The following is a 52,561-nucleotide window of genomic DNA, read 5'->3' on the forward strand; positions in this document are numbered from 1 at the left end:
GGGGGGTGCGGCGGGGGGGGGCCGGACGGGGGGGGGGGCGGGCGGGGTAGCGCTGCGGGCGGGGAGGCGCGCCCCGCCCCCGCCGCCCCGTACCCGCCTCCGGCGGGCATCCCCGCCCCGCCCCTCAGATGTTGTGGAGGGCCCCACCGTCCACCGGAAGCATCAGCCCGGTCAGATACGACGCCGCGGGCGACAGCAAGAACGCCGCGGCCTTGCCGAATTCCTCGGGCGTCCCGTACCGCCGCAGCGGAATCGCCGCCGCGTTCCGCTCCCGCGCGGCCTCCGCGTCGCCGGACAGGGAATCGAGTTCGCGCACGCGGTCCGTGTCGATGCGGGAGGGGAGGAAGCCCACGACGCGGATGCCGCGGGGGCCGACCTCGAGGGAGAGGGACTTGGCGAAGCCGGCGAGGCCGGGGCGCAGACCGTTGGAGACGGTGAGGCCGGGGATCGGCTCACGGACGGAGGCGGAGAGGACGAAGCCGATCACGCCCCCGGAGGGGAGCTGCTCCGCGGCGGCACGGGCGAGGCGGACGGCGCCGAGGAAGACGGAGTCGAAGGCGGCCCGCCACTGGGCATCGGTGATGTCGGCCGTCAGCCCGGCCGGCGGGCCGCCGACGCTGATGAGGACGCCGTCGAAGCCGCCGAACCGCTCCCGGGCGGTGGCGATGAGGCGGGCCGCCACCTCGGGGTCGGCGTTGTCGGCGGCGACCCCGACCGCGTTCGGTCCGAGGTCGGCGGCGACGGCCGCCGCCGTATCGGCGTCGCGGCCGGTGATGACGGTCTTCGCACCGTCGGCGATCAGCTCACGGGCGGCCGCGAGCCCCAGCCCGCGGGTGGCCCCGGTGACGATGTACACCCGGTCTTTGAGTCCAAGATCCATGGGGTCAGTCTGCCCTGGGCCGCTCCGCGAGCGTGAGGGCGGTCCCCACGAGCCCGATGTGGCTGAACGCCTGCGGGAAGTTGCCGAGCTGCCGGCCGGTCGCCGGGTCGTACTCCTCGGCGAGCAGCCCGACGTCGTTGCGGAGCGCGAGGAGGCGTTCGAAGAGGGTCCGGGCGTCCTTGTGGCGGCCGGCCAGCCGCAGGGCGTCGGCGAGCCAGAAGGAGCAGGCGAGGAAGGCGCCCTCGGAGCCGGGGAGGCCGTCCACGTCGCCGTCGGTGGTGTAGCGGCGGATCAGGCCGTCCTCGCTGAGCTCGCGGCGGACCGCGTCGATGGTGCCGAGGACGCGGGCGTCGGTGGCGGGGAGGAAGCCCACGCGCGGGATGAGCAGGGTCGCGGCGTCCAGCTCGGTGGAGCCGTAGGACTGGGTGAAGGTGGACCGCTCGGGGTCGTAGCCCTTCTCGCAGACCTCGCGGTGGACGGCGTCGCGCATCGCGCGCCAGCGGTTCGCGTCCCCGCTCAGCCCCGGGTCGGCCTCCATCGCGCGGACGGCGCGGTCGGCGGCCACCCAGGCCATGACCTTGGAGTGGACGAAGTGGCGGCGGGGCCCGCGGACCTCCCACAGCCCCTCGTCGGGGTCGCGCCAGGCCGACTCCAGGAAGTCCATCAGCGCGGTCTGGATCTTCCAGGCGTGCGGTTCGGCGGACATCCCGGAGGCGCGGGCGAGGTGGAGGGTGTCGAGCACCTCGCCGTAGATGTCGAGCTGGCGCTGGTCGACCGCGTCGTTGCCGACCCGGACCGGGGTCGACCGCTCGTACCCCTCCAGCCAGGTCAGCTCCTGTTCATGGATCCGGCGCTCGCCCGCGAGGCCGTACATGATCTGCAGCTCGGCCGGGTCGCCGGCGATCGCCCGCAGCAGCCAGTCGCGCCAGGCGACGGCCTCCTCGTGGTAGCCGGCGCGGAGCAGGGCGTTCAGCGTGTGCGTGGAGTCGCGCAGCCAGCAGTAGCGGTAGTCCCAGTTGCGGACCCCGCCCAGCCGCTCGGGCAGCGAGGTGGTGGGGGCCGCGACGACCCCGCCGCTCGGGGCGTAGGTGAGCGCCTTGAGGGTGATCAGGGAGCGCATGACGGCGTCCCGGTACGGGCCCTCGTAGCGGCACCGGGCGGCCCAGCCGCGCCAGTCCTCCAGGCTGGCGCGGAGGGACTGGTGCGGGTCGATGGGCCGGGGGCGGGGCTCGTGGGAGGGGTGCCAGGTGAGCACGAACGCCACCCGGTCCCCGGCCGAGACGGTGAACTCGGAGCGGGTGCTGAAGTCCTCGCCGTAGGTGCGGACCTCGGGCTCCGAGCGCAGCCATACGGAGTCCGGCCCGGCGATCGCGATCCGGTGGCCGTCGGTGCGGCGCATCCAGGGGACGACCCGCCCGTAGTCGAACCGGAGCCGCAGGACGCCGAGCATCTCGACGCTCCCGGAGACGCCCTCGACGATGCGGACGACGTCGGGGGCGCGGTCGCGCTGCGGCATGAAGTCGATGACCTTGACCGTGCCCGTCTCCGTCTCCCAGACCGACTCCAGGACGAGGGAGTCGTCGAGGTAGCCGCGGCGGGTGCAGGCGCCCGCGCCCTTCGGGGCGAGCCGCCAGTGGCCGTTGTCGCGGTCGCCCAGGAGCGCGGCGAAGCAGGCCGGTGAGTCGAAGCGGGGCAGGCACAGCCAGTCGATCGAGCCATGGCGGCTGATCAGGGCCGCCGTCTGGTGGTCACCGATGAGGGCGTAGTCGTCGATGTGCTGGGCCATGCCGGGCGTTTTCCCAGGGAAACGGGATCCTAGGCCCTGCTCGGCCAAGATCCGCCGGGTGGAGCCCGGCGGGGATCCGCCGGACGAGGGCCTACGGGGGTCCGGCGGGCCGGTGATCTTTCCCCTCCCGCCCCTTCCCGCAGTGGCGATACGAGGCTCCGCCGCACGGCAGGGCTTCGCCGCCGCCCCCCGGGGCGCGTCTCCGCGATCAGCACACCGGCCAGGGCGCCGACCGCGCCATCCCCGACGCGGCGGTCGAGCGGCCGACCGGCGAGCCGGAGGCCAAGGCGTCCGCGGAGCGGGCCCTGCCCGGTCGGCACGTGGTGCGGCAGGTGGCCGGGCGGGACGCCCGCGCACATCCGGGTCGTCCGGCCGGGCTCCCGGCCGAGGCCCCGGGCGGAGCCCCACCATGCGACGGAGCCGCGTATCGATGCCGCGGGAAGGGGCGGGGAGGGGAAGAAAGCCCGCCGCGGGCGGCACGCTCCGGCGGACGAGGGCCTAGTCCGCGGTGGCCGTGGCGGGGACCTTCTCCGGCGTGGCCGCCGCCTTCGAGGCCTCGGCGGCGCGGTCCCGGCGCTCGCGGCGGGCCAGCACGAACCAGCCGATCGGCACCCCGGCGGAGAACAGCCACCACTGGACGGCGTACGCCATATGCGGGCCGATGTCGCTGTGGTTGGGCGCGGCGACCGGCTGGGGCTGCTTGTCGCCCTTGGGGGAGGACGAAGTGAGTTCGATGTAGCCGCCGAGCACGGGCCGGGACAGCGCCTTCGCCTGCTGCTCGCTGTTGATCAGCGAGACCTGGCGGGGCGGCAGCCCCTGCTTGTCCTTGATGCCGCTGTTGCCGGTGGTCTCGTCGGCCTTCAGCCGGCCGGTGACGGTGACCTTGCCGGAGGGGGCGGCGGGGACCTTGGGGAACTTGGTGAGGTCCGTGCCCGCCGGGATCCAGCCCCGGTTGACCAGCACCGCGCGGTTGTCCGGGAGCAGCAGCGGGGTGAGCACGAAGTACCCGATGGACTGCTCGTCGGAGCCGGTGCGCTGGCGGACGACGACCTCATGGGCGGTGTCGTAGGTGCCGGTGGCGGTCACCGTGCGCCAGGTGTCGCCGCGGGGGACCGTACGGCCGGGGGCGGTGAACTTCTCGACGGCCACGGCCGGGGCGTCGAGGTTGTCCCCGATCAGCTGGTTCTGCGCGACCCGGTGCTCATGGCGGTGCAGTTGCCAGAAACCCAGCCTGATCATCGTCGGGATCAGCGCCAGGGCCACGAGTGTGAGGATCACCCACTGCCGGGTCAACAGGAAGCGGTACACATCGTTGACCCTACTCGGCGTGGATTGTCCCTCGGCCGCTGGGGGCGCCCCAGGACAATCCACGCAGGTGGCCGGGTTCACACATGGTCGACGATGCCCACCTTCCCTTCCGCCCGCGCGCAGTGCGCACAGCAGTAGAACTGGCCGTCGGCCTCCACGCCCTGCCCGATGATCTGGGCCCGGCAGTGCTCGCAAATGGGCGCCATACGGTGGATGGCGCACTGGAAGCAGTCGAAGACGTGCACATTGCCCTGTGCGTGCACTTCGAATGTCATCCGGTAGTCGTTTCCACAGACCTCACAACGTGCCATGCGCCTCAGCGTGCGGGCCCGCGCGGTGGCGGGCGAGCGGCGGGCGGGCGCGTCGCGCCGACTTCACCTGTTTGTCGGCGGCGCCGGGGTGACGTCTTGCAGGAGTTGCATGAAGGCCGCCTCGTCGATGACGGGCGTGCCGAAGGAGCGGGCCTTGGTGGTCTTGGACGTGGGCGACTCGGGGTCGTTGGTGACCAGCACGCTGGTGAGCCGGGAGACGCTGGTGGCCACGTGCAGCCCGGCCTCGACCGCCCGGTCCTCGAGCAGCTCGCGGTCCACGGAGGTGTCCCCGGAGAACGCCACCCGCATGCCCTGGACCAGCTGCCCGCCCGGCTCGTAGCGCCCGGGGTTGGGGTAGGGGCAGGCGGGGCGCTTGCGGCTGGGGCGCCAGGTCTGCTGGTAGGACCGCTGGCGGCCGATCGTCGGCCCGTCGGACCACTCGGTGAGCGGCTGGCAGGCCAGCAGCGGCAGCCGCAGCCCGGTCTCGGCGGCTCGGTGCAGGCTGGGCCGGAAGGTCTCGGCGAGCACCCGCGCGTCGTCCAGGGCGTGGTGGGCGCGCCGCTGGACCACTCCGTAGTGGGCGGCGAGGGTCTCCAGCTTGTGGTTGGGCAGTGGCAGGCCCAGCTCCTTGGAGAGGGCGATGGTGCACAGCCGCTGCCGCACGGGCGCGGCGCCGCGGGTGCGGGCGTACTCGCGGGCGAGCATCGACCAGTCGAAGGCGGCGTTGTGCGCCACCAGGACGCGGTCTGCCAGGCGCGCGGAGAGCTCCGCGGCGATCTCCGGGAAGCGCGGGGCGCCCGCGAGCATCTCCTCGGTGAGGCCGTGGATCCACACCGGGCCGGGATCGCGCTGCGGATTGACCAGGGTGTACCAGTGGTCCTGCACCGCGCCCCGGGCGTCGAGCTGATAGACCGCCGCGGAGACGATCCGGTCGTCGCGGGCGAGGCCGGTGGTCTCCACGTCGACGACCGCGTACCCCTGCGGATAGGTGGCCGGCCAGGAGGACGGCGGGGCGGGGTGCGGGGCGGCTGCCGTGGGGTCTTCGAGCATGGTCATTGAGGATACGGGCCGTCACCGACAACCCTGACCGGCGGGCCGGTCGGGACGTCCGCCGCCCCGGGGTTGACGGGGCGTCGGGTCCGGGCGTCGGGTCGGGGCCCGGACGCGGCGGGTCACAGCCTGGACAGGGCAAGCTGCAGATCGATGTCGCTGATGAGGAGGCGGCCGGCGCGCTTGTCGCCCGGACGGTCGGGCACCGTCACCTTCACCCCGGGCGAATCCCCGGTGAGAACGGTCACCTTGGCGCCGTCGAAGCGCGGGGCCCGCCGGCGGATGACGGACTTCAGGCGGTCGGCGGCCCGTTCGGCGGTCCGTTTGCCGTCGGTGAGGGCGCAGATGACCCCGGATGTCTGCTTCGCGGACTTCGCCAGTTGTCCGGTGGCCGAGAGGCGCACCGGCTCCTCGGGATTCTTCCCGCCGAAGTCGGCGCGGTAGACATCGCCCAGGCAGTCGCCCAGCGCCCGGTAATCCGGGTCGTCCGCCACGGACTTGCCCTTGGCCGGGCGCACCGCCGACAGATCCTTACCGGCGTAGCCGAAGGAGATCTCCCCCTTGGCGACCTGGAAGGTGATCCCGTCCTTCGCCCAGACCGTCTCGCCGTGCCAGGTGCGCCGGGCGAATCCGCCCGCCTTGAGCTTCGCGGTGACGCGGTCCGCGTCGAAGGAGCCCTGCCAGTGCCCGGCGTATCCATTGGTCACATCGGTGTCGATCATGGCCGGATCGAGGTCATAGGCATGGGCGTTGAAGCGGTAGCCCGTCATCAGCGGACTGCCCGCCCGGCCGACGGCGCGGAACCGCTGGGAGTCGCCCTTCTCCAGGGACCGCACCCGGGCGGCGTCGAGATAGGAGACCTGGGTCCCCGTCGCGCCCTTGGCCGAGATGTGCCCCACCGCGTCCATCAGGGCTGAGAGGGAGTCATCGCCGCCCGACCCGGAGGAGCACCCCGTGGTGAGCGCCGGCAGCAGGCAGGCGAGGGCTATGCCGCCGATCCGGAACCGTTCTCTGGCTCTGCGCACAGGCGGGGAGCCTAATCGGCCATGCCGTCCGAGGCGAGACCCGTTGTTGACACCGCATCTACCATACTTGTTGGTAACTACCTCTAGCGGCGGCCTTACCGGCGGTTCTATGTTGCGGACATGCCGCACCTGCCCAACGCCGTGACGTGGTCGATACCGGCTTTTGTGCTGCTCGCCGTCGTGGAGATGGTGAGCTACCGCTTCCACCCCGACGACGACGCCGAGGGCTACGCGGCGAAGGACGCCGCGACCAGCGTCACCATGGGGCTCGGCAGCCTGGTCTTCGATCTGCTGTGGAAGATCCCGATTGTGGCGATCTACGCCGCCATCTACGAACTCACCCCGCTGCGCGTCCCGGTGGCGTGGTGGACGCTGCCGCTGATGCTGCTCGCCCAGGACTTCTTCTACTACTGGTCGCACCGCGGGCACCACGTCATCCGCGTCCTGTGGGCCTGCCATGTGGTGCACCACTCCAGCCGTAAGTTCAACTTCACCACCGCCCTGCGGCAGCCGTGGACCACCTGGACCGTCTGGCCGTTCTACGTGCCGATGATCGCGCTCGGGGTGCATCCGGCGGCGGTGGCGTTCTGCTCGTCGGTGAACCTCGTCTACCAGTTCTGGATCCACACCGAGCGGATCGGCACCCTGCCGCGCCCCATCGAGTTCGTCTTCAACACCCCCTCCCACCACCGCGTCCACCACGCCTCCCAAGGCGGCTACCTGGACCGCAACTTCGGGGGCATCCTCATCGTCTGGGACCGGCTCTTCGGGTCCTTCGTCCCCGAGACCGAGCGGCCCGTCTACGGCCTCACGAAGAACATCGACACCTACAACCCGCTGCGCGTGGCCACGCACGAGTACGCGGCCATCGCCCGCGACATCGCGGCGGCGCGGGACTGGCGCGAGCGGGCGGGCCGGGTCTTCCGGGGCCCGGGCTGGCAGCCCGCGGCGGTCCCGGAGGCGGGTTCCCCGGAGGCCGGTCCCTCGGAGGCCGGGCGCTCCGAGGCCGGTCCCTCCGAGGCCGGTTCCCAGGAGGCCGGGCGGCCGGAGCCGGTCGGCGAGAGCGTGCGGTGACGGCCGCCGCAGGGCGCGCGACGACGGTCCTTCAGGCCCTCTTCGCGCTGCTGACCGCCGTTCACCTGGGCGCGCTGCTCGTGGACGCCACCACCGTCGTCCACCTCACCAAGCCCGCCCTGATGCCCGTGCTCGCCGTATGGGCCCTGGCGCGCGGCGGGCCGTGGCCGCTCCCGGCCGCGCTGCTGTGCGGCTGCGGAGGCGATGTGCTGCTGCAGATCGGCGGCGAGACCGCGTTCCTGGCCGGAATGGGGTGCTTCGCGGCCGGGCACCTCTGCTATCTGACGCTGTTCGCCCGCGCCGGGCGGGGCCGTACGGCGCCCCGTACGGCGTCCTGGGCGGCCGCCGGGTACGGGGCCGCGTGGCTGGGCACGGTGGCGCTGCTGTGGCCCGGCCTCGCGGCGCATCTGCGGCTTCCCGTCGCGGGCTACAGCCTGCTGCTGACGGTCATGGCGCTGGCCGCGCTCGGGGCGGGTGTGTGGACCGGGCTCGGCGGGGCGCTGTTCATGCTCTCCGACACCCTGATCGCGGCCGGTCTCGCGGACTGGCCGCGGCCGCCGGTGCCCCAGTTCTGGATCATGGCCACCTACACGGCCGCCCAGTGGCTGCTGGCGGCGGGGGCGACGCGGGAGGGAGCCCCGCGCCCCACGCCGGAACGGGAACTCGTCAGCCCGTGACGCCCGTAAGGCGTGACGCGTAAGGCCGTGACGTCCGTAAGGCCGTGACGTCCGTAAGGCCGTGACGTCCGTAAGGCCGTGACGTCCGTAACGCCGTGACGTCCGTAACGCCGTGACGTCGGTAAGGCCGTGCCCCTCGTCAGCCCGTGACCGGCAGCCGCCTGAGCCGGACCACCCGCAGCGGGTCCGAGTGGCGGTCATGGCTGAGCTCCCAGCCCCGGGCGCGTGCCGCCTCGACCACATAGCCCGCGCCCACCCCGCGGTATTCGCGCACGGGGATGTCGTGCGGGCCGGGCGGCGGGGCCTTCTTCGCCTTCTGCGCGGCCAGTTCCTTGGCGGTCCAGGTGGCGATGCGCTTGTCGACCCGGGCCCGGTAGAAGGCCGCGTCGCCCTCGTGCCGCAGCTCCGGGAGCGTCACGCACCAGGCGGGCCACACCTTCACGCTGTCCCCGAACTTGTCGATCAGGCCGAGGAAGCCCGTCTCGAACCCGGGGATCACCGTAAAGATCTCGGCCACGAGCCCGAAGACGAGGAAGCAGAGGAAGATCACCACGATCAGCGCCCACCACAGCGGCAGCAGCAGCACCGTCAGCACGAACCGGATCAGCAGCGAGAAGGCCGGCCGCGGCGGCGGTGGTCCCCAGGAGTCGTCGTGATGCACGGGAACGGGGTCCTCTCGCGGCTTCATGGGGAACACGTACGGGCCGCCGGGCGGCTGCTCCGCCCCGGCGGCCCGTGCATTGTGTCAGCCGGTCACTTCTCGACGGCGTCCAGGGCGTCCGCGAGCCCGGCGCCGTAGAAGCCGTTGTACCGCTTGCCGCCCTCGCACACCGCGTCGACCGTGCCGTCGCCGTCGATGTCGTACGGCGTCGGGCAGGCCAGGTCATCGGCCTCGGCCTTGAGCAGCGCCTTCACCTGCCAGGCGGAGGCGTGCGGATGGGTGCTCTTGATGAGCGCCGCGACACCGGCCACATGCGGCGAGGCCATCGACGTGCCCGCCATGTAGCCGTACTTCCCGCCCGGCAGCGTGTTGTAGATCAGTCCGCTGGTGGCCGGGGGCTCCGGCTTCTGGTAGGCGGTGCTGTCGCCGCCGGGGGCCGCGATGTCGATGACCCCCAGACCGTAGTTGGAGAACGAGGACTTGAGCCCCTTGGCGCCGGTCGAGGCGACCGTGACGACGCCCGGCAGCTGGGTCGGGATGTCCAGGCAGACGCTCGGGTCCACCTCCCGGTCACCGGGGGTGGTGTCGTTGGGGCTGGAGGGGTCGGTGATGGTGTCCGAGGTCAGGTCGTAGTTCTCGTTGCCCGCCGCGGCCACATTCACCACGCCTCGGCGCTCGGCGTACGACGAGGCCCGGCGCACCGCCTCGACCAGGGCCTTCTGGTCCGGGTCCGTGGTGCAGTTGAAGTACCACGGGTCGGTGTAATAGCTGTTGTTGGTGACGTCCACACCGTGCTCGGCGGCCCAGACGAAGCCGCAGACGACCGCCTCGGTGTAGAAGAACCCGCCCGTCGTGGACACCTTGATCCCGGAGACCTTGACGCCCGGGGCCACACCGGTGACCCCGATGCCGTTCTTCGCGGCGGCGATCTCGCCCGCCACATGGGTGCCGTGCGGGGACTCCTCGGCGCTCGGCCGCCAGGCGCCGTCGGTGGTGTTCGGCTTGCCCGTCACACAGTTGACGGACGCCTTACGGTCGAAGTTCGGCGCCAGATCGGGGTGGGTGTCGTCCACACCGGTGTCGATGACCCCGACGGTGACGTCAGGGCTGCCCAGGCTCTTCTCATGCGCCTTGTCCGCCTTGATCGCCGGCAGATCCCACTGCAGCGGCTCCAGCGGGTCCTGCCCCGCCTTGGCCTTGGCCGCCACCGCCTGCCGCTGCTTCTCGCTCAGCAGCTTCGGGGTGTCGATGTCGTCGGTGGACTGGGCGGGCAGCGGGGCGGTGCGGGTGTTCCCGGCGGAGGTGACGCCGCGCACCTTACGGACGGTCTTGGCGAAGTCCGGGTTGGCGGAGTGGACGACGATGACGCCGATCCGGTCGTAGGACACCACGACCGTGCCGCCGGCCTGGGCGATGGCCTTGCGGATCCGGGACGGGTCCTGCCCCGGGCGGGTGTTGACGACATAGCTCAGGGACGGGCCGTCGGCCGTCGCGGCCGCGGCGGCGTGGCCGTCCCGGCCGAGCGCGGTGGCGGTGGTGGGCAGGAAGGCCAGCGCGGTGGTGAGCGCCATGGCGGCGGGTATCGCGGCGGTGCGCAGCGGCAGGGAGGTGCGGCGCGGCGTCATGGGTACTCCGGTTCTCTCGACGGTTCTCTCGAGGTGGATGAGAAGGCTCTGGGCGGGCGGACCGGGCTGGATCGTCAGCGTTCCGGACCGGGGGCGTGGACGCGCGCTCAGCGCGCCACTCGGGGGACGTGGAGCCCCCGGGCGCGGGCGGCGGTCCGGCGGGCCGCGTCAACGGCGGCGGTCCGGCCGGGGTCATCCGCACAAGCGAATGTGCGCGTCCTCGTGGCGCGGATCCCGCGCGCCGCCTCGATGCCCCGGGACGCCGCGGAACCGGGGCAGAGGCGGCGGGGAGTGGTGAGGGGGAGGTGCGAAGCCGACGGGCCGTCAAAAGCCCGCCGCCCGGGTCTTGGAGGAGCCGATCTCAGATGAGCCATGGAATCTCCACTTCATCCGTACGGGCCGCCCGAACGCCGTCCGCGGTTGGGCGGGTACATGACGAAGGAAGCTATCGCTGATCAAGGTCTGACATCAATGCATTCCGGAAGAAAACCCGCCACAGTACCCGGTGCCGATCGCTCCCCCGAATTCTTATCCGTCTTTCAATCAACCGGCCTCTGTCGTACGGGTCCGCACCGCCCTACCATGCGTGATCTGGATCACTCGCCGCCGTATGCATTCCCGTCGTACCCACTCACCAGGAGAGACCGTGGATACCGCACCGGCCAACGATCGCCCCGACGATCAGCGGCAACTTGACCGTTCTGACTACGCCGAGGTGCAAGCGAGCGCGGAGTTCGGCGAACTGCGCGGTGCCCACCGCTCGTTCGCCTTCCCGCTCACCGTCGCGTTCGTGAGCTGGTACCTGCTCTATGTCCTGCTGTCCAACTACGCGGACGGCTTCATGGGCACCAAGGTCGTGGGCCACATCAACGTGGCCCTGGTGTTCGGGCTGGCCCAGTTCCTGACCACCTTCCTCATCGCCTGGTGGTACTCCCGGCACGCCGCCGCCAAGCTGGACCCCCGCGCCCAGGCCATCAAGTCCCGTCTGGAGGAGCGCTCATGAGTGCCCATCTGCTCGCGGCCGAGAGCGCCTCGGACAACCGGCCGCTGATCGTCACGCTCTTCGCCGTCTTCGTCGTGGCGACCCTGGTCATCACCGTCTGGGCGGGCCGGCAGACCAAGGACGCCACCGACTTCTACGCCGGCGGCCGCCAGTTCACCGGCTTCCAGAACGGCCTGGCCATCTCCGGCGACTACATGTCCGCCGCGTCCTTCCTCGGCATCGCCGGAGCCATCGCGCTCGCCGGCTACGACGGCTTCCTGTACTCGATCGGCTTCCTCGTCGCCTGGCTGGTGGCCCTGCTGCTGGTCGCCGAGCCGCTGCGGAACTCCGGCCGGTACACGATGGGCGACGTACTCGCCTACCGGATGCGCCAGCGCCCGGTGCGCACCGCCGCTGGCGTCTCCACCATCGTCGTCTCGATCTTCTACCTGCTGGCCCAGATGGCGGGCGCGGGCGTGCTGGTCTCCCTGCTGCTGGGCATCACCAGCGAGGCCGGGAAGATCCTCATCGTCGTCCTCGTCGGCGTCGTGATGATGCTCTACGTCACCATCGGCGGCATGAAGGGCACCACCTGGGTACAGATGGTCAAGGCCGTGCTGCTGATCGCGGGCACCCTGCTGATCACCTTCCTGGTGCTGCTGAAGTTCAACTTCAACATCTCCGATCTGCTGGGCGAGGCCGCCAAGAACAGCGGCATCGGAGAGTCCTTCCTGGAGCCGGGGCTGAAGTACGGGGTCAACGCCACCACCAAGCTGGACTTCATCTCGCTCGGCATCGCCCTGGTCCTGGGCACCGCGGGCCTGCCCCACATCCTCATCCGGTTCTACACCGTGCCCACCGCGCGGGCCGCCCGTAACTCGGTCAACTGGGCCATCGGCATCATCGGCCTCTTCTACCTGATGACCATCGCGCTGGGCTTCGGCGCCGCCGCGCTGCTCAAGCACGACGACATTATCGCCTCCAACAAGTCGGGCAACACCGCCGCCCCACTGCTCGCCGAGGAGATCGGCGGCGGACCGGACTCCACGGGCGGCGCCATCCTGCTGGCGGTGATCTCCGCGGTGGCGTTCGCGACGATCCTCGCCGTGGTCGCCGGGCTCACCCTGGCCTCCTCGTCGTCCTTCGCCCACGACCTGTACGCCAACGTCATCCGCAAGGGCAAGGCCACCCAGCAGGAGGAGATCTCGGCGGCGCGCTGGGCCACCGTCGGCATCGGCACCGTCGCCGTCGTCCTTGGCGTCTTCGCCCGAGATCTCAACGTCGCCGGACTGGTGGCACTGGCCTTCGCGGTCGCCGCCTCCGCCAACCTCCCGACCATCCTCTACAGCCTGTTCTGGAAACGGTTCACCACCCAGGGCGCGCTGTGGTCCATCTACGGCGGCCTGATCTCCTCGGTCTTCCTGGTGCTCTTCTCGCCCGTCGTCTCGGGCAAGGAGACCTCGATGTTCCCGGACGTGGACTTCCACTGGTTCCCGCTGGAGAACCCCGGGCTGATCTCCATCCCGCTGGGCTTCATGCTCGGCTGGCTGGGCACGATCGTCTCCAAGGAACAGCCCGACAAGGAGAAGTACGCCGAGCTGGAGGTGCGCTCGCTCACCGGGCACGGAGCCCACTGACCAGCCACTCCTACCCGCGCGGCCCCTCCATGTCACACCCGTCACGTACGCTGCGAGACAATTGAGCAGTGCACGCACACCAACCGTGGAGGGGCCGCCACCATGCTGATCGACACCTATGGTCGCGTAGCCACCGACCTGCGTGTCTCCCTGACCGATCGCTGCAATCTGCGCTGCACCTACTGCATGCCGGAAGAGGGCCTGCAGTGGCTCGCCAAACCGGATCTGCTCACCGACGACGAGATCGTCCGGCTGATCCGGATCGCCGTCACCGAGCTCGGGGTCACCGAGGTCCGCTTCACCGGCGGTGAGCCACTGCTGCGCCCCGGTCTGGTCGGCATCGTGGAGCGCTGTGCGGACCTCGACCCGCGCCCCCGGATGTCGCTCACCACCAACGGCATTGGTTTGCAGCGCACCGCCCAGGCCCTGCGCGACGCGGGCCTGGACCGGGTCAATGTCTCGCTCGACACCCTGCGTCCGGAGGTCTTCCAGGCCATCACCCGGCGCAAGCGCCATGACGATGTGCTGCGCGGCCTCGACGCGGCGCACACCGCCGGGCTGACCCCGGTGAAGGTCAACGCCGTGCTGATGCCCGGACTCAACGACGACGAGGCGCCCGAGCTGCTCGCCTGGGCCCTGGAAAAGGGCTTTGAGCTGCGCTTCATCGAGCAAATGCCGCTCGATCCGCAACATGGCTGGAAGCGCGACGGCATGATCACCGCCGGGGACATCCTGGCCAGTCTGCGCACCCGCTTCACCCTCACCTCCGAGGGCGAGGACGAGCGCGGCTCCGCGCCCGCCGAGCGCTGGCTGGTCGACGGCGGCCCGGCCCGGGTCGGCGTCATCGCCTCGGTCACCCGCCCGTTCTGCCGCGCCTGCGACCGCACCCGGCTGACCGCCGACGGGCAGGTGCGTACCTGCCTCTTCGCGCGCGAGGAGTCCGATCTGCGCGGAGCGCTGCGCTCCGGCGCCCCGGACGAGGAGATCGCCCGGCTGTGGCGGCTGGCGATGTGGGGCAAGAAGGCCGGATCCGGGCTCGATGACCCGTCGTTCCTCCAGCCGGACCGGCCGATGTCGGCGATCGGGGGCTGACATCCTCCAGGGTGCACCCCGCCCAGGGCCCTTCCGGCGGAGCCATAGGAGCCGCTGGGACCGCCGGAGCCGGCTTCACGGTGACCTGGGTTCGGTATATTCCTCGTGTCGACACGGAAGGGCCCGGCCCGGGTGGCACCCCGAGCCAGACCCTCCAACGCGGTTCACAAGCCCGGTCGCCTAGCTGTCGACCGGGCTTCCGCGTGTGCGGATCCGGTCGCGACCGTCTCATGTGCGGGACCGCTACCGCACGAACTGGCCCACCGTGGCGATGACTGCTACGAACAGCCCTGCCGCCGCAAGACAGACCTGCCACCTCTCAGCATCGGTCCACCTCCGTCCGCGAGGCTTCGCGTCGCTTTGACCACTCACTCACTTCCTCCTCGCTCCTCCAGCAGCCCCGCTGATAATTCGGCGGGCCTGCCACACGGGCCGCGGAGGGCGACGCCCGCCGCGGCCGCCGCCGCTTTGCCACTGCCGCGGTTTCGCGACGCCTGGAAGTCTGTCACGGGGCACCGAGTGCGGCGCACCGGAACTGCGCGATTGATCTGAGGTTTTCCTGAGCTTTCCGGCCCTGGGATCAGTGTTCGGTGGCCGACCATTCCTCCAGCGTCACCACGTCCTTGAGGAAGCCCCGCACTCCGAGGAACTCCGAGAGATATTCGCGGTGTTCCTCGCAGGCGAGCCAGGTCTTGCGCCGCTCAGGGGTGTGGATCTTGGGGTTGTTCCAGGCCAGCACCCATACGGCGGGGGCGTGGCAGCCCTTGGCGGAGCAGATCACGGTGTCGGTCTCGGCGGCGGTCTCGCGGGTGTTCACACCGCAGACTCTACGAAAAGCGCGCCGGACATGACGACGCCGGGCAGCCACGGGGGGAGCCGCCCGGCGTCGGTCTGTCGCTCCGACGGGGGATGCGGAGCGCGTACGCAGTATGTCACGAGGGATGGGGCCCGGTGCACCGGTACTGCACTATTGATCTGAGGTTTTCTTGAGCTTACGGAAACGCGGCAGGTCAGCCGCGCTCACCGGGTCCAGGCTCGCTGATATGTCCGACGTCCTCCGGGACGGATTCCGCCCCGTGGGGATCGCTCGGCTCCTCCCCGCGCCCGGCGATCAGCATCGGTTGGGGCGGGGTCGGGATGAAGGTGGTGGGCAGCGAAGTGGCGTTCTCCCGGCCCGCGTTGGCTATCACGACCGCGATGTAGGGCAGCACCGCGCCGAGCACCAGAGCCACGATGGCCACATGGCGCTCCACGTTCCACAACACCGCCGCCAGCACGACCGCGATGGTCCGGACCGACATCGAGATCACATAGCGACGCTGGCGGCCGCGTACGTCGTCGGCCAGCCCCTGTCGCGCTCCGGTGATTCGGAAGACCTCCGCATCGCCGTGCTTCCGCATCACGTTCCACCGCCTGATCGCCGAGCGGGCTTCCCCCGCCCTGGGACGTACTCAACGTTACGCCGCGCCCGCTGTCGGTTCGAGACCGGGGCACCCTGATGGGTGCCGTCTCCGGCTGGGCCGGAGGGCGTACCGGCCCTCCGGCGTGCGCCGTACCTGAAGTGGTCGAACACTGGAGGGGATGTGCATCTCCCGTGCATCCCTTCGCCGCGTGTCAGGGAGGCGACATGAACTGGCTATGGGCGATCGTCGTGGGTTTGATCCTGGGTGTGATCGCCCGGGCGATTCTCCCCGGCAAACAGGCCATTCCACTCTGGTTGACCTGCATCTACGGCATCCTCGGCGGCATGCTGGGCAACGCGGTGGCCGGCTGGATCGGGGTCAGGACCACCGGGGGCTTCGACTGGATCCGGCATCTGCTCCAGTTGGCCTTCGCGGTGGGGATCGTGGCCCTGGGCACCCCGCTGTGGCACTCCATCCGCGGCGGCGGACGCGAGCGGGCCTGAACAGACCTGAACGGACCTGAGCGGCGGCCCCGGGAACGCGGCGCGCCGCGCGAGGGTGCCGGGGGTCCGGGGGCGCCGATACGACGGTGGTGGTGTGCGCCGGGGTTACGGATACGGCGGCGGCCGGCGCGCGTGGTGGACGCGCACCGGCCGCCGCTCTCGTCCAGCGGTGAGGTGGGCGGGTTACACCCCGCGCACCTGGGCGATCTTCCGCCCGGCCTTGAGGTAGACCGCGCCGGAGGTCCCCGTGAGCCCGGCGGACGCCAGCGTCTCCGCGACCACCTCGGCCAGCGGGCGCACCGCCTGGGCCTCGGGCAGCACCACCGACTCCTGGCCGCCCTCGGTCTCGATCACCAGCCGCAGACCGTTCTGCTTGGCGACCCGGCGGGCGGCCGAGGCGCTGGGCTGGAACTCCAGCACCTTGCTCAGTACGGTCGCGATGGACTCCGTGCCGTGCTCCCCGGCGTCGACCACCGGCGTCTCGACGTCGCTGAAGCTCTTCTTGGAGAACTGGGCGACGAAGCCCGCACGGGCCGCCATCGCCTTCTCGAGGCCGTACAGCGCCGCCACCACCTCGCCCGCCAGGACCTTCTTCAGATCCATCGGGTGCAGCGAGCGCTCCTCGACCCGGGCGATCGCGGCGCCGATCTCCGCGTCCGTCCACTCGGTCCATGCCTCCAGGTACGGCTTCATCAGCCGGTCCGGAATCGACATGATCTTGCCGAAGACATCCTCGGCGGTCGCGGAGAGCGCCACATAGTTGCCCTTGGACTTGGACATCTTGGCGCCGGTGCCGTCCGTGCCCTCGATCAGCGGCATCGTGACCACCAGCTGCGGCCGCTGCCCGCGCAGCTCCATCAGCTTGCGGCCCATCTGCAGATTGAGCAGCTGATCCGCGCCGCCCAGCTCCACATCGCACTCCAGGGCCACCGAGTCGAGGGCCTGCGCGATCGGGTACAGCAGCTCGGACATGGTCAGCCCGGAGCCGGCGGCCAGCCGGTTGCGGAAGTCCTCGCGCTGCAGCAGCTGGGAGACCGGCACCTGGGAGAGCAGCCCCAGCAGCTCCGGGAAGGTGTACGGCGCCAGCCACTCGCTGTTCTGCCGGAAGTTGACCTTCTCGAAGTCGAAGAAGGGCCGGACCTGGTCCTGGTAGCCCGCGAGGTTCCGGGCGATGTCGTCGTCGGTCAGCGGCGGGCGCTCCGCCGTACGGCCCGACGGGTCGCCGATCTTGGCCGTGAAGTCGCCGATCAGCAGTGTGACGTCATGCCCCATGCGCTGGAAGCGGTTGAGGATGATCATCGGCACCACATGGCCGAGGTGCACATCGGCGGCCGTCGGGTCGATGCCCAGCTTGATGGCCAGACCCTGGCCCGCGCCGCGGCGCTCCTCGATCCGCTTGGCCAGCTCCGCCACGCCGGGCAGGATCTCGACCGTACGGGACGCGATCAGCTCGGCCTGCTCCGTCGGCGAGAGGTCCGTCAGGTCGATATAGCGCCGCGAGCCCGTCTCCTCGAGCAGCCGCTCGACGGTCTTGTCGGAGGAGAGGTCCTGGCTGAGGAGCTCGCTGGCGCGGGCGACGGATTCGCCGAGGCGTGTCATGGCGTTCCTGGTGATAGACGAAACGGATACGGATCAGATCGATCGGGCGGGGACCAGTCTATTCGGCTCGTTCACACCCCCTTGCTGACCGAGCTCATATTGAAGTCCGGAATGCGCAGCGGCGGCACCGCGGCGCGGTTGAAGTAGTCGCTCCACTCCCGCGCCAGCGTCCGCTCGGTGCGGCCCGCCTCGGTGGCGCGGGCGAGCAGATCCACCGGCGACTCGTTGAACCGGAAGTTGTTCACCTCACCGACCACCTCGCCGTTCTCCACGAGATAGACGCCGTCCCTGGTCAGCCCGGTGAGCAGCAGCGTGGCCGGGTCGACCTCGCGGATGTACCACAGACAGGTCAGCAGCAGCCCGCGCCCGGTCGAGGCGACCATCTCCTCCAGCGAGCGGGTGCCGCCCGCGTCCACGATGAGGTTGTCGACCGCGGGGGCCAGCGGCAGCCCCGTGAGGGCGGCGGTGTGCCGGGTGGTGACCAGCTGCTGGAGCACCCCGTCACGGACCCAGTCGGTGGCGGACAGCGGCAGACCGTTGTCGAAGACCGACGCGTCGTCCCCGGACGAGTGCGCGATCACGAACGGCGCCGCCTCGAGCCCCGGCTCGGCCGGGTCGCTGCGCAGCGTGAAGGGCAGCTCGGACAGCTTCTCACCGACCCGGGTGCCACCGCCCGGCTTGCTGAAGACCGTACGGCCCTCCGCCGCGTCCCGCGCCGAGGACGACCAGAGCTGGTCGATCAGCAGATCGGCCACCGCGCTCGGCGGCAGCAGCGTCTCGTAGCGGCCGGCCGGCAGCTCGACCCTGCGCTCGGCCCAGGCGAGCCGCCGGGCCAGCTCGGCGTCGATCGCGGCCGGGTCCACATCGGTGAAGTCGCGGGTGGCCCGCCCGGCCCAGGCCGAACGCGTCCGGTCCGGGGACTTGGCGTTGACCTCGAGCGTGCCGGTCGGCTGGTCATGGCGCAGCCGCAGCCCGGTGGAGCTGCCGAGATAGCTGGAGACCAGCTCATGGTGGGCGAATCCGTACAGCTCCCGGCCGCCCGCGCGGGACCGGGCGAAGGACTCGCCGAGGGCGGGGGCGAAGTCGGCGAACACCTCGGAGGAGGTCACGGCGGGGGAGTCGGTGAAACCGGGGGAGACCGCCGCGCCCGCCTCCCGCTCCACCAGCGGCTGGGCGTCCTCGGCCGGCTCCGCCTCCCGCGCCGCCGCCTCGGCGGCCCGGACCAGCGGCTCCAGCTCCTCGGCGGTGACCGCGGACCGGGACACCACGCCCGAGGCGGTGCCCTGCCCGCCGTTCACGGTGGCCACGACGGTCAGGGTGCGGCCGCGGGTGACGCCGTTGGTCGTCAGGGCGTTGCCCGCCCAGCGCAGATTGGCCGTCGAGGTCTCGTTCGCGATCACCACACAGCCGTCCGCGCGGGACAGCTCCAGGGCGCGCTCGACGATCTCATGGGGCTGCACGCTCATCGTCCGGCCTCCTGGGTGGTGTTGAGGATGCTGACGCCGCGGAACAGCGCCGACGGGCAGCCGTGCGAGACCGCCGCGATCTGCCCCGGCTGGGCCTTTCCACAGTTGAAGGCGCCGCCCAGGACATACGTCTGCGGGCCGCCCACGGCCGTCATCGAACCCCAGAAGTCGGTGGTGGTGGCCTGGTAGGCGAAGTCGCGCACCTGTCCGGCGAGCGCGCCGTTCCTGATGCGATACGCCCTCTGTGCCGTGAACTGGAAGTTGTACCGCTGCATATCGATCGACCATGAGCGGTCGCCGACCAGATACAGACCGTTCTCGACGTCCCCGATCAGCGCCTCCGTCGAGGGGCCGCCGGAAGCGGGCCGCAGCGATACGTTCGCCATCCGCTGCACCGGTACATGGCCCGGCGAATCGGCGAAGGCACAGCCGTTCGAACGCTCGAAGCCGGTCAGCCGGGCGATCCGGCGGTCCAGCTGATAGCCGACGAGGGTGCCGCCCTTCACCAGGTCCCAGGACTGGCCGGCCACGCCCTCGTCGTCGTAGCCGATGGTGGCCAGCCCGTGCTCGGCGGTCCGGTCCCCGGTCACATTCATCACCTCGGAGCCGTACTTCAGCTTTCCGAGCTGGTCGAAGGTGGCGAAGGAGGTGCCCGCGTACGCCGCCTCGTAGCCGAGCGCGCGGTCCAGCTCGGTGGCGTGGCCGATCGACTCATGGATGGTCAGCCACAGATTGGACGGGTCCACCACGAGGTCGTACGACCCGGCCTCGACGGATGGCGCACGCATCTTCTCGGCCAGCAGTTCCGGGATCTCCGCCAGCTCCGCGTCCCAGTCCCAGCCGCCCGCGCCGGGCCCACCGGTCAGATACTCCCAGCCGCGCCCGACCGGCGGGGCGAGAGTGCGCATCGAGTCGAACTCCCCGCTCGCCGGATCCACGGCCACGGCCGTGAGCTGCGGATGCAGCCGCACCCGCTGCTGGGTGGTCGTGGTGCCCGCCGTGTCCGCGTAGAACTTGTTCTCCTGCACGGTCAGCAACGACGCGTCCGCGTGCGCGACCCCATCGGCCGCGAGCAGCCGCCGGCTCCACTCGGCGAGCAGCCCGGTCTTGTCGGAGTCGGCCACATCGAACGGGTTGACCTCATACGACGAAACCCAGGTCTTGTCGGCATGCACCGGCTCGTCCGCCAACTCCACCCGCTCATCGGACCCCGCCGCCTCGATCACCTTGGCCGACAGCTTCGCCATCGCCACGGCCTGCGAGGCCACCCGCGCGGCGGCGTCCATGCTCAGATCCACCCCCGACGCGAACCCCCAGGCCCCGCCGTGCACCACCCGCACCGCGTACCCCAGATCGGTGGTGTCGGAGGACCCGGACGGCCGGGCATCCCGCAACCGCCAAGCGGCACTCCGCACCCGCTCCAACCGGAAGTCGGCATGCCCGGCCCCAAGCGCGCGGGCCCGCGCCAGCGCCGCGTCCGCGAGTGCTCTGAGCGGCAGCGCGAGGAAGGACGGATCAATCTCATGCGTCACGGGCGGCTCCTCTTCGTCGCGTACGTGGTGTGGTGTCCGTCGGCAGTGAACCATGCGGCTGGGGGGTGGGGCGCGGTAATTGCCGTTGCGCTCTGCGCGGCGAAAGGACAACGGCCGCCCCGGTTGCCCAGGGCGGCCGAACGGGCTGGTTACGCGCTGAACTCTTCAGCCGTGAGACGGTCGATGAACGCGTCCCACTGGCGTATGGAGAAGGCGAGTTGTGATCCGTGGCGGTTCTTGGAGTCCCGTACGTGGACGGTGTCGGCGGTGGCGGCCACCTCGACGCACATGCCGCCCTCACCGCTGCTGTAGCTGCTCTTGAACCACGACAGCTCGACGTCGTTGTTGTTCACGTTTCTCCCCGCAGTTTTTCGATGAAGTCCAGCGACTCCCGTGGAGTGAGAGCCTGGGCCCTGATGATCCCGTAGCGCTGTTCGAGCGTGCGGACCGCTTTGCGATCCGTCAGCAATCTGCTGATGTCCTGGGCCTCTACGTAGGCCATCATCTGGCGCCCCTTGGGCTCCAGCAAGGCAAACGGGCCGCCAGCTCCGGCGTGCTCTTCCAGCCCCGTCGGCATGACTTGAAGATCTACATTTCGCATCCGGCCGATGTGCAGCAGGTGTTCCAACTGTGCGCGCATCACCGGTGTTCCGCCGCACGGTCGGCGCAACACCGCCTCCTCGGTCACGAAGCTCATGATGGGCGGGGGTTGCCGAGTGATGAGTTCCTGCCGGGCCAAGCGGGCGGTGACCCGCTGCTCGATGGTCTCCTCGCCCAGCATTGGGCGTTGCATCGTGAAGACAGCGCGGGCGTAATCGCCGGTCTGGAGCAACCCGTTGATCACCTGGTTTTCGTACGCGTGGAACTCGACCGCCTGCGCCTCCAGCCGTGCCGCGCCCCGGAAGAACGCCGGGAGCTGTACGTTGGCGACTTCCTCCCTGGCCGCCCGCAGCACCCCGAACGCCTCCAGAGCCTCGTCCGCCGCGTCCAGGAAGTCGGGCTGGGGCACCCGGCGTCCCTGCTCGACCGAGGAGACCTGCTCCTCGCTGTACCCGATCGCCTCACCCAACTGCGCCTGTGTGAGCCCCGCCCGTTCGCGGAAGAGCTTCACCTGCCTGCCGATGCACTTGACGATGTCACCCGCCATGACCCACCCACCTCCTTGCGCGAGAACGCGCCCCTTCCCCTCGGCGTCACGGCGGTCCTCCCGTACGGGCACCGACCGTGCCCGTACCACGACCCTGCGTACCCGTCGCCCGCTGGTCAGGCTAAGCGTGCTTCGCCACGCTCGGTGACGTGAATGGCGAAAATCCCCCTAGCGGTACGTTCGAGATGTTCTTCACCTCTTCCCGGCGCGGTGCCCGGCTTGCCCGGCGCCTCGTCGTTCGCAGACTGGAGGAGTGGGGCATTCCCCGCGGCAGTGACGCCTCGCAGAGCCTCGCGCTGATCGCGGGAGAACTCGCCGCGAACGCCGTGAGCCATGGGCACGTGCCCGGTCGGCACTTTCATCTGCGGCTCAGCGTTCAGCCCCCGCCCGGTACCGATGGCCGTCGGGCCCCCGCCTCGGCCCGTATCGAGGTGTCCGACGCCCGCGACGAGCGGCGCCCGGTGCTCCATGACCGGGACGACGAGGCGGAGGGTGGGCGCGGGCTGCTGCTCGTGGACGCGCTCGCGTCGAAGTGGGGGGTGGCCGAACGAGGCGTCGGTAAGACGGTGTGGTGCGAATACGCTCTCGCGTCCGAGGAGTGCCGGTCGCAGCAGGTCACGGGAGACAGTGGAGCCGGCGATGCGCGATGATGGAGGCACAGACGAGCAGGTTCGCTGTGGTGAAGGAGCGTCGGCCGTGGAGTACGGACGTCTACGGGAAATCGCGGAGCGGCTCGCCGAGCACGCCCCGGACCCGTTCCGGGGCTATGAGATCAGTGGTGACGAGATCGTCATGATGATGTCGCCCTCGCGTCCGCACGAGTTCATCGCTCTACGTATCCGCCAGCAGCTTGACCGGCAAATCCCGTCTTTTCTGGTCGCTCACACGGGCGGTGAGGTGGAAGATGCCTCTCTTGGGAAACTTCGGCGCCCTGATCTGATCGTCGTTCCGGACGCGGTGTTTGCCGAGAACACGATGGCGCCGTTCCATCCACGAGATGTCGCTTTGGTCGCCGAGATCGTCTCGCCGTCGAATCACTCCACCGACTATGTCGAGAAGATGCACGACTACCCGGCGATGGGCATCCCTCTCTATCTTCTTGTCGACCCACGGAAGGGCACGATCGCGGCCCTGTCCGATCCGGGTCCCGGGCTCGGCGGTGAGGGCCCCCGTTACCGCACCCGCAGTGATTACGCCTTCGGCGACGAGGTGACCATCGGTGACTGGACCCTTGCCACCACGGACCTGCGGACCTATCCCGAGGACCGCTGACCCGCCGACCGCCGTCGGCGGCCAGCAGCCGCCGGCTCCACTCGGCGAGCAGCCCGGTCTTGTCGGAGTCGGCCGCGTCGAAAGGGTTGATGTCTTGTGGACGTGCACCGTCCTTACATCATGGGGATTGGTGCTCGTGGATCGTCGATGTCGACTGTGATTTCCACCGTGGAAGTTGAGACGAAGGTGGCGACGTTGTTGATCAAGTGGATCTGATCAAATGGATTCGAATCCATGAAGAAGATCGCCCAAACTAGTGAGCGATCGGTGGTCAAGCGGGCGATAAAACCCTCGGAGCCATAAGAGCCCTCGCCGCCCCACAGTAGCCCCCGCCCGCCCAAGTCTGTCTCGACAAGTCCATCAACTGAGGATGTCCATGATGGATCATCCGCAAGCATGCCACTCAAATCGAAAGGCGCCTGGATCGTTAGTCCGCTCGATGCTTCGGGAGTGAGGCTCACGTCGAAGGATTGCCCATCGGCGAAGTGCAGGGCATCTCGGATGGGGAGCTGAAATTCTTTCCACAGCTCTGTGATGGTGGTCATTTCCCCTTCTTGCATTTATTGTTCCGAACGTGATCTGGTCTCTGTTCTAGTCCCGTTGGCGGCACAGGCTCACCAAGCTCATTCCTGTTCCGTGCTGAGTTCATGCGTCTTCTGAATTGCTCTGCCCAGGTTCGCCCAGTTGTAGAATCAGGGTGGACAGCATTCGGGTCGACGTGTTCGATTGCCACGGGCGCCCCAACTTCGCGCGCCGCATCAAGCCTTCGGTTGTCGTATGACACCAGTTGACCGTCTACCTCCATGACTCTCAAAGCCGCTCCAGGTTGGCGCCAATCCCATTCTCCAGAGCGCATCTTCTCTGCGTAGTCGTTCGGAGATACGGTGCGTTGTGAAAAGTTTATATCGTTAGGGTTGGCCCATTCTACGCCGTCATCCCCGGCGAGCCCTAGGTGATCACTCCAAGTGTGGGGATTGTCGACATAGCTTGTCGCATTGGGGGCTGGAACCAATCCGAGCGGGTCAGGGGTGGTGTACCGAGCAGATTCCGGGTCGTAGTGGCGGAAATAGTTGTAGTGGAGGCCGGTTTCCGGGTCGGCGTATTGGCCGGGGAAGCGGAGGGGGCAGTCGGCTGAGCCGGGTGGGGCGGGGAGGGGGGTGCCCCAGAGGGTGGTGCGGTGTTGCCAGGCCAGGGTGCCGTCAGGGGTGACCAGTTCGGTGGGGGTGCCGACCAGGTCGGTGATGATGGCGTGGAGGCGGGCGTCGTATTCCGCTTGGGGGGTGGTCTTGCTCAGGGGCGGGCATGGGGTTTCCGCTGGGGCACCCGGTATGTGGTGCTCGGTTTGGGTCAGGGGGCGGTGGGTGTCCGGGGCATAGTCCCAGGTCAGTGTTGTGCCATCGGCCGCTGTCTGTTCCGCCAGGCGGGTGCCGTCCCAGGTGAAGTCGATTCGGTCGGCGGCCGTGCCGTCTTTCGCGAGGCGTTGTTTCGCGGTGCGGCGGCCCAACGGGTCATAGGTGTAGTGCCAGTGGTCGCCGTCCGGGGTTGTCGCGTCCGTCAGGCGGTCTTCGGGGCTCCAGGTGTAGGTCCACGTTCGGGTCTGGCCGTTCAGCAGCTTGCGGGTGCGGCGGGTGAGGCGGCCCTGGGCGTCGTGTTCGTATGTGGTGCGGCCTGCTCGGTGGATCACCGTGCCGGTGACCTCGCGGTCGCCGGGCGCCTCATGGCCCGGGGCCGTGGCGTGCGTCAGGTTGCCCGCCGTGTCGTAGGCGTACGTCTCGGTCCACCCGTGGGCGTGGACCGCCGTCACGCGCCCGACCGGGTCGAGGTCGAAGCGGCGGGTGCCGGACGTCAGCTCGCGGATCTCGGTGAGGTGGTCGTCGGGGCGGTAGCCGTACGCCCGGTGCTGGACGAGGGCGTTGGCCGGGCCGGTGACGGTCTGGCCCGTCAGGCGGTCCAGGGCGTCCCACGCCTGGGCCAGGGTCACGTCGTCGCCGAACGTACGTGTCGTCTCGCGGCCCGCCGCGTCGTACGCGAAGTGCAGGGAGTTGTCCGCCGTGGTGAGGGACAGCGGGCGGCCTGTCGCGTCGTAGGTCCAGGTCGAGCGCAGGCCGCTCGGGGTGATCCGCTCGGTGCGGTTGCCCGCCGCGTCGTATGCGTACGACGTCGTACGGTCGCCCACCGTCTCCGTCAGAACCCGGCCCCGCGCGTCATACGTGCGGCTCAGCTCCGTGTCCGGGTTCGCCGCCCGCGTCAGGCGGCTCGCCGCGTCGTACGCGAACGTCGTCTCCGTGCCGTCCGCCGTGCGCGTGGCGACCGTGCGGCCCAGCGCGTCACGCGTGTAGGCCAGCGATTCGCCCGCGCCGTTCGCCCGGGATATCAGGCGGCCCGCCGCGTCGTGCTGGTACGACAGCGTGCGCCCGTTGAAGTCGGTTTCGGCGCTGAGCCGCCCCGCCCCGTCATACGCGTACGTCCACGTCAGGCCCTGCGGGTTCGTGACCCCGGTCAGGCGCAGCTCGGTGTCGTACGTGAAGGCGTACGTCGCCCCGTCCGGGTCGGTCCGGGTCGCCGGGAGGTCGAAGTGGGTGTGGGTGTGGCGGGTGGTGTTGCCCGCCGGGTCGGTGTGTTCCGCGAGGTTGCCCTCGGCGTCCCAGGCCCAGGTCTCGCGGCTGCCGTCCGGCCGGGTGCGCCAGGCGGGCTTGCCCTCGATGGTCCAGCCTTGGCGGGTGACATGGCCCAAGGGGTCGGTGACGCGCGTGATGCGGCCATGGGTGCCCCGGCGGACCGTGGTCGTGTTGCCCAACGCGTCGGTGACCTCCACCGGCAGGCCCGCCGCGTCGCATACGACCCGGGTCGTGTGGCCCAGCGCGTCCGTGACCGAGGTCAGGTTCCCCGACTCGTCATACGTGTAGTGCGTCTCCGCGCCCATCGGGTCCGTCGTCCGGACGCGGTTGCCCCGTTCGTCGTACGCGTGGCGCCACACGGCCCCGTCCGGCTCGCGGACCTCCAGCGGCCTGCCGTACGTGTCATACGTGGCCGTGGCCACCGTGCCGTCCGGGCGGGCGACGCGTATCAGGTTGCCGGAGTCGTCGTGCGTGTAGTGCGTCTCCGCGCCCAGTGGGTCGGTCACCGACAGCGGACGGCGGCCCGGTCCCAGGGCCCACTCGGTGCGGGTGGTGTGGCCCAGGGCATCGGTGCGGGCCACCGCCCGGTACGCCTCGTCGAAGACATACGTGACGCGGTGGCCGAGCGAGTCCGTGTAGACGGTGGTGCGGGACGCCTCGTCGTAGTGGAAGCGGCCGGTCATCATGTCGTCCGAGCCGATGGTGCGCAGCACCCGGCCCCGGTGGTCATAGACGTACCCGAAGCTGGTGCCGTTGCGGTCGGTCCAGGACGTGACGCGGTGCTGGTCGTCGTAGGTGAACCGCATCGGCTCGGCGGCGGAGTTGAAGACCTCGGTCAGGTCGCCCACCGCGTTGTAGCCGAAGGAGACCAGCACGGTCCCTCCCTCGGCGTCACCCACGCCCAGCAGCCGCAGCCCGGTGACGCGCATCAGCTCCGGGTCGGTGTCGATCGCGATGCGGTACCCGCCGGAGTGCGCCACCTCGCGCGGGGTGCCGTCCTCGTCGTACGTGAAGGTGATGGTCCGGCCGTTGCGGTCCTCGATCACCGTCAGGGGGAGTTCGTTGCCCGCCAACGGGTCGAAGCGCAGTGTGCGCCCCTGCTCCGGGATCTCGATCCGCATCGCGCCGCCCGCCGCGCCGTCCCAGCGCAGCGGCCAGCGCGGGCCCCGCGCCGGATAGGTGTCCTCCCCGGGCGTCGGCACCCCGTAGCGCAGCACCATCCCGTCGGCCGTGACGAACACGATCCCGTCCGCGTCCAGCTCCAGCCGCTGGTCCAGCGTGGCCGCCCAGGTGCGGCCGAACCAGCCGCCGCAGGTGTGCCCGGAGACGAACGTGCGCTCCAGGACCAGGGGGAGCGCGCCGGGCAGGGACACGTCCGTGGCCGGCATGACCATCTCGCCGGTCGCGACGTCGACCGGGTCGCCCTCGCAGTTCCTGTCACGCGCGTGCTGGTCGTGTGTGCCCTCACTGTCCGCCCGCCGGGACGCCTCGCCGTCCCGGCCCAGGACCTTCTTGCGGGCCGCCAGCCGCTGGGCGGCGGTCCGGCTCGTCCCGAGCTCCTTGCGCAGGGCGCTCGCACCGCCCGTGGCCAGGGCGAGCAGCAGCGACGGGGTGATCTCGCCCGCCGCGCGCAGCGGGTCCTTGGACCACATGTCCCAGTTCGTGACCGCCTTGGCGAACTCCTTGGGGTGCTGGGCCGCGTACGCCGCGCCGTCCACCATCCCGGCCAGTTGCATCGCGAAGCCCTGGGCGTCGCCCTTGAGGAGCGAGGCGGGCAGCTCGGCCGCGCCCAGGATGCCGTAGTGGACCTTCCACAGCCCGTCCTTGAGGCCGCCCCCGACCTTCTGCCAGTTGCTCGGCTTGTTCGGGGCCTTCTCCGCCGCCTTGTCGATCTTCTTCTTCGACGCGTCGACGACCAGCCGCAACTCCTCGATCAGCTTGTCCAGCCGACCGATACACGCCTCCATCGCGGCGATGCCCGGATCGGTCTCCGAAGGCTTCTCCGGCAACCGCTCGTCGCCGCGCGTCACCGCGTCGTTGTACGACTCGACCTTCTTGCCGTGCGCCCTGGACGCCGCCCGCGCCGCGTCCGCGTCCTCGATGATCGGCTCACACCGCTTCTGCACCGACCGCAGCTTGGTGGCGTACGCCGCCAGTGCGCTCGCCGCATGGGTGAACTGGTCATGGCCCGAGGTCAGCTCCTTCGGCAGCCGGTCGACCGCCGTCCGGAACTCGCTCGCGCCCTTGCCGGACCAGTCCGCCAGCTCCAGCGGCCGCAGCTTGTCCTTGCCGTCCTGGAAGGCACCCGCGTACGCGCGCAGCTCCAGCACCAGGTCGTCGATGTCGTCCGGATTGCCGGGGATCAGATCCTTGGGCTTGGCGTCCTCCGGTATCCGTATCTGCGGGGGCCGCCCCGCGTCCGGATCGCCCATCAGGACTCGTCCCCGTACTCACTCTGTAACGTGCGCGCGAACTTCGACAACGCCGTGTCCTCCGGGCGCTTCTCCATTTCCGGCGCGCCCACATGGTCCCAGGACCACTTGCCCGCCGCGCCCGAGGGGAGCTTGGCCATGTTCTCGTCCGAGGGCCAGAAGTCCTTGATCCGCATCAGATCCGCCAGCATGTACCCGGCTATCGCCTCGTACAGCCGCTCCACCACCGCGTCCGCGTGATCGGCCAGCTCGCCCATGCCGAAGCCCCACTCCTTGAGGAACCCCTTGCCCGATTCCAGGAGTTCGGGGGCGCCGCAGTGCTGGAGATAGGCCGTCAGCTTCTCCTGGTGGTTCCTCGCGGCTCGGGCTCCGACGACCGACTCCTCCAGCGGGGCGATCAGGCCCTTCACCGAGGCGATCTCGATCTTGTAGCCGTCGGCACCCTCGTTGCCGCCGTACTTGCCGTGTTCGCCGCCCTCGCTGGGGGCGCGGTTCACATTCCTCGCGTCGGGATCAGCCACCGTCGGCCCCCTCCGTGTCGCGCAGTGTCGCGGCGTCCAGCAGGAAGGGGCGCTCGCCGAGTGGGTCCACCAGCGCCCGTACGCCCTCGGGCAGCAGGCCCACCAGGTCCTCGACGGTCGTGGACGCCCATCCGCACGCCCCCGCGAAGCGCGCGAGCCCCTCCAGTGAGGTGAAGACCGGCACCAGCGGGCCGTCTTCGGCGGTCTCCGAGACCAGGAAGCCCGGCTCCTCCGGACGCTGGAAATACAGCCGCGCCCTCCGCAGCGCCGCCCACTTCTCCGGCTCCGACATCCGCGCCGCGGTCTCCTGGCGGATGAGGTCCGCCAGTGTCGTTCTGCCCGCCTGACCAGGCGGTCTGCTGTCCCCTCCCCCAAACATGCGGGCCATCTTCGCACAGGTGACTGACACCAGTGGTGACCGCCGCGCGACGCGCCGTGATGAATGGGTGGACCTAAAGGTCTGGACCAATATCCGAGATTCACGGACCCGTGAGAGAGGCCGGGGCCAGGAAGTGCAAGATCGGCAGGGTCTACCGGTTTTGTCCGCGACTGGCTATCCCTGGAAGTGCGGTCCGGGCCAGGGCCGCATTCCTGGAAGGAGCCCGGTCATGGACGACTGGTACGTGGACGACCGCTGTACCAACTGCGACGTCGCCCGGCAGCTGGCGCCAGAGTTGATCAGCGAGGTCGGCGGGCAGTCGGAGGTCGTGCGTCAGCCGCGCGACGAGGCGGAGACGCGGCGCCTGCACGCGGCCGTCTTCGCCTGTCCCACCCGCTCGATCCGCCGGACGTCCGGGCCGCCGGACCGGGCGCTCGACCCGTTCCCCATGGCGCTGGACGACGGGGTGCTGATCTGCGGCCACAATTCCCAGCACACCGCCGGGGCCAACTCCTATCTGCTGCCGCGGCCGTCCGGCACGGCGATGATGATCGACACGCCGCGCTGGAGCCGGGAGCTGGCCGGGCGTTACGCGGCGTCGGGCCCCGTCACCGATGTGCTGCTGACCCACCGCGACCACGCCGCACACGGCCGTCGCTACGCGGACCACTTCGGTGCCCGGCTGTGGATCCACGAGGGTGATCTGGACGCGGCGCCCGACGCGGACCGGGTGATCCGGGGGTTGGAGCCCGTGGAGATCGGCGAGGGGGTTACGGCCCATCCGCTGCCGGGCCACACCCGGGGCAGTGTGCTCTACCTCGCGGACGACCGGTACTGCTTCAGCGGCGACAGCATCTACTGGTCGCGCGCGATCGGAGACCTGGCCGTCGCGGAGAGCGTGACCTGGTACTCCATCGAGGAGCTGGCCGCCTCACTGGCGAGGGTGGCCGGACGGCTGCGTTGCGAGTGGATGCTGCCGGGGCACGGGGACCGGTGCCGTCTGGACGCCGACGAGATGTCCCGACGTCTGCGGGCGCTGGCGGAGCGCACGGGGCTGCTGCGGCCCCGGCCGATCGACTTCACGGCCGTCCGCTGGTGACGGAGCGGCCGGGTGACAGAGAGGCCGGGTATCAGAGAGGTCGTGATCGGGTCCGGCGGGTGCTCGGTGACCACTGGGCTTCTGTAGGAAGTCGACAGGGAGGGACACACGCCCCTGTGGCTGCCCGATTCCTCCTCGGGGGCCTTGGACCGATAGTTTGCGAGGGTAGGGGTCGGCACGCACTGTGACGTCCGGCTCGACACCGACATGAGAGATCGACAAGAGAAGGTGGTCCCTTGAGCCGCTCGGTTCTCGTCACCGGAGGCAACCGCGGCATCGGCCTCGCCATCGCCCGTGCCTTCGCCGACGCTGGCGACAAGGTCGCCATCACCTACCGGTCGGGTGAGCCGCCGGCCGGCTTCCTCGCGGTCAAGTGCGACATCACCGAGCCGGAGCAGGTCGAGCAGGCGTACAAGGAGATCGAGGAGAAGCACGGCACGGTCGAGGTCCTGGTGGCCAACGCCGGGGTCACCCGCGACCAGCTGCTGATGCGGATGTCCGAGGAGGACTTCGCCGCCGTCCTCGAGACCAACCTCACCGGCACGTTCCGCGTGGTCAAGCGGGCCAACCGGGGGATGCTGCGGGCCCGTAAGGGGCGCGTGGTGCTGATCTCGTCGGTCGTCGGGCTGATGGGTTCGGCCGGTCAGGCGAACTACGCCGCGTCCAAGGCGGGCCTGGTGGGCTTCGCCCGCTCCCTCGCCCGCGAGCTGGGCTCGCGCAACATCACCGTCAATGTGGTCGCGCCCGGATTCGTCGACACGGACATGACGCGTGCGCTCAACGACGACCAGCGCGAGAACATCGTGAAGCAGGTACCGCTCGCGCGATACGCGCAGCCCGAGGAGATCGCCGCCTCGGTCCGCTTCCTGGCCTCCGACGAGGCCGCGTACATCACTGGAGCCGTCATCCCTGTCGACGGCGGATTGGGCATGGGTCACTGAACGTCATGAGTGGAATTCTCGCTGGTAAGCGCATCCTGGTCACGGGCGTCATCACCGAGGCGTCCATCGCCTTCCACGCCGCCAAGCTGGCCCAGGAGGAGGGCGCCGAGGTCATCCTCACCGGCTTCGGCCGGGTCTCCCTCGTCGAGCGGATCGCCAAGCGGCTGCCCAAGCCCGCCCCGGTCATCGAGCTGGACGTGCAGAACCAGGAGCAGCTGGACGGCCTGGCCGACAAGGTGCGCGAGCACCTGGGCGAGGGCGTCGACCTCGACGGCGTGGTGCACTCCGTCGCCTTCGGCCCGCAGGGCGCGTTCAACTTCCTCGAGGGCACCTGGGAGGACGTCGGCACGGCCGTGCACGTCTCGGCCTACTCCCTCAAGGCGCTCACCATGGCCTGCCTGCCGGTCATGGAGCGCGGCGGCTCGATCGTCGGCCTGACCTTCGACGCCCAGTTCGCCTGGCCGAAGTACGACTGGATGGGCGTGGCCAAGGCGGCGCTGGAGTCCACCAACCGCTACCTCGCCCGCGACCTCGGCGAGCGGAACGTCCGCTGCAACCTGGTCTCCGCCGGGCCCATCAAGTCCATGGCCGCGAAGTCCATCCCCGGCTTCGAGGAGCTCGCGGACGTGTGGAACCACCGGGCCCCGATCGGCTGGGACCTGACCGACCCGGAGCCGGCCGGCCGCGGCGTCGTGGCCCTGCTGTCCGACTGGTTCCCGCGCACCACGGGCGAGATCGTGCATGTCGACGGCGGTGTGCACATGATGGGTGCCTGAGCCCACGGCCGCGCCCATGGCGTTTCCGCGCGACGGCCGCCGTCCCGCTCCCGCGCACCGCGGGTCCGGGCGGCGGCCGTTCCGCGTTCGCGTTCACCCGTTCGGGGGAGTAGGACGCGCGTACGGGTGGTGAGTACACGCACTCTGGAGTCATACGCCCCGTAACGCCTGATACGCCCCATACCCGAGGTGCTCCTGACACGCCTCGCACGACGAACCGACTCACCGGAGCGCCGGCGCCGGCGACACGGCCGAGGAGGTCCCGCATGCGTACGACCCGCCGTGTCGCGGCCGCGGTGCTGCTCGTAGCCACGGTGGGTCTGGTCATCGCCGCATCCAGCTCCGCCGCGCAGGACCGGCCCCGGCCGCGCCAGGCCGCCTGCAACACCACGGTGCGCGGCTCGCACGCCACCGTCGACTGCTTCAACCCCAATCCACGCGTCGACCGGGTGCAGTTGCATGTCGAATGCGCCCACTGGTGGGACCCGGACATGGACGCCCGCCCGGTGGAGGTCGGCCCGGCGCAGTATGTGCGGCTCGCCGAGCGCTGCTGGAAGGAGATACGGAAGGCATGGGTGAGCCACCGCTGAGCGCGGGGCCCTACTACGGCCGCTACTACGGTCACTACTCACTACTACGGTCACTACTACGGCCACTGCTGGGGCCATTGCTACGGCCACTAGCACGGCCGCTACTGGGAAACGGGTCGCTCAGCGGCTCCGGAAACGGCAGCCGAACGGGTGGGTGCTTGCCTCGGCCGCCGCCCGTTCCCCGTCCCCCTCCCGGATCGCCTCCACCAGCCGTCCGTGGTCCACATACGTGTCCGGGCCCATCCCGCTGTCCACGTCAGCGCGCAGGAAGTCCCGTACGACCGCGCCCAGATCCGCGTACAGCTCGGCCAGCACATCGTTGTGCGCGGCGGCCACGACCGCCATGTGCAAGGTGGCGTCCGCCTCGACGAAGGCGTCCGGGTCGCCCGCCTCCCAGGCCCGCTCGCGCCGGTCCAGCTGGGCGTCCAGCTGCTTGAGCTCCGGCTCGGTACGGCGCTCCGCGGCCAGCTGGGCCGCCTTGGTCTCCAGGGCGCTGCGCAGCTCGGCCACATGACGGGGATCGGCGGCGGCGAAGCGGCGGTGCATCACCCCGGCCAGTTCGCTGGTGGCCAGTACGTACGTACCCGAGCCCTGGCGGATGTCCAGCAGCCCGTTGTGCGCGAGGGCGCGCACGGCCTCCCGCACGGTGTTGCGCGCGACCCCGAGCTGCTCGACCAGCTCGGGCTCGGTGGGGATCCGCGAGCCCACCGGCCACTCACCCGAGGTGATCTGGGCGCGCAGCTGGGCGATCACCTGGTCGGCGAGGGCGGAGCGCCGGGGCGAGGTCAGCGGCATAACTCTCCTGTGCGTGCGTGCGTGCGGCGGATGCGATGCGGACGGGGCCCCGAGGTGGGCAAACGGACGCCCCTTCCATGATGCCGTCCGGCCGTTACCGGGTGGTCGCTATCCACTGGACGAGCATTCATCCCATCATTCTATGATGGTCGGCATGCATACGCCCCCCTCTGACGACCTCGCGACGCCCGAGACCGCCGCCTCCGCGCCCCAACCGGCGGAACCGGAAGGACCGCGCCGCGTGGCCTCGCCCTGGCGCGGCCGCGTCATGGCGGCAGGGCTCATGCTCGCCGCGCTCAATCTCCGTCCCGCCGTCACCAGCCTCGGTCCGCTGCTGGAGGAGGTCCGCGACGGCCTCGGGATGAGCGGCACGGTCGCCGGAGTGCTCACCTCCGTGCCCGCGGCCTGCTTCGCGCTCTTCGGGCTCACCGCGCCTCGGCTGGCCCGGCGCTGGGGGCCGGGGGCCGTCGTCTGCGCCGGGCTCGCCGCCATCGCCACCGGTCTGCTGCTGCGCCCCTTCGCCGGCGGGACCGTGGTCTTCCTGGCCGCCAGCGCGCTCGCCCTGGCCGGGATCGCGGTGAGCAACATCCTGATGCCGGTGATCGTCAAGCGCTGGTTCCCGGACCGGGTCGGCGCGATGACCGGGCTGTACTCGATGGGCCTGTCGCTGGGCACGGCCGCCGCCGCGGCGGCCACCGTGCCGATGACCGACGCGCTGGGCGGCTCCTGGCGGAGCGGGCTCGGGGTGTGGGCGCTGCTCGCCGTGGTGGCGCTGGTGCCCTGGCTGTTCCTCGCCCGCGCCGGTGCGAGCGGCCCGGAGGCGGGCGGTACGGATACGGAGGCACCTGCCGCGGCCGAGACCGCCGCGGCCCCCGCCGGCGCCCCCGCGATGCGCGTCACCCGCTCCCCCCTCGCCTGGGCCATGGCCGTCTTCTTCGGCTTCCAGGCCACCGCCGCGTACATCTCCATGGGCTGGATGCCGCAGATCTTCCGGGACGCGGGAGTCTCCGCCTCCACCTCCGGTCTGCTGCTGGCCGTGATGATGGCGATGGGCGTGCCGCTCGCCTTCGTCCTGCCGCGGATCGCCGCCCGGCTGCGGCACCAGGGCGTCCTGGTCGTCATCCTCGGCGTCTTCGGGCTCACCGGTTACGCCGGGCTGTGGCTGGCCCCGGCCGAGGGCGCCTGGGCGTGGGCCGTGCTGCTCGGCATCGCCAACTGCGCCTTCCCGCTCGCCCTCACCATGATCGGGATGCGGACGAGGACCCACGCGGGCGTCGTCCGGCTGTCGGCCTTCGCGCAGAGCGTCGGCTATCTGCTGTCCATCCCGGGCCCGCTGCTGGTCGGCGTGCTCTACCAGCACAGCGGCGGCTGGGGGCAGCCGCTCGCGCTGATGGCCGGGTTCATGGTGCCGCAGATCGTCGCGGGCGTACTGGCCGGACGCGACCGCCACCTCGAGGACGAAGGCTGACGGGCTCGGAGTCTGACGAGCACGGAGTCTGACGAGCACGGAGTCTGACGAGCACGGAGTCCGACGAGGACGAAGGCCGACGAGCGCACGGCACGACGAGGGCGAGGGGCCGGGCGGTCTCGCGAACCGGGGATGGGACACTGGTGTCATGCCAGTGCTCGATGAGAACCCCCCGAACGGCCAGAAGAAGCTCCTCGTCATCTTCGGCGTGATGCTGGGCATCACCGCGGTCATCGCCGTGATCGCCACCATCGCCTCGCCCTGACCTGGGGCGGCAGCCGGATGGTGGGGCTGGCCCCACCATCCCCTAGGGGGCAGGGCTCAGGGGTAACTGGGTGGCTCACCGGATGGGAGGCGTCCCGCCCGCTCCGTACCGTCGAACCATCGACACGTTCGGCGACCCCGGAGGCGATCCCATGTCCGCCCGCACCCATACCCGGCACACGCACCCGGTGGACAGCGGCATGGACACCCGGCTGCCGTGGTGGGCCGTCGCCCTCCCGGCCGTGGCCTTCGCGGCGCTGCTGCTTCTGCTGACCGGACCCACCGACGCCCACGCCGACAGCGGTGGCTCAGGGCCGGTCTCGCAGGTCGTGGAGTTGGTGCGGCGGAGCCTCGGGGAGGCGGCACCGTGACCACCGTAGGCGGTGGAGATCAGTTGTGTCCGCCATATCGCGGGTGTGCTCACGTTTGACGAGGTCGTTCCAACACCCTGCGCCTCGTGCACCGATTCATGCGAAGCTGGGACGCATGAGCGTCGATGTGCCCCGCAGGATTGTCCTCCTTCGACACGCCAAGGCCGACTGGCCCCAGGTGGCCGACCATGAGCGCCCGCTCGCGGAGCGCGGCCGCAATGACGCCCCGATCGCCGGGCGCCGGATCGCGGAGGCCGGTCTCACCCCCGAACTCACCCTCTGCTCCACCGCACTGCGCACCCGTGAGACCTGGAAGCTGGTGGTCCACGAACTGCCGCAGCGCCCCAAGACCGTCTACGAGGAGCGGCTGTACGACGCCCCGGTCGGTCAGCTCATCGAGGTGATCAACGAGACTTCGGACGACATCACCGACCTGCTGGTCGTCGGCCACAACCCCGGGATGCACGGCCTCGCCGACGCGCTGGCGGGCGAGGCCGACGAGGACGCCAAGGAGCGCATGGACCGCGGTGCCTTCCCCACCTCCGCGTTCGCGGTCGTGACGTTCAGCGGCTCGTGGAAGTCGGTCGAGATCGGCTGCGGGCGGCTGACCAGCTTCTGGGCGCCCCACGAGTGAGCCGCCCGGGTCCTGCTCCCGGCTGATCCGCCGTGCGCGCTGATCCACCGGACGTGCTGATCCACCGTACGCGCTGATCCACCGGAGGTGCCGCCCCGGACGTGCCTTCCCGGGCATGATCCCGGAGCCCAACGCACCGGCCCCCGCTCCACCGTCGTCGTAGCCGTACGGGGGAGCGGGGGCCGGTGCGCGTTCCGGACCGGGCTCGTCAGTCCACGTGCGCGTCCGCCGCCTCGACCTCGTCGCGGGTCACGCCCAGCAGATACAGCACGGTGTCGAGGAACGGTACGTTCACGGCGGTGTGCGCGGCCTCCCGGACCACCGGCTTGGCGTTGAAGGCGACCCCCAGCCCCGCCGCGTTCAGCATGTCCAGGTCGTTCGCCCCGTCGCCGATCGCGACCGTCTGCACCAGCGGCACCCCCGCCTCGGCCGCGAACCGCCGCAGCAGCCGGGCCTTGCCCGCCCGGTCCACCACCTCGCCGATCACCCGGCCGGTCAGCTTGCCGTCCACGACCTCCAGGGTGTTGGCGGAGGCGAAGTCCAGGCCGAGACGCTCCTTGAGGTCGTCGGTGACCTGCGTAAAGCCACCGGAGACCACACCCACCTGATAGCCGAGCCGCTTCAGCGTGCGGATCAGCGTACGGGCGCCGGGGGTGAGCCGGACCTCGGCGCGTACCTTCTCCACCACGGACTCGTCGATCCCGGCCAGCAGCGCGACCCGCGCGTGCAGCGACTGCTCGAAGTCCAGCTCACCGCGCATCGCGCGGGACGTGACCTCGGCGACCTCGGCCTGACACCCGGCATGCGCGGCGAAGAGTTCGATCACCTCGTCCTGGATCAGGGTGGAGTCCACATCCATGACCACCAGCCGCTGGGCCCGGCGCTGCAGCCCCGACGCCACCACGGCCACATCGACGCCGATATCGGCGGCCTCGGTGGCGAGCGCGGTGCGCAGCGGTTCCGTCTCGGCGCCGGACACCTCGAACTCCACGGCCGTCACCGGATACTTCGCCAGCCGGAAGATCCGGTCGATGTTGCCGCCGGTGCCGGTGATCCGGGAGGCGATGGCGGCCGTCGACTCGGCGGTCAGCGGATTCCCCAGCACGGTGACATGCGACCGGCCCGTGCCACGCGGCCGGTTGTCGCCCCGGCCGGAGATGATCTCGGCCTGGAGCCGCATCGACTCCGCCCAGCTGTGCACGGTGGCCCGCAGATCGCCCTCCGCCCCGTCGGCCTTGGGCGCCGTGACCAGGACGCACAATACGATGCGGCCCCGGGTGACGACCTGCTCTATGTCGACTATGTGCACGCCATAGGCGGCCAGGGTGTCGCAGAGCCCGGCGGTGATACCGGGGCGGTCCTTGCCGAAGATCTTGACAAGGAGGGTGGGGACATCATCGTCTGGGACGGTGGTGACGGGGGGGATCCGCGATGCGCTCATGGTCTTCCCACCGTATCCGGCCCTGTCCGGGGTGCGCGCGGCAGCCCGCACCGTGGACGGCCACCCGAGGCGAACGTTCATGTCCCGGTCGCCGTGATGTCACCCCTCGCATGATCGGCGACCCCCCTCGCATGATCGGCGACCCCCCCTCGCGTGATCGGCGACACCCTCGCGTGGTCGGCGACGTCATGCGCCACGCCCGCCTTCCGGCCCCCGGGATCCGCCGGGTCCCTCGCCTCGCTCGCCCCCGCCCGGCCCGCCGTCCCCCTCCTGCCGCTGCCGCTCCCGCTCCCGCTGCCGCGGGAGCGCCACCGCCCGGCGCCCCGCCGTGCCCGTCGCCCATGCCGCCAGCGCCCCGGCGGCCCCTGCCGCCGTGCCCCAGCCCGCGCCCAGCGCGAGCGCGAGCGCCGCGTTCCCGTACAGCTCGATCCCCGCCCCGAAGGCGTCGAAGCCGAGCACGGACAGGCTCGCCCCCGCCGAGACCCGGGTCAGCCCCACCAGCAGCGGCAGCGCGAGCGCCGTCACCACGCCCAGCCGCAGCGCGCACCACCCCGCGAAGGCGAGCGGCCGAGAGGCACCCACGGGTGCCGGCCGGGCGCCGCCCACGGGTGCCGGCCGGGGGGTCCCCACGGGCGTACGGGCCGCGGTGAGCACCCCGGCGGCGAGCATCAGCAGCACACTCGCGACCACCAGCAGCCAGACCCGGCCGTCGAGCTCGGCCAGCCGCCCCACCGTGATCCGCTCCCCGCCCGGCCCGGCGAGCAGCTGGTCCACGGGGTCGGGCAGGACATGCCGCAGCGCACCGCTCGCCTTGCCGTACCAGGGGACGAACAGCCCCAGCGGTACCCCGATCCACACCCCGTTCGGCGCGCCGAGCAGCGCCGACCCGAGTACCAGCCCCGGATGGTCGTCCCCGATCGCCGCGTAGACCCCGGCCGCCAGGCCCGCGCCGACCGCGAGCACCAGCACCCCGCACAGCGCGGACACCGCCGGCCGGACGGTGCGGTGCAGCGCCCGCCCGCCGGGCGGCAGCGGGGTACGGCGCGAGGCCAGCAGCGCGAGCAGCAGGACGGCGACGACCCACACCAGGCCGCCCAGCAGTGAGCGGCCGGGTGGCACGGTGAAGCCGACGGACGCCTTCGCGCCGACGAGGTCGGACAGTCGTCGCGGCAGCAGCCCGCCGCCGATCTCCGCGATATCGCCCAACTGCTCGGGGAGTCGGCTCAGCAGATCGTGCTCGGCCTGTTCGGTGCCGAGGCCGCGGCGGACGAGCGTGGCACCGTCGATCGTGACCGTATCGTTGCCCACCCAGGTCAGCCCGGCGAGCAGCAGCAGGAAGAGCAGGACCACCAGGCCCGCCCGCGCGGCGAGTTCGGCCCGGCCGATCACCGCCCCCGCGCCCCGCAACGACCGTACGAACAGCCACCCCAGCAGCAGCGCGCCGACCAGGCTCACCCCGAGTGGCGCGATATCGATGGCGGCGTGGGCCTGGGCGCCCTCCAGCCCGAAGACGCCCACATCGCCGGACGGAGTGACGGAACCGCCGACCGCGAGCACCGTCGCCGCGGCGGCCATCGGCCCGAGCGCGCCCGCCCCGTCCGCGCCGATCAGATGCAGGCCGAGCGCGGCGATCCCGACCATGGCCAGGAACGCCCAGCTCACCGAGGCGATGGCGGCGAGCAGCGCGGGTCCCCAGGGCACTCGTACGCCGCCAGGCACTCGTACGCCGCCGCTCGCGCTCATACCGCCGACCCCCCGACCGTCGCGAGTTGCCCGGATAAACCATGATCCGCACTATCCGTCAGCGCTTACCACTTTCCGAGGGCCTTTCGGATGAGTCAATGACGCCCGAGATGTGGTCTTGTCAAAACCCGACTTCCGGTGAAGGGACTGAGCCTGAAATAGTTCCTCACGATGTTCGCCATCCCTAGACTCCCTGTGTCAGGGGGTAACTCGGGGGACAACTAGTGGGGCGCGGAGTGCCGGAACTCGTACTGGAATTGAACGGACAGACCTGGACACTTGATCCATCCAGGTCGTACAGCCTGGGGCGTGACCCGCAGGGCGACATGGTGCTGGACGACGCCAGGGTCTCCTGGCGACATGCCACGGTGCGCTGGGGTGGGCGCAGTTGGATCATTGAGGATCAGGGTTCCACCAACGGCACCTATGTGCAGGGCCAGAGAATCCAACAGGTGGAAATCGGCCCTGGTTCGGCCGTCCATCTCGGCAATGCCACTGATGGCCCCCGGCTCAGCGTCTCCGGCGGCGGTGCCCCCTCGATGGGTGCCGCGGGCGCGTACGGCCAGCAGGCGGCGATGGGCATGCCCCAGCAGGGTCAGCAGGCTCACCACGGCCAGCAGCCCCCCGCTCAGCAGCCACCGCAGCAGCCCGGCCCCGGCGGCTGGCCGCAGCAGGGCGGGCAGCCGCCCCAAGGACAGCCCCAGGCGCAGCCCCAAGGCTGGCCGCAGCCCCAGGCCCCGCACCAGCAGCAGCCGTTCATCCCGCAGCAGCAGGCGCCCCACCAGCAGGCCCCCCAGCCGCACCAGCAGCCGCAGCCCCAGGCCCCGCAGCCCCAGGCCCCGCAGGGCAACCTCGCGCAGAGTGGCCCCGGCGCCGGCCCCTCCGGCCCGGCCGGCACCGCGACCGCCCAGGGCGACCGCAGCCCGACCACCTTCCACCAGCTGGCCGCGGGCCGGGTGATGCGCATCGGTCGTGCGCTGGAGAACGACCTGGTCGTCTCCGATCTGCAGGTCTCGCGCCACCACGCCGAGTTCCGGGCGCTGCCCGACGGCCGCTTCGAGATACGTGACCTCGGCAGCCACAACGGCACCTATGTCAACGGTCAGCCGGTCCGGCAGCAGATCATCGGCCCCACCGACACCGTCGGTGTCGGTCACTCCACCTTCCGGCTGGTCGGCGACCGCCTCGAGGAGTTCGTCGACACCGGTGAGGTCTCCTTCTCGGCCCGCCATCTGACGGTGACGGTCGACGGCGGCAAGCAGATCCTCAAGGACGTCTCCTTCGGCGTCCCGGAGAAGTCCCTCGTCGCGGTCATCGGCCCGTCCGGCTCCGGCAAGTCCACGCTGCTGAAGGCGCTCACCGGCTACCGCCCGGCCAACCAGGGCGATGTCCTCTACGACAACCGGAACCTCTACAAGCAGTTCGCCGAGCTGCGTCAGCGCATCGGTCTGGTGCCCCAGGACGACATCCTCCACAAGGAGCTGACCGTCCAGAAGGCCCTGCGCTACGCCGCCAAGCTCCGCTTCCCCGGTGACACCGCCGAGGCCGAGCGCGAGGCCCGGATCGACGAGGTGCTGCGCGAGCTCAAGCTGGACATCCACCGGGAGAAGAAGGTCACCGCCCTCTCCGGCGGTCAGCGCAAGCGGGTCTCGGTCGCGCTGGAGCTGCTCACCAAGCCGTCGCTGATCTTCCTGGACGAGCCGACCTCCGGTCTCGACCCGGGCATGGACCGCGATGTCATGCAGTTGCTGCGCGGTCTCGCCGACGACGGCCGCACGGTGCTGGTGGTCACCCACTCGGTGGCCGAGCTGGCGCTGTGCGACAAGCTCCTGGTGATGGCGCCGGGCGGTTCGGTGGCCTACTTCGGCCCGCCGGACGAGGCGCTCAACTTCTTCGGCTACGACACCTGGGCGGATGTCTTCTCGGCGTTCGAGAACTACCGCGACTACGACTGGGCGGGCCGCTGGCGCGGTTCGCAGCACTACCAGATGTACGCGGCGGACCTCGACTCCGTGGCCCCGCAGTCGGTGAACGTCCAGGCGCCGCCGGCCCGGATGCAGAAGTCGCAGAGCTGGGGTTCGCAGCTCTGGACGCTGATCCGCCGCTATCTGTCGGTGATCGGCTCCGACAAGGGCTTCATGGGGCTGATGGTGATCCTGCCCGCCGTGCTGGGGGCGGTGAGCGTCGTCATCCCGGCGAAGTTCGGCCTCCAGATGGCCCCGAAGGGCAGCTTCAACCAGGCCGCCGGGACGGTGTTGCTGATCCTCGTGGTCGGCATGTGCTTCACCGGCGCGGCCAACTCCGTTCGAGAACTGATCAAGGAACGGGTCATCTACGAACGGGAACGGGCGGTCGGCCTGTCCCGCTCCGCGTATCTGATGTCCAAGGTGATCGTGCTCGGCGTGATCACCGCCTGTCAGGGCGTCATCATCTCCGCCATCGGTCTCTCGACGCGCAAGCTGCCGGAAGAGGGTCTGCTGATGCCGCCGGCCGCCGAGCTCTGCCTGGCCGTCATCGCGATCGGCTTCACCTCGATGATGGTGGGCCTGGTCATCTCGTCCCTGGTGAAGACCGCCGAGAAGACCATGCCGCTGCTGGTCATGTTCGCGATCGTCCAGGTGGTCTTCACCGGTGTGCTGTTCAAGATCTTCGGATCGCCGGGCGTGGAGCAGTTCGCCTGGCTGATGCCGTCCCGCTGGGCGGTCGGTGCGGCCGGTGCCACGCTGGACCTCGGCCCGGGCGTCGGTCACATGATGGCGCCGTGGGACAGCAAGAAGCCCCTGGACACCGACCCGCTGTGGGAGCACACCACCACCCAGTGGGGCATCGACATGGTCGCGCTGATCGTCCTGGGCGTCGTGTGCGGCATCGTGGTCGCACGGCTGCTGCGCCGCCATGAGCCGGAGGTCATGCGCAAGTAGCGCCACGAAGAGCATGGTCACGGAAACCTGAGAAAGCACGGTCACGGAAAAGGGCGACGGCACCCCTCGCACACAGGGGGTGCCGTCGCCCTTTGGCGTCGCGTCGCAACGCCGGGTTCATGACGGGCCCTTCGGGCTCAGTAGGGGCCGTTCACGTTGTCCATCGAGCCGTACCGCGCGGCGGCGTAGTTGCAGGCGGCGGTGATGTTCGCGACCGGGTCGTACGGGTCCCAGGAGGTGCCGTCCACGTGGTAGGTCTGGAAGGTCGGGGCTATCACCTGGAGCAGGCCCTTGGAGGGCACGCCGTTCCGGGCGTTGATGTCCCAGTTGTTGATGGCGCGCGGGTCGCCGCCGGACTCCCGGATGATGTTGCGGTGGATGCCCTGGTAGGAACCGGGGATGCCCTTCTGCTTCATGATGTCCAGGGACTCCCGGATCCAGCCGTCGAGGTTGTCCGGGTAGGTCTTCTTCTGGGCGGCGACCGTCTCGATACGCGTGGCGGAGCGGCTCGCGGCCTGCTTGGTGTCGCGTTCCTTGGCGGCCTTGGCCTCGGCGGCCTTCTTCGCGGCGGCCTCGTCAGCCGCCTTCTTGGCGGCGGCCTCCGCCGCGGCCTTCTTGGCGGCGGCCTTCTTCGCGGCCTCTTCCTTGGCCTGCTTGGCGGCGAGGGCGGACTGCTTCGTCAGGACCTCGTGGTGGGCCTGGGCGTCGGCCTGCTGAGAGGTGAGGGCGACCGGCTTGTTCGGCAGGTCCTGGGCCGTGGTCTTGGCACCGGCGTCCCCACCGGGGACGACCGCGAAGGCTATGGCGGCCGCACCGGCGGCGGCGATTCCGGCAGCGGAGTACTTGTGCGTCTTGGTGAGACGGTTGTAACCGGGGATGTTGGGCAGGGGCATGGCGGAGTAGACCTCTTCCAATCGCTTGAGTCGCAGGCCAAATCGGCGCGCAGAGCGCCGTTCCTGGATCTACGGCGCCGTGCGACTGGGGGAAATTCTTAGCTGCCGCAAAAAGTTGTCGCAAAGGCGTGACATACGATGCTGCTTAGTGGATAAGTAGGCAGCCCATGCCCATGTGGACGGCCGTCATCCCCGCTCAATCGCCTATGAAACGTCCACTAAGCACGTTCGTACGTGATTTAGGTCGTGTGTCCGGGCTCACATCGCGGAGCTTCTCATATTGCGCGCTGTGCCCACGCAAATGCTCAGGGTGTTTGTTTTTTCCACCCCTGCAACAGCCCCTTTGGGGGTCTCGTGTGCGCCGTTCGACCTAGGGCTCAGGTCTTATCAGGTGGCCGCCGACCGGCCGATATGCCCACCGGATGGCGGTGGGTACGGTAATGCCCATGACGAAAGGACGGGGCGGCGGAGCCGAGGCCGGGCTGAGCCGGGTGAGCGCGGCGCTGCTCGCCATGAGCCGGCATCTGGAAGTCCGTGATGTCCTAAAGACCATCGTTGTGTCCGCCCGTGAGCTGCTCGATGCGGAGTATGCCGCTCTGGGGGTTCCGGATGATCACGGGGGTTTCGCCCAGTTCGTAGTAGATGGGGTGAGCGAGGAGCAGTGGAAGGCCATCGGGCCGCTGCCCCGGCAGCACGGCATTCTCGCCGCGATGCTCAGGGACGCCACTCCGCAGCGACTCGCCGATGTGCGACTAGATGCCCGTTTTGAGGGATGGCCATCAGCTCATCCCGTTATGTCGGATTTCTTGGGACTTCCCATTGCCGACGGCGATGAAGTTCTCGGCGCGGTATTCCTCGCCAACAAGCGATGTCCCAAGCCCGAGGGCGGCTGCGGTTTCACCGCCGAGGACGAGGAGCTGCTGTCCATCCTGGCCCAGCACGCCGCCATCGCCCTGACCAACGCCCGGCTCCACGAGCGCAGCCGCGAGCTCACCATCGCCGGGGAGCGGGCCAGGCTCGCCCACGAGCTGCACGACGCGGTCTCCCAGAAGCTCTTCTCGCTGCGGCTGACCGCCCAGGCGGCCACGGCCCTGGTGGACCGCGACCCCGGCCGCGCCAAGGACGAGCTCCAGCAGATCACGCTGCTCGCCGCCGAGGCCGCCGACGAGCTGCGCTCCGCCGTCGTGGAGCTGCGTCCCGCCGCCCTCGACGAGGACGGCCTCGTGGCGACTCTCAGGACCCAGGTGCAGGTGCTCGACCGGGCCCACTCCGCCCGTGTCACCTTCGCCTGCCACGGCGTACGGGCGCTGCCCGCCGCCCAGGAGGAGGCCGTGCTGCGGGTGGCCCAGGAGGCCCTCCACAACGCGCTGCGCCACGCCGACGCGCTGCAGGTGGACGTCACCCTCGCCCGGCACGGCCAGGGCGCCCGGCTCCGCGTCGCCGACGACGGCAGGGGATTCGACCCCTCGGCCGTCCGGCGCGCCGGACGCCACCTCGGGCTGGTGTCGATGCGGTACCGGGCCGGCGGCGTCGGCGGCGGTCTGACGGTGGAGTCGGCGCCCGGCAAGGGCACCGTGATCGAGATGGAGGTGCCCGGTGGCTGACCCGGGACGGATTCGGGTGCTGCTCGTCGACGACCACCAGGTGGTGCGGCGCGGCCTGCGGACCTTCCTCCAGGTCCAGGACGACATCGAGGTGGTCGGGGAGGCGTCGGACGGCGAGGAGGGCGTCGCCCGCGCCGAGGAACTGCGCCCCGACGTCGTCCTCATGGACGTGAAGATGCCCGGCCTGGACGGGATCGAGGCGCTGCGCGTCCTGCGCGACCTCGACAACCCCGCCCGGGTGCTGGTGGTGACGAGCTTCACCGAGAAGCGCACCGTGGTCCCCGCCCTGCGCGCGGGCGCCGCGGGCTATGTCTACAAGGACGTGGACCCCGAGGCGCTGGCCCGCGCCATCCGGTCCGTCCACTCCGGGCATGTGCTGCTCCAGTCCGAGGTGGCCCTCGCGCTGCTCTCCCAGGAGGACGGCGGCGGCCAGGGTCGCGGCGGGTCGCTCACCGAGCGCGAACGCGAGGTGCTGGCGCTGATAGCGGAGGGCCGGTCCAACCGGGAGATCGCCCGCGCGCTGGTGCTATCCGAAAAGACGGTAAAGACCCATGTGTCCAACATTCTTATGAAATTGGATCTCGCCGATCGCACCCAGGCCGCCCTATGGGCGGTACGGCACGGGATCGGAGGATGAACAGCGTTTCTCCGTGAAATCACACCAACGTGTGGCGATCACTCGAACAGCGCAACTCGCCATCGGTCGGGCCGTTCTTCACGGCGTACCGCGGCGGACCGCCGCGGTGATGCGCTGATTGAAGGGTCTTGAGAAGTGAAGAACATCAAGAGGTTCGCTGCCCTCACGATCGTGGCCGGCGGACTCGCCGTCGCCGGTGCCGGTGTCGCCTCCGCCCAGGGCCCCCAGGCCGACGGTGGGGCGATGACGTCCCCGGGTGCCGTTTCCGGCAACAACATTCAGGCGCCCATCCACGTGCCCGTGAACGCTTGCAGCAACACCATCTCGGTCATCGGGGCCATGAACCCGGCGTTCGGCGTCCCCTGCGGCCGCTGACCCGCTCTCCGGCGGATATCCCGACGCACCACCGGCCGGCCCCGGAGGCACCCGCCTCCGGGGCCGGCCCCATGTCGGCCTCCGAGTCCCCTGTCGGCCTCCGAGTCCCCTGTCGGTCTCCGGGCCCCATGTCGGCCTCGGAGCCCCTTGCCGGCCCGAGAGGGCAGGGCCCGCGGTGGTCAGAGACCGCCCCGCTCCCGCTCCTCCACATACGCGTTGTACGCCGCCACCTGGGCCCGCCGCGAGGTGCGCTCCACCGGCCGCAGCGCCTCGGCCCGCGCCGTGATCTCCGACGCGCTCACCGCCCCGCCGTGCTCCCGGCCGTCCCCGCCCGCCGTATACGCGATGTCCACCAGCGCACCCACCCGCTGCGCCAGCTCCAGCACCCGTATGGCCCGCGGCGGATAGCCCGGGGCCAGCACCTCGCGACCCCGCTCGGCCCGCGCCCGATACGCCTCCAGGGCCGCCTCGGCCACCGGGCCCGCCCCGGCCACGTTCAGCCGCGAGAGCACCTCCGTGGCCTCCCGCAGCGCCTCCGCCAGCTCCCGCTCGGCCTCGCTCAGCGACGGCACATCGGCCGGCGGAGCCTCCCGCACGGCCTGGCACCGCCACACCACCTCGATGTGCTGATCGCCCTCGGGCCCGGCCGCCGACACCTCGGGCACCAGGCCGAGCGCCGCCCCGGTGGCGATCACCGCCTCGCCCGCGTCGAGCGCGTGGGCGTTGAACTCCGGCGGGCCGCTCAGCCCCAGGGGATGCCCCGCTATGGGCAGCGCCACCCGCAGCCCCTTGGCCCCGAGCGCCCGCAGCCGCCCCAGCGCCAAGGTGAGCCCCACCTGCCCGGACTCTCCCGGCAGCCCGGCCACCCGGTGCGACGCGTCCTCATCCGCGATGCGGTGCGCCGCCTCATCGGGGGAGACAAGTCCGGCAAGAAGGGCATTTCCCCAAGCCGCGAGGCGCCCTGAACGTGGTTCATCGAGCATGGCACCAGCCTAGGGACTGCCACCGACACCGTGTGGCGTAGGTTTTCCTTCAGGGGGCTGCGCCCACAGGCGCACGCACGACTCGAGACTGCAATGGGAGACAACGCGCTCATGAGCGAGGTTCTGGAGCTGCTGGACGTATCGGTGGTCCGCGATGGGCGGGCTCTGGTGGACGAGGTCTCCTGGTCGATCAAGGAAGGGGAGCGCTGGGTCATCCTCGGGCCCAACGGCGCCGGCAAGACCACCCTCCTCAACCTCGCCTCCAGCTATCTCTTCCCGAGCGCCGGAACCGCCCGGATCCTCGGCGAGCGGCTCGGCGGCGTCGACGTCTTCGAGCTGCGCCCGCGCGTCGGCATGGCGGGCATCGCCATGGCCGAGAAGCTGCCCCGCAGCCAGACCGTCCTGCAGACCGTCCTCACCGCCGCGTACGGCATGACGGCCCACTGGCAGGAGGACTACGACACGGTCGACGAGACCCGCGCCCGCGCTTTCCTCGACCGCCTCGGCATGACCGAGTACCTCGACCGGAAGTTCGGCACCCTCTCCGAGGGCGAGCGCAAGCGCACCCTCATCGCCCGCGCCATGATGACCGACCCCGAGCTGCTGCTCCTCGACGAGCCCGCGGCCGGACTCGACCTCGGTGGCCGCGAGGACCTCGTCCGCCGCCTCGGACGGCTCGCCCGCGACCCGCTCGCCCCGTCGATGATCATGGTGACACATCATGTCGAGGAAATCCCCCCCGGCTTCACCCATGTTCTGATGATCCGCCAGGGGAGGGTGCTGACCGCGGGCCCGGTCGAGACCGAACTGACCTCCCGCAACCTCTCCCGCTGCTTCGGACTCCCGCTGGTCGTCGAGCGCAACGGCGACCGCTGGACCGCCCAGGGCCTGCCGCTGAGCTGATGTCCGCCCTCTGCGCCCACCGTGCCACCGGCAGGTGATCCGCGCACTGTCCCCGGCGACTTGGGACAACTACCATGACCATGTGGATCCATGGGTGTGGTGGCTGATCGCCGCCGTAGGACTGGGCATCCCGCTCGTGCTGACCGCGATGCCCGAATTCGGGATGGTCGCGGTCGGCGCGGTGGCCGGTGCCATCACCGACGCGCTCGGCGGCGGCGTCGTGCTCCAAGTCGTCGTCTTCTGCGCCGTCTCCGTGGCATTGGTCGCCGTCGTACGCCCGATGGCGGTCCGCAGCCGCCGTCAGCAGCCCGAGCTGCGCAGCGGCATCGAGGCGCTGAAAGGCCGCCAGGCCGTCGTCCTCGAGCGCGTCGACGACGGCGGAGGCGGCCGGATCAAGCTCGCGGGCGAGGTGTGGTCCGCCCGCTCCCTCGACCCCGACCAGGCTTACGAACCAGGACAGCAGGTCGACGTAGTGGAGATCGACGGTGCGACTGCCGTCGTCATGTAGACGCCGTACCGGGAGTGTCCTACCAAGAGTTGAGGGCGCCCCGGTTGAGCTGCGGAGTCGACCATGGATCTGACAGACTCCACCCTCGGGAACCGCCAGACTTGATCATCCCAACCATCCGAATCGCCGCATGAAGGGCACGGGGAGCCGCAGTGGAACCGATCATCATCGTCCTGATCATCCTCGTGGTGCTGGTCTTCATCGCACTGATCAAGACGATCCAGGTCATCCCGCAGGCCAGTGCCGCCATCGTGGAGCGCTTCGGACGCTACACACGCACCCTCAACGCGGGCCTGAACATCGTCGTCCCGTTCATCGACTCGATCCGCAACCGCGTCGACCTCCGTGAACAGGTCGTGCCCTTCCCCCCGCAGCCGGTGATCACCCAGGACAACCTGGTGGTGAACATCGACACCGTCATCTACTACCAGGTGACCGACGCCCGCGCCGCCACCTACGAAGTGGCCAGCTACATCCAGGCGATCGAGCAGCTGACCGTCACCACCCTGCGGAACATCATCGGTGGCATGGACCTCGAGCGCACCCTGACCTCCCGCGAGGAGATCAACGCGGCGCTGCGCGGCGTCCTCGACGAGGCCACCGGCAAGTGGGGCATCCGCGTCAACCGCGTGGAGCTCAAGGCCATCGAGCCGCCCACCTCCATCCAGGACTCGATGGAGAAGCAGATGCGCGCCGACCGTGACAAGCGCGCCGCGATCCTCCAGGCCGAAGGTGTCCGGCAGTCCGAGATCCTGCGCGCCGAGGGTGAGAAGCAGTCCGCGATCCTGCGGGCCGAGGGTGAGTCCAAGGCCGCCGCGCTGCGCGCCGAGGGCGAGGCCCAGGCCATCCGTACGGTCTTCGAGTCCATCCACGCCGGAGACCCGGACCAGAAGCTGCTCTCGTACCAGTACCTCCAGATGCTGCCGAAGATCGCCGAGGGCGACGCCAACAAGCTCTGGATCGTGCCCAGCGAGATCGGCGACGCCCTCAAGGGCCTCGGCGGGGCCATGGGCAACTTCGGCCCGTTGACCGGCGGCGGAAACGGCGGCGGCACCCCCAGTGGCACCGGTAAGGAGCCCGCCCCGCGCCGCGAACAGCCCACGATCGACTGAACGCACGGCGGCGGGACGGGCCCTCGGCACCCTCTGCCAGGGGATGAGACTCAGGCCGACAGCGCCAGCCACTCCGGCAGACCGTCCCGCTCCGCCGCCCCCAGCGCCAGCAGCAGCGCATCCGAAGGCGTCGGCTCGAACGGCGCCTTGAGCAGCCGCATCCCCGCCTGCTCCGGAGTCCGGTCCGCCTTACGGTGGTTGTCCTCGGCGCACGAGGCCACCGTATTCAGCCAGGTGTCCCCGCCCCCGCGCGACCGCGGCACCACATGGTCCACGGTCGTCGCCCGGCGGCCGCAGTACGCGCACCGGTGCTGGTCCCGGACCAGCACCCCGCGCCGCGACCATGGGGCACGTCTTCGGAACGGCACCCGTACGTAACGGCAGAGCCTGATCACCCGCGGCAGCGGCAGATCGACATCCGCGGCCCGCACCCGCAGCCCGGGGTGGGCGTGTTCGACGACGGCCTTGTCCTGGAGGACCAGCACCACGGCGCGCCGCAGCGTGACCGTCGCCAGCGGCTCGAAGCTCGCGTTCAGAACCAGCGTCTCGCGCATCCCGACCACCCCCGCATCCCGGTGTCCCGGCCCCGCGCCGGAGATCGGCGGGACCGGGATCAACTCTGGCCGGGAGCCTGGCCGAGAACAACGCAATTTCGCCGCGTCAGCCCGCGGCCGGCACCTCGTACTCCCCGATCAACTGGGCCCGCCCCAGCGTGTGGAACCGCAGATTGAAGCCGACCACCGCGGGTGAGGCGTCCGCGTCCGGGCCCAGCTTCTCGGCGTCCACCGCGTACACGGTGAACACATAGCGGTGCGGACCGTCCCCGGGCGGCGGCGCGGCCCCACCGAAGTCACGGGTCCCGTAGTCGTTGCGCGCATGTACGGCACCCTCGGGCAGGCCCGTGAAGCCGCCGCTGCCCGCACCCGCCGGAAGCTCGGTGACCGTGGCCGGGATGTCGAACACCACCCAGTGCCAGAACCCGCTGCCCGTCGGCGCGTCCGGGTCGAAGCAGGTGACGGCGAAGCTCTTCGTTCCCTCGGGGGAACCCTCCCAGCGCAGCTGCGGAGAGGTGTTCCCCTCCGCGTGCACCTGGGCGGACTTGAGCGTGCCGCCCGGTGTCACATCGTCGCTCACCACCGTGAACGACGGCACCGGCGGATGGAAGTCGTGGGGGAGCGGGGCCCGGTTCTGCTCGGACACGTCGAGAACCTCCTCGAAGTCGCAGTGGATCATCTCCGCGGCCAGCCTAACGAGACCGGTACCCGGCGGGCTGGCACCATGGCGCCCATGACCGGCCCCACCCTCGCCCTCCACCTGCGCCTCGACGGCGTGACGGACAAGGACGGCTTCCTCGCCCGCTGCGCCCGGGACCTGCGCTTCCCCGACTGGTATGGGCGGAATTGGGATGCCCTCGCCGACTGCGTCACCGATCTGTCCTGGTGGACCGAGGGCGGCGAGCCCAGCGGCTGTCTGCTGGACATCCAGGGCTGGTCGGCCTTCCGCGACGCGGACCCCGACGCCGCCGCGATCGCGGCCGACATCCTGGCCGACGCGGAGGCGTACTGGGCGGCGCGGGGACGGCCCCTGGTGGTGCGGTACGACGACGGCCCCTGAGAGTCACACGAACGCGGGGCGTGCGCCGAGCCGACCTCGGCGCACGCCCCGCCTGGAAGTCCGGTCGCGGACGTCCGGTCCGTGAAGGTACGGTCCGGGGAGGGGAACCTCAGAACCAGTTGCGCTTGCCGCCGACCTGGGCGAGCCACTGGTTCAGGTAGGCGGCCCAGTCGGTGTCCTGGAAGGTGGCCAGGTTCATCGTGAACGACCGGTAGGTGTCACTGCCCTCGGAGAACAGCCCCGGCTTCTTGTCCATCTCCAGCACGACGTCCATCTCGCGGTCGTCCGCGACGAAGGACAACTCCACCTGATTCAGGCCCCGGTACTGCTCCGGCGAGTAGAACTCGATCTCCTGGTAGAAGGGCAGCCGCTGGCGGGTCCCACGGATGTGCCCGCGCTCCAGGTCGGCGCTCTTGAACCGGAAGCCGAGGGCGCCGAAGGCGTCCAGGATCGCCTGCTGGGCGGGGAGCGGATGCACATTGACCGGGTCCAGGTCGCCCGAGTCCACCGCGCGGGCGATCGCCAGCTCGGTGGTCACGCCCACGTTCATACCGGACAGATGGCGGCCCATGAACATGGTGACCGGGGTCTCCCACGGAATCTCCAGGCCGAACTGCACCGCGTGCACCGCGCCCGGCTGCACCTCGAACGCGCCGCCCAGCTGCTGCCGGGTGAACTCCACGTCCTGCTTGTACTCCTGGTCGTTGCCCTCAACCTCGACCCGCGCCTGGAGGCCGACCGAGAGCCCCTCGATCTGCTGCGCGACCGAGCCGCCCTGGATCCGGACCTCGCCCTGCACAACGCCGCCCGGGACGACGTTCTCCTCGGTCAACACCGTCTCCACCGAAGCGCCACCGGCACCCAAACTCGCGAGCAGCTTCTTGAAGCCCATGTTCTCCCTCTCAAGGACGCGACTGCGTCTTGACTCGATCGCATTCGATCACTGTTGACACCTAGAAACGCGAAACAGCCGTGGGCGGTTCCGCGGCTCATACCCTTCCAGCGGACCGGTGCCGCCTCCAACCACCGGTTCATATCTGTTCCACTACGCTCGGGGCGCGTGACAGCAGGACCTGACCGCACCCCCCTCGACCGTGCCTTCTTCGACCGGCCCGTCCTCGAGGTCGCGCCCGACCTCCTGGGCCGCGTCCTGGTCCGGCGTACCCCGGACGGACCGATCGAATTGCGCCTGACCGAGGTCGAGGCGTACGCGGGCCCGGCGGACCCCGGCTCGCACGCCTACCGTGGCCGCACCGAGCGCAACGCCGTGATGTTCGGCCCCCCGGGTCATGCGTATGTCTACTTCACCTATGGCATGTGGCACTGCCTCAACCTGGTCTGCGGACCGGAGGGCCACGCCAGCGGGGTACTGCTGCGCGCGGGCGAGGTGCTGCACGGCCATGAGTGGGCGCATCAGCGCCGGCCGAAGGCGCGCAACGACCATGAGCTGGCCAAGGGCCCGGCCCGGCTGGCCACCGCCCTGGGCGTGGACCGCAGGCTGGACGGCAGCGATGTGTGCGGGAGCGCCGATGCCCCGCTCGCCCTACTCACCGGCCACCCCGCCCGGCCCGAGCAGGTGCTCAGCGGCCCGCGCACCGGAGTGGGCGGCGAGGGCGCAACCCACCCCTGGCGCTTCTGGATCGACGGCGACCCCTCGGTGAGCCCCTACCGGGCCCACACCCCGCGTCGCCGGAATTCGACACGCCGTCAGGTCGGAACTTGACTCCGCTGGACGGGGCGCCTAACGTAGCCCGAGCCGCTTGAGACGGGCAGCGCTGTCGTCACGATCCCAGGATCGGGTCACCGCGGCCCCGGAGCGGCCAACCACTACAACGAATCCCGAACAGGGTCCTATTTCGCTGCGCGAAATCAAGGCCCGGAGCCCCGATTAGGAGTTCGGAGGGGAATT

52 protein-coding genes are annotated in these 52,561 nt (G+C 70.4%); 25 read left to right on the top strand and 27 right to left on the bottom strand.

The window, feature by feature from the left end:
- Positions 1 to 124: 124 nt before the first annotated feature.
- The 6 genes from NP777_RS42660 to NP777_RS42685 all read right to left on the bottom strand — a co-directional run bounded on the left by NP777_RS42660 (position 125) and on the right by NP777_RS42685 (position 6,360).
- On the bottom strand, positions 125 to 880 hold the full coding sequence (locus NP777_RS42660) for an SDR family oxidoreductase (RefSeq protein WP_256655580.1): 756 nt from the start codon (positions 878 to 880) through the stop codon (positions 125 to 127).
- 4 nt (positions 881 to 884) lie between these two features.
- Positions 885 to 2,666 (bottom strand): glycoside hydrolase family 15 protein, encoded by a 1,782-nt coding sequence (locus NP777_RS42665; protein ID WP_256655581.1) that lies wholly within the window; start codon positions 2,664 to 2,666, stop codon positions 885 to 887.
- Positions 2,667 to 3,164: 498 nt separating this feature from the next.
- Positions 3,165 to 3,974, bottom strand: a complete 810-nt coding sequence (locus NP777_RS42670; RefSeq protein ID WP_256655582.1) for an SURF1 family cytochrome oxidase biogenesis protein — start codon at positions 3,972 to 3,974, stop codon at positions 3,165 to 3,167.
- Between the two features lie 77 nt (positions 3,975 to 4,051).
- The gene (locus tag NP777_RS42675) at positions 4,052 to 4,285 is read right to left on the bottom strand and encodes a hypothetical protein (RefSeq protein WP_037949523.1); all 234 of its coding nucleotides are present in this window, start codon (positions 4,283 to 4,285) and stop codon (positions 4,052 to 4,054) included.
- A gap of 63 nt (positions 4,286 to 4,348) precedes the next feature.
- On the bottom strand, positions 4,349 to 5,335 hold the full coding sequence (locus NP777_RS42680) for a DEDDh family exonuclease (protein WP_256655583.1): 987 nt from the start codon (positions 5,333 to 5,335) through the stop codon (positions 4,349 to 4,351).
- Positions 5,336 to 5,457: 122 nt separating this feature from the next.
- Entirely contained in the window at positions 5,458 to 6,360 is a 903-nt protein-coding gene (locus NP777_RS42685; protein ID WP_256655584.1) for a hypothetical protein, read from the bottom strand.
- A gap of 120 nt (positions 6,361 to 6,480) precedes the next feature.
- Here NP777_RS42685 and NP777_RS42690 point away from each other — a divergent pair, with 120 nt between their 5' ends.
- Together NP777_RS42690 and NP777_RS42695 are read left to right on the top strand one after the other, a co-directional pair.
- On the top strand, positions 6,481 to 7,434 hold the full coding sequence (locus tag NP777_RS42690) for a sterol desaturase family protein (protein WP_256655585.1): 954 nt from the start codon (positions 6,481 to 6,483) through the stop codon (positions 7,432 to 7,434).
- The gene (locus NP777_RS42695; protein ID WP_256655586.1) at positions 7,431 to 8,111 is read left to right on the top strand and encodes a lysoplasmalogenase; all 681 of its coding nucleotides are present in this window, start codon (positions 7,431 to 7,433) and stop codon (positions 8,109 to 8,111) included. The genes NP777_RS42690 and NP777_RS42695 overlap by 4 nt, the downstream gene beginning before the upstream one ends.
- 139 nt (positions 8,112 to 8,250) lie before the next feature.
- Here the strand turns inward: NP777_RS42695 and NP777_RS42700 are convergent, their stop codons facing one another.
- Positions 8,251 to 8,772 (bottom strand): hypothetical protein, encoded by a 522-nt coding sequence (locus NP777_RS42700; protein WP_256655587.1) that lies wholly within the window; start codon positions 8,770 to 8,772, stop codon positions 8,251 to 8,253.
- 92 nt (positions 8,773 to 8,864) lie between these two features.
- Positions 8,865 to 10,397, bottom strand: a complete 1,533-nt coding sequence (locus NP777_RS42705) for a S8 family peptidase (RefSeq protein WP_256655588.1) — start codon at positions 10,395 to 10,397, stop codon at positions 8,865 to 8,867.
- A gap of 646 nt (positions 10,398 to 11,043) precedes the next feature.
- On the opposite strand from NP777_RS42705, the gene NP777_RS42710 reads away from it, so the two are divergent.
- The 3 genes from NP777_RS42710 to moaA all read left to right on the top strand — a co-directional run bounded on the left by NP777_RS42710 (position 11,044) and on the right by moaA (position 14,108).
- Positions 11,044 to 11,400, top strand: a complete 357-nt coding sequence (locus NP777_RS42710; RefSeq protein WP_256655589.1) for a DUF485 domain-containing protein — start codon at positions 11,044 to 11,046, stop codon at positions 11,398 to 11,400.
- Entirely contained in the window at positions 11,397 to 13,016 is a 1,620-nt protein-coding gene (locus NP777_RS42715) for a solute symporter family protein (RefSeq protein WP_256655590.1), read from the top strand. The genes NP777_RS42710 and NP777_RS42715 overlap by 4 nt, the downstream gene beginning before the upstream one ends.
- Positions 13,017 to 13,118: 102 nt before the next feature.
- Positions 13,119 to 14,108: a GTP 3',8-cyclase MoaA gene (moaA, locus tag NP777_RS42720; protein WP_256655591.1), complete on the top strand. Its 990-nt coding sequence runs from the start codon at positions 13,119 to 13,121 to the stop codon at positions 14,106 to 14,108.
- A gap of 580 nt (positions 14,109 to 14,688) precedes the next feature.
- Here moaA and NP777_RS42725 read toward each other — a convergent pair.
- Positions 14,689 to 14,925, bottom strand: coding sequence for a hypothetical protein (locus NP777_RS42725; RefSeq protein WP_256655592.1), 237 nt, complete (start codon positions 14,923 to 14,925; stop codon positions 14,689 to 14,691).
- Positions 14,926 to 15,118: 193 nt separating this feature from the next.
- Positions 15,119 to 15,508, bottom strand: coding sequence for a DUF3099 domain-containing protein (locus NP777_RS42730; RefSeq protein ID WP_256655593.1), 390 nt, complete (start codon positions 15,506 to 15,508; stop codon positions 15,119 to 15,121).
- A 227-nt stretch (positions 15,509 to 15,735) separates the two neighbouring features.
- Here NP777_RS42730 and NP777_RS42735 point away from each other — a divergent pair, with 227 nt between their 5' ends.
- Complete coding sequence (locus NP777_RS42735) at positions 15,736 to 16,014, top strand: GlsB/YeaQ/YmgE family stress response membrane protein (protein ID WP_256655594.1); 279 nt, start codon at positions 15,736 to 15,738, stop codon at positions 16,012 to 16,014.
- 183 nt (positions 16,015 to 16,197) lie between these two features.
- On the opposite strand, the gene tyrS is transcribed toward NP777_RS42735, so the two are convergent.
- From tyrS to NP777_RS42760, 5 genes are all read right to left on the bottom strand, one after another.
- On the bottom strand, positions 16,198 to 17,613 hold the full coding sequence (gene tyrS / locus NP777_RS42740) for a tyrosine--tRNA ligase (protein ID WP_256655595.1): 1,416 nt from the start codon (positions 17,611 to 17,613) through the stop codon (positions 16,198 to 16,200).
- A gap of 71 nt (positions 17,614 to 17,684) precedes the next feature.
- A complete protein-coding gene (locus tag NP777_RS42745; RefSeq protein WP_256655596.1) occupies positions 17,685 to 19,079 on the bottom strand; it encodes a metallopeptidase TldD-related protein in 1,395 nt (464 codons plus the stop codon).
- Complete coding sequence (locus NP777_RS42750) at positions 19,076 to 20,611, bottom strand: TldD/PmbA family protein (RefSeq protein ID WP_256655597.1); 1,536 nt, start codon at positions 20,609 to 20,611, stop codon at positions 19,076 to 19,078. Before NP777_RS42750 ends, NP777_RS42745 begins: the two co-directional genes overlap by 4 nt.
- A 149-nt stretch (positions 20,612 to 20,760) precedes the next feature.
- Positions 20,761 to 20,964 (bottom strand): DUF397 domain-containing protein, encoded by a 204-nt coding sequence (locus NP777_RS42755; RefSeq protein ID WP_256655598.1) that lies wholly within the window; start codon positions 20,962 to 20,964, stop codon positions 20,761 to 20,763.
- Positions 20,961 to 21,758 (bottom strand): helix-turn-helix domain-containing protein, encoded by a 798-nt coding sequence (locus tag NP777_RS42760; RefSeq protein ID WP_211126303.1) that lies wholly within the window; start codon positions 21,756 to 21,758, stop codon positions 20,961 to 20,963. The genes NP777_RS42755 and NP777_RS42760 overlap by 4 nt, the downstream gene beginning before the upstream one ends.
- 185 nt (positions 21,759 to 21,943) lie before the next feature.
- Here NP777_RS42760 and NP777_RS42765 point away from each other — a divergent pair, with 185 nt between their 5' ends.
- Together NP777_RS42765 and NP777_RS42770 are read left to right on the top strand one after the other, a co-directional pair.
- Positions 21,944 to 22,408 carry an ATP-binding protein gene (locus tag NP777_RS42765; protein WP_256655627.1) on the top strand — a complete coding sequence of 155 codons (465 nt, stop codon included), beginning with the start codon at positions 21,944 to 21,946 and terminating at the stop codon, positions 22,406 to 22,408.
- Between the two features lie 46 nt (positions 22,409 to 22,454).
- Positions 22,455 to 23,030 carry a Uma2 family endonuclease gene (locus NP777_RS42770; RefSeq protein ID WP_256655599.1) on the top strand — a complete coding sequence of 192 codons (576 nt, stop codon included), beginning with the start codon at positions 22,455 to 22,457 and terminating at the stop codon, positions 23,028 to 23,030.
- Positions 23,031 to 23,143: 113 nt separating this feature from the next.
- Here NP777_RS42770 and NP777_RS42775 read toward each other — a convergent pair whose 3' ends face one another.
- From NP777_RS42775 to NP777_RS42800, 4 genes are read right to left on the bottom strand one after another with little or no spacing between them, the layout of a single operon-like run.
- The gene (locus NP777_RS42775) at positions 23,144 to 23,575 is read right to left on the bottom strand and encodes a hypothetical protein (protein ID WP_256655600.1); all 432 of its coding nucleotides are present in this window, start codon (positions 23,573 to 23,575) and stop codon (positions 23,144 to 23,146) included.
- Positions 23,572 to 28,080 carry a putative T7SS-secreted protein gene (locus NP777_RS47925; RefSeq protein WP_305890715.1) on the bottom strand — a complete coding sequence of 1,503 codons (4,509 nt, stop codon included), beginning with the start codon at positions 28,078 to 28,080 and terminating at the stop codon, positions 23,572 to 23,574. The genes NP777_RS42775 and NP777_RS47925 overlap by 4 nt, the downstream gene beginning before the upstream one ends.
- Positions 28,080 to 28,601 (bottom strand): hypothetical protein, encoded by a 522-nt coding sequence (locus NP777_RS42795; RefSeq protein ID WP_256655601.1) that lies wholly within the window; start codon positions 28,599 to 28,601, stop codon positions 28,080 to 28,082. The genes NP777_RS47925 and NP777_RS42795 overlap by 1 nt, the downstream gene beginning before the upstream one ends.
- Positions 28,594 to 28,893 (bottom strand): SseB family protein, encoded by a 300-nt coding sequence (locus NP777_RS42800; protein ID WP_256655602.1) that lies wholly within the window; start codon positions 28,891 to 28,893, stop codon positions 28,594 to 28,596. The genes NP777_RS42795 and NP777_RS42800 overlap by 8 nt, the downstream gene beginning before the upstream one ends.
- A 316-nt stretch (positions 28,894 to 29,209) precedes the next feature.
- On the opposite strand from NP777_RS42800, the gene NP777_RS42805 reads away from it, so the two are divergent.
- The 4 genes from NP777_RS42805 to NP777_RS42820 all read left to right on the top strand — a co-directional run bounded on the left by NP777_RS42805 (position 29,210) and on the right by NP777_RS42820 (position 32,386).
- On the top strand, positions 29,210 to 30,079 hold the full coding sequence (locus NP777_RS42805) for an MBL fold metallo-hydrolase (protein ID WP_256655603.1): 870 nt from the start codon (positions 29,210 to 29,212) through the stop codon (positions 30,077 to 30,079).
- 236 nt (positions 30,080 to 30,315) lie between these two features.
- Positions 30,316 to 31,020, top strand: coding sequence for a 3-oxoacyl-[acyl-carrier-protein] reductase (fabG, locus tag NP777_RS42810; RefSeq protein WP_256655604.1), 705 nt, complete (start codon positions 30,316 to 30,318; stop codon positions 31,018 to 31,020).
- 5 nt (positions 31,021 to 31,025) lie between these two features.
- Positions 31,026 to 31,796 (top strand): enoyl-ACP reductase FabI, encoded by a 771-nt coding sequence (gene fabI / locus NP777_RS42815; RefSeq protein WP_256655605.1) that lies wholly within the window; start codon positions 31,026 to 31,028, stop codon positions 31,794 to 31,796.
- Positions 31,797 to 32,062: 266 nt separating this feature from the next.
- Positions 32,063 to 32,386: a hypothetical protein gene (locus NP777_RS42820; protein ID WP_256655606.1), complete on the top strand. Its 324-nt coding sequence runs from the start codon at positions 32,063 to 32,065 to the stop codon at positions 32,384 to 32,386.
- A 120-nt stretch (positions 32,387 to 32,506) separates the two neighbouring features.
- Here NP777_RS42820 and NP777_RS42825 read toward each other — a convergent pair whose 3' ends face one another.
- Positions 32,507 to 33,181 (bottom strand): FadR/GntR family transcriptional regulator, encoded by a 675-nt coding sequence (locus tag NP777_RS42825; RefSeq protein WP_256655607.1) that lies wholly within the window; start codon positions 33,179 to 33,181, stop codon positions 32,507 to 32,509.
- A 154-nt stretch (positions 33,182 to 33,335) separates the two neighbouring features.
- On the opposite strand from NP777_RS42825, the gene NP777_RS42830 reads away from it, so the two are divergent.
- From NP777_RS42830 to NP777_RS42845, 4 genes are all read left to right on the top strand, one after another.
- Positions 33,336 to 34,649 carry a CynX/NimT family MFS transporter gene (locus NP777_RS42830; RefSeq protein WP_256655608.1) on the top strand — a complete coding sequence of 438 codons (1,314 nt, stop codon included), beginning with the start codon at positions 33,336 to 33,338 and terminating at the stop codon, positions 34,647 to 34,649.
- A gap of 148 nt (positions 34,650 to 34,797) precedes the next feature.
- On the top strand, positions 34,798 to 34,914 hold the full coding sequence (locus NP777_RS42835) for an SGM_5486 family transporter-associated protein (protein WP_256655609.1): 117 nt from the start codon (positions 34,798 to 34,800) through the stop codon (positions 34,912 to 34,914).
- Positions 34,915 to 35,065: 151 nt separating this feature from the next.
- A complete protein-coding gene (locus NP777_RS42840) occupies positions 35,066 to 35,284 on the top strand; it encodes a hypothetical protein (RefSeq protein WP_256655610.1) in 219 nt (72 codons plus the stop codon).
- A gap of 115 nt (positions 35,285 to 35,399) precedes the next feature.
- The gene (locus NP777_RS42845; RefSeq protein WP_256655611.1) at positions 35,400 to 35,918 is read left to right on the top strand and encodes a SixA phosphatase family protein; all 519 of its coding nucleotides are present in this window, start codon (positions 35,400 to 35,402) and stop codon (positions 35,916 to 35,918) included.
- 208 nt (positions 35,919 to 36,126) lie between these two features.
- On the opposite strand, the gene serB is transcribed toward NP777_RS42845, so the two are convergent.
- A complete protein-coding gene (gene serB / locus NP777_RS42850; protein WP_256655612.1) occupies positions 36,127 to 37,359 on the bottom strand; it encodes a phosphoserine phosphatase SerB in 1,233 nt (410 codons plus the stop codon).
- A gap of 186 nt (positions 37,360 to 37,545) precedes the next feature.
- Complete coding sequence (locus NP777_RS42855; RefSeq protein WP_256655613.1) at positions 37,546 to 39,102, bottom strand: streptophobe family protein; 1,557 nt, start codon at positions 39,100 to 39,102, stop codon at positions 37,546 to 37,548.
- Between the two features lie 236 nt (positions 39,103 to 39,338).
- On the opposite strand from NP777_RS42855, the gene NP777_RS42860 reads away from it, so the two are divergent.
- On the top strand, positions 39,339 to 42,023 hold the full coding sequence (locus NP777_RS42860; RefSeq protein ID WP_449343561.1) for an FHA domain-containing protein: 2,685 nt from the start codon (positions 39,339 to 39,341) through the stop codon (positions 42,021 to 42,023).
- Between the two features lie 137 nt (positions 42,024 to 42,160).
- Here the strand turns inward: NP777_RS42860 and NP777_RS42865 are convergent, their stop codons facing one another.
- On the bottom strand, positions 42,161 to 42,916 hold the full coding sequence (locus NP777_RS42865) for a transglycosylase SLT domain-containing protein (RefSeq protein WP_256655615.1): 756 nt from the start codon (positions 42,914 to 42,916) through the stop codon (positions 42,161 to 42,163).
- 446 nt (positions 42,917 to 43,362) lie between these two features.
- Here NP777_RS42865 and NP777_RS42870 point away from each other — a divergent pair, with 446 nt between their 5' ends.
- From NP777_RS42870 to NP777_RS42880, 3 genes are all read left to right on the top strand, one after another.
- Positions 43,363 to 44,520 (top strand): GAF domain-containing sensor histidine kinase, encoded by a 1,158-nt coding sequence (locus tag NP777_RS42870; RefSeq protein ID WP_256655616.1) that lies wholly within the window; start codon positions 43,363 to 43,365, stop codon positions 44,518 to 44,520.
- Positions 44,513 to 45,157 (top strand): response regulator, encoded by a 645-nt coding sequence (locus NP777_RS42875; RefSeq protein WP_256655617.1) that lies wholly within the window; start codon positions 44,513 to 44,515, stop codon positions 45,155 to 45,157. The genes NP777_RS42870 and NP777_RS42875 overlap by 8 nt, the downstream gene beginning before the upstream one ends.
- A gap of 135 nt (positions 45,158 to 45,292) precedes the next feature.
- Positions 45,293 to 45,532: a chaplin gene (locus NP777_RS42880; protein ID WP_256655618.1), complete on the top strand. Its 240-nt coding sequence runs from the start codon at positions 45,293 to 45,295 to the stop codon at positions 45,530 to 45,532.
- A 179-nt stretch (positions 45,533 to 45,711) separates the two neighbouring features.
- On the opposite strand, the gene NP777_RS42885 is transcribed toward NP777_RS42880, so the two are convergent.
- Complete coding sequence (locus NP777_RS42885) at positions 45,712 to 46,515, bottom strand: hypothetical protein (RefSeq protein ID WP_256655619.1); 804 nt, start codon at positions 46,513 to 46,515, stop codon at positions 45,712 to 45,714.
- A 111-nt stretch (positions 46,516 to 46,626) separates the two neighbouring features.
- Between NP777_RS42885 and NP777_RS42890 the strand changes: the two genes are divergently transcribed.
- From NP777_RS42890 to NP777_RS42900, 3 genes are all read left to right on the top strand, one after another.
- Positions 46,627 to 47,418, top strand: coding sequence for an ABC transporter ATP-binding protein (locus NP777_RS42890; RefSeq protein WP_256655620.1), 792 nt, complete (start codon positions 46,627 to 46,629; stop codon positions 47,416 to 47,418).
- Positions 47,419 to 47,500: 82 nt separating this feature from the next.
- Positions 47,501 to 47,926: an NfeD family protein gene (locus NP777_RS42895; RefSeq protein ID WP_256655621.1), complete on the top strand. Its 426-nt coding sequence runs from the start codon at positions 47,501 to 47,503 to the stop codon at positions 47,924 to 47,926.
- Between the two features lie 152 nt (positions 47,927 to 48,078).
- Entirely contained in the window at positions 48,079 to 49,038 is a 960-nt protein-coding gene (locus NP777_RS42900) for an SPFH domain-containing protein (protein ID WP_044577455.1), read from the top strand.
- Positions 49,039 to 49,088: 50 nt separating this feature from the next.
- Here the strand turns inward: NP777_RS42900 and NP777_RS42905 are convergent, their stop codons facing one another.
- Positions 49,089 to 49,592 (bottom strand): HNH endonuclease, encoded by a 504-nt coding sequence (locus tag NP777_RS42905; protein ID WP_256655622.1) that lies wholly within the window; start codon positions 49,590 to 49,592, stop codon positions 49,089 to 49,091.
- A gap of 106 nt (positions 49,593 to 49,698) precedes the next feature.
- On the bottom strand, positions 49,699 to 50,238 hold the full coding sequence (locus NP777_RS42910) for a YbhB/YbcL family Raf kinase inhibitor-like protein (protein ID WP_256655623.1): 540 nt from the start codon (positions 50,236 to 50,238) through the stop codon (positions 49,699 to 49,701).
- Positions 50,239 to 50,325: 87 nt separating this feature from the next.
- Between NP777_RS42910 and NP777_RS42915 the strand changes: the two genes are divergently transcribed.
- A complete protein-coding gene (locus NP777_RS42915) occupies positions 50,326 to 50,652 on the top strand; it encodes a barstar family protein (RefSeq protein WP_256655624.1) in 327 nt (108 codons plus the stop codon).
- Positions 50,653 to 50,761: 109 nt separating this feature from the next.
- Here the strand turns inward: NP777_RS42915 and NP777_RS42920 are convergent, their stop codons facing one another.
- Positions 50,762 to 51,544: a sporulation protein gene (locus tag NP777_RS42920; protein ID WP_256655625.1), complete on the bottom strand. Its 783-nt coding sequence runs from the start codon at positions 51,542 to 51,544 to the stop codon at positions 50,762 to 50,764.
- Between the two features lie 168 nt (positions 51,545 to 51,712).
- On the opposite strand from NP777_RS42920, the gene NP777_RS42925 reads away from it, so the two are divergent.
- Positions 51,713 to 52,375: a DNA-3-methyladenine glycosylase gene (locus NP777_RS42925; protein WP_256655626.1), complete on the top strand. Its 663-nt coding sequence runs from the start codon at positions 51,713 to 51,715 to the stop codon at positions 52,373 to 52,375.
- Positions 52,376 to 52,561: the final 186 nt, after the last annotated feature.

The organism is Streptomyces rugosispiralis, assembly GCF_024505145.1.
Classification (GTDB): Bacteria; Actinomycetota; Actinomycetes; order Streptomycetales; family Streptomycetaceae; genus Streptomyces; species Streptomyces rugosispiralis.

What these genes read in the sequence shown, in the direction of transcription:
- tyrS (WP_256655595.1), bottom strand. Translation starts at nt 17,613, where the DNA reads ATGACACGCCTCGGCGAATCCGTCGCCCGCGCCAGCGAGCTCCTCAGC.
- moaA (WP_256655591.1), top strand. Translation starts at nt 13,119, where the DNA reads ATGCTGATCGACACCTATGGTCGCGTAGCCACCGACCTGCGTGTCTCC.
- NP777_RS42660 (WP_256655580.1), bottom strand. Translation starts at nt 880, where the DNA reads ATGGATCTTGGACTCAAAGACCGGGTGTACATCGTCACCGGGGCCACC.
- NP777_RS42665 (WP_256655581.1), bottom strand. Translation starts at nt 2,666, where the DNA reads ATGGCCCAGCACATCGACGACTACGCCCTCATCGGTGACCACCAGACG.
- NP777_RS42690 (WP_256655585.1), top strand. Translation starts at nt 6,481, where the DNA reads ATGCCGCACCTGCCCAACGCCGTGACGTGGTCGATACCGGCTTTTGTG.
- NP777_RS42765 (WP_256655627.1), top strand. Translation starts at nt 21,944, where the DNA reads ATGTTCTTCACCTCTTCCCGGCGCGGTGCCCGGCTTGCCCGGCGCCTC.
- NP777_RS42830 (WP_256655608.1), top strand. Translation starts at nt 33,336, where the DNA reads ATGCATACGCCCCCCTCTGACGACCTCGCGACGCCCGAGACCGCCGCC.
- NP777_RS42855 (WP_256655613.1), bottom strand. Translation starts at nt 39,102, where the DNA reads ATGAGCGCGAGCGGCGGCGTACGAGTGCCTGGCGGCGTACGAGTGCCC.
- NP777_RS47925 (WP_305890715.1), bottom strand. Translation starts at nt 28,080, where the DNA reads ATGGGCGATCCGGACGCGGGGCGGCCCCCGCAGATACGGATACCGGAG.
- NP777_RS42835 (WP_256655609.1), top strand. Translation starts at nt 34,798, where the DNA reads ATGCCAGTGCTCGATGAGAACCCCCCGAACGGCCAGAAGAAGCTCCTC.
- NP777_RS42760 (WP_211126303.1), bottom strand. Translation starts at nt 21,758, where the DNA reads ATGGCGGGTGACATCGTCAAGTGCATCGGCAGGCAGGTGAAGCTCTTC.
- NP777_RS42775 (WP_256655600.1), bottom strand. Translation starts at nt 23,575, where the DNA reads ATGACCACCATCACAGAGCTGTGGAAAGAATTTCAGCTCCCCATCCGA.
- NP777_RS42825 (WP_256655607.1), bottom strand. Translation starts at nt 33,181, where the DNA reads ATGCCGCTGACCTCGCCCCGGCGCTCCGCCCTCGCCGACCAGGTGATC.
- NP777_RS42920 (WP_256655625.1), bottom strand. Translation starts at nt 51,544, where the DNA reads ATGGGCTTCAAGAAGCTGCTCGCGAGTTTGGGTGCCGGTGGCGCTTCG.
- serB (WP_256655612.1), bottom strand. Translation starts at nt 37,359, where the DNA reads ATGAGCGCATCGCGGATCCCCCCCGTCACCACCGTCCCAGACGATGAT.
- NP777_RS42840 (WP_256655610.1), top strand. Translation starts at nt 35,066, where the DNA reads ATGTCCGCCCGCACCCATACCCGGCACACGCACCCGGTGGACAGCGGC.
- NP777_RS42730 (WP_256655593.1), bottom strand. Translation starts at nt 15,508, where the DNA reads ATGCGGAAGCACGGCGATGCGGAGGTCTTCCGAATCACCGGAGCGCGA.
- NP777_RS42890 (WP_256655620.1), top strand. Translation starts at nt 46,627, where the DNA reads ATGAGCGAGGTTCTGGAGCTGCTGGACGTATCGGTGGTCCGCGATGGG.
- NP777_RS42705 (WP_256655588.1), bottom strand. Translation starts at nt 10,397, where the DNA reads ATGACGCCGCGCCGCACCTCCCTGCCGCTGCGCACCGCCGCGATACCC.
- NP777_RS42870 (WP_256655616.1), top strand. Translation starts at nt 43,363, where the DNA reads ATGACGAAAGGACGGGGCGGCGGAGCCGAGGCCGGGCTGAGCCGGGTG.
- NP777_RS42735 (WP_256655594.1), top strand. Translation starts at nt 15,736, where the DNA reads ATGAACTGGCTATGGGCGATCGTCGTGGGTTTGATCCTGGGTGTGATC.
- NP777_RS42915 (WP_256655624.1), top strand. Translation starts at nt 50,326, where the DNA reads ATGACCGGCCCCACCCTCGCCCTCCACCTGCGCCTCGACGGCGTGACG.
- NP777_RS42885 (WP_256655619.1), bottom strand. Translation starts at nt 46,515, where the DNA reads ATGCTCGATGAACCACGTTCAGGGCGCCTCGCGGCTTGGGGAAATGCC.
- NP777_RS42805 (WP_256655603.1), top strand. Translation starts at nt 29,210, where the DNA reads ATGGACGACTGGTACGTGGACGACCGCTGTACCAACTGCGACGTCGCC.
- NP777_RS42845 (WP_256655611.1), top strand. Translation starts at nt 35,400, where the DNA reads ATGAGCGTCGATGTGCCCCGCAGGATTGTCCTCCTTCGACACGCCAAG.
- NP777_RS42800 (WP_256655602.1), bottom strand. Translation starts at nt 28,893, where the DNA reads ATGTCGGAGCCGGAGAAGTGGGCGGCGCTGCGGAGGGCGCGGCTGTAT.
- NP777_RS42715 (WP_256655590.1), top strand. Translation starts at nt 11,397, where the DNA reads ATGAGTGCCCATCTGCTCGCGGCCGAGAGCGCCTCGGACAACCGGCCG.
- fabI (WP_256655605.1), top strand. Translation starts at nt 31,026, where the DNA reads ATGAGTGGAATTCTCGCTGGTAAGCGCATCCTGGTCACGGGCGTCATC.
- NP777_RS42905 (WP_256655622.1), bottom strand. Translation starts at nt 49,592, where the DNA reads ATGCGCGAGACGCTGGTTCTGAACGCGAGCTTCGAGCCGCTGGCGACG.
- NP777_RS42680 (WP_256655583.1), bottom strand. Translation starts at nt 5,335, where the DNA reads ATGCTCGAAGACCCCACGGCAGCCGCCCCGCACCCCGCCCCGCCGTCC.
- NP777_RS42675 (WP_037949523.1), bottom strand. Translation starts at nt 4,285, where the DNA reads ATGGCACGTTGTGAGGTCTGTGGAAACGACTACCGGATGACATTCGAA.
- NP777_RS42820 (WP_256655606.1), top strand. Translation starts at nt 32,063, where the DNA reads ATGCGTACGACCCGCCGTGTCGCGGCCGCGGTGCTGCTCGTAGCCACG.
- NP777_RS42745 (WP_256655596.1), bottom strand. Translation starts at nt 19,079, where the DNA reads ATGAGCGTGCAGCCCCATGAGATCGTCGAGCGCGCCCTGGAGCTGTCC.
- NP777_RS42865 (WP_256655615.1), bottom strand. Translation starts at nt 42,916, where the DNA reads ATGCCCCTGCCCAACATCCCCGGTTACAACCGTCTCACCAAGACGCAC.